Annotated in this window: 49 protein-coding genes and 4 tRNA genes (1 of these 53 only partly in view); 30 read left to right on the top strand and 23 right to left on the bottom strand. The window is 59.8% G+C overall.

Annotated elements, in window-relative coordinates; all coding sequences use genetic code 11:
- A partial coding sequence (locus tag BUE92_RS28595) for a hypothetical protein (protein WP_218599054.1) occupies positions 1–314 on the bottom strand: 314 nt, incomplete at its 3' end.
- A 61-nt stretch (positions 315–375) separates the two neighbouring features.
- On the opposite strand from BUE92_RS28595, the gene rhtA reads away from it, so the two are divergent.
- The 4 genes from rhtA (at position 376) to BUE92_RS02535 (ending at position 3,163) form a co-directional block, all read left to right on the top strand.
- Positions 376–1,263 carry a threonine/homoserine exporter RhtA gene (rhtA, locus tag BUE92_RS02550; protein WP_073521798.1) on the top strand — a complete coding sequence of 296 codons (888 nt, stop codon included), beginning with the start codon at positions 376–378 and terminating at the stop codon, positions 1,261–1,263.
- A gap of 163 nt (positions 1,264–1,426) precedes the next feature.
- A complete protein-coding gene (locus BUE92_RS02545; RefSeq protein ID WP_073521797.1) occupies positions 1,427–1,708 on the top strand; it encodes a hypothetical protein in 282 nt (93 codons plus the stop codon).
- 98 nt (positions 1,709–1,806) lie between these two features.
- On the top strand, positions 1,807–2,538 hold the full coding sequence (locus tag BUE92_RS02540; protein ID WP_014717823.1) for an SDR family oxidoreductase: 732 nt from the start codon (positions 1,807–1,809) through the stop codon (positions 2,536–2,538).
- A gap of 34 nt (positions 2,539–2,572) precedes the next feature.
- Positions 2,573–3,163: a 2-hydroxychromene-2-carboxylate isomerase gene (locus BUE92_RS02535; protein ID WP_073521796.1), complete on the top strand. Its 591-nt coding sequence runs from the start codon at positions 2,573–2,575 to the stop codon at positions 3,161–3,163.
- 38 nt (positions 3,164–3,201) lie between these two features.
- Here BUE92_RS02535 and BUE92_RS02530 read toward each other — a convergent pair whose 3' ends face one another.
- The 5 genes from BUE92_RS02530 to BUE92_RS02510 all read right to left on the bottom strand — a co-directional run bounded on the left by BUE92_RS02530 (position 3,202) and on the right by BUE92_RS02510 (position 12,549).
- Positions 3,202–5,010 carry an aminopeptidase P family protein gene (locus BUE92_RS02530; protein WP_073521795.1) on the bottom strand — a complete coding sequence of 603 codons (1,809 nt, stop codon included), beginning with the start codon at positions 5,008–5,010 and terminating at the stop codon, positions 3,202–3,204.
- 49 nt (positions 5,011–5,059) lie between these two features.
- Positions 5,060–6,220 carry a cysteine desulfurase family protein gene (locus BUE92_RS02525; protein ID WP_073521794.1) on the bottom strand — a complete coding sequence of 387 codons (1,161 nt, stop codon included), beginning with the start codon at positions 6,218–6,220 and terminating at the stop codon, positions 5,060–5,062.
- A 238-nt stretch (positions 6,221–6,458) separates the two neighbouring features.
- Positions 6,459–7,829, bottom strand: coding sequence for a DUF1552 domain-containing protein (locus tag BUE92_RS02520; protein ID WP_073521793.1), 1,371 nt, complete (start codon positions 7,827–7,829; stop codon positions 6,459–6,461).
- 2 nt (positions 7,830–7,831) lie between these two features.
- Complete coding sequence (locus tag BUE92_RS02515; RefSeq protein ID WP_256673927.1) at positions 7,832–11,947, bottom strand: DUF1592 domain-containing protein; 4,116 nt, start codon at positions 11,945–11,947, stop codon at positions 7,832–7,834.
- A 332-nt stretch (positions 11,948–12,279) separates the two neighbouring features.
- Positions 12,280–12,549 carry a hypothetical protein gene (locus tag BUE92_RS02510; protein WP_073521792.1) on the bottom strand — a complete coding sequence of 90 codons (270 nt, stop codon included), beginning with the start codon at positions 12,547–12,549 and terminating at the stop codon, positions 12,280–12,282.
- A gap of 263 nt (positions 12,550–12,812) precedes the next feature.
- On the opposite strand from BUE92_RS02510, the gene BUE92_RS02505 reads away from it, so the two are divergent.
- Positions 12,813–13,916: a sigma-54 interaction domain-containing protein gene (locus BUE92_RS02505; RefSeq protein WP_073521791.1), complete on the top strand. Its 1,104-nt coding sequence runs from the start codon at positions 12,813–12,815 to the stop codon at positions 13,914–13,916.
- Here the strand turns inward: BUE92_RS02505 and BUE92_RS02500 are convergent.
- Positions 13,905–14,270, bottom strand: a complete 366-nt coding sequence (locus BUE92_RS02500) for an antibiotic biosynthesis monooxygenase (protein WP_073521807.1) — start codon at positions 14,268–14,270, stop codon at positions 13,905–13,907. The two genes, BUE92_RS02505 and BUE92_RS02500, sit on opposite strands and share 12 nt — an antisense overlap.
- Before the next feature lie 100 nt (positions 14,271–14,370).
- Between BUE92_RS02500 and soxR the strand changes: the two genes are divergently transcribed.
- The 10 genes from soxR (at position 14,371) to BUE92_RS02450 (ending at position 21,791) form a co-directional block, all read left to right on the top strand.
- Positions 14,371–14,820, top strand: coding sequence for a redox-sensitive transcriptional activator SoxR (gene soxR, locus BUE92_RS02495; RefSeq protein ID WP_073521806.1), 450 nt, complete (start codon positions 14,371–14,373; stop codon positions 14,818–14,820).
- A gap of 84 nt (positions 14,821–14,904) precedes the next feature.
- Positions 14,905–15,363 carry a VOC family protein gene (locus BUE92_RS02490; RefSeq protein WP_073521790.1) on the top strand — a complete coding sequence of 153 codons (459 nt, stop codon included), beginning with the start codon at positions 14,905–14,907 and terminating at the stop codon, positions 15,361–15,363.
- Between the two features lie 283 nt (positions 15,364–15,646).
- A complete protein-coding gene (locus BUE92_RS02485; protein ID WP_073521789.1) occupies positions 15,647–16,849 on the top strand; it encodes a PepSY-associated TM helix domain-containing protein in 1,203 nt (400 codons plus the stop codon).
- Positions 16,846–17,382: a thiamine pyrophosphate-binding protein gene (locus BUE92_RS02480; RefSeq protein WP_073521788.1), complete on the top strand. Its 537-nt coding sequence runs from the start codon at positions 16,846–16,848 to the stop codon at positions 17,380–17,382. The genes BUE92_RS02485 and BUE92_RS02480 overlap by 4 nt, the downstream gene beginning before the upstream one ends.
- Entirely contained in the window at positions 17,379–17,702 is a 324-nt protein-coding gene (locus BUE92_RS02475; protein ID WP_073521787.1) for a hypothetical protein, read from the top strand. Before BUE92_RS02480 ends, BUE92_RS02475 begins: the two co-directional genes overlap by 4 nt.
- On the top strand, positions 17,699–18,259 hold the full coding sequence (locus BUE92_RS02470; protein ID WP_014717807.1) for a DUF6162 family protein: 561 nt from the start codon (positions 17,699–17,701) through the stop codon (positions 18,257–18,259). The genes BUE92_RS02475 and BUE92_RS02470 overlap by 4 nt, the downstream gene beginning before the upstream one ends.
- 19 nt (positions 18,260–18,278) lie before the next feature.
- Positions 18,279–19,199, top strand: coding sequence for a metal ABC transporter substrate-binding protein (locus BUE92_RS02465; RefSeq protein WP_073521786.1), 921 nt, complete (start codon positions 18,279–18,281; stop codon positions 19,197–19,199).
- A complete protein-coding gene (locus BUE92_RS02460) occupies positions 19,196–19,942 on the top strand; it encodes a metal ABC transporter ATP-binding protein (protein ID WP_073521785.1) in 747 nt (248 codons plus the stop codon). The genes BUE92_RS02465 and BUE92_RS02460 overlap by 4 nt, the downstream gene beginning before the upstream one ends.
- The gene (locus BUE92_RS02455; RefSeq protein WP_073521784.1) at positions 19,939–20,838 is read left to right on the top strand and encodes a metal ABC transporter permease; all 900 of its coding nucleotides are present in this window, start codon (positions 19,939–19,941) and stop codon (positions 20,836–20,838) included. The genes BUE92_RS02460 and BUE92_RS02455 overlap by 4 nt, the downstream gene beginning before the upstream one ends.
- The gene (locus BUE92_RS02450; RefSeq protein ID WP_073521783.1) at positions 20,838–21,791 is read left to right on the top strand and encodes a metal ABC transporter solute-binding protein, Zn/Mn family; all 954 of its coding nucleotides are present in this window, start codon (positions 20,838–20,840) and stop codon (positions 21,789–21,791) included. Before BUE92_RS02455 ends, BUE92_RS02450 begins: the two co-directional genes overlap by 1 nt.
- Positions 21,792–22,489: 698 nt before the next feature.
- On the opposite strand, the gene BUE92_RS02445 is transcribed toward BUE92_RS02450, so the two are convergent.
- Positions 22,490–23,203 carry a UTRA domain-containing protein gene (locus BUE92_RS02445; RefSeq protein ID WP_073521782.1) on the bottom strand — a complete coding sequence of 238 codons (714 nt, stop codon included), beginning with the start codon at positions 23,201–23,203 and terminating at the stop codon, positions 22,490–22,492.
- A 351-nt stretch (positions 23,204–23,554) separates the two neighbouring features.
- On the opposite strand from BUE92_RS02445, the gene BUE92_RS02440 reads away from it, so the two are divergent.
- The 8 genes from BUE92_RS02440 (at position 23,555) to BUE92_RS02405 (ending at position 33,600) form a co-directional block, all read left to right on the top strand.
- The gene (locus BUE92_RS02440) at positions 23,555–24,631 is read left to right on the top strand and encodes an ABC transporter substrate-binding protein (RefSeq protein ID WP_073521781.1); all 1,077 of its coding nucleotides are present in this window, start codon (positions 23,555–23,557) and stop codon (positions 24,629–24,631) included.
- 177 nt (positions 24,632–24,808) lie between these two features.
- On the top strand, positions 24,809–25,615 hold the full coding sequence (locus tag BUE92_RS02435; protein ID WP_073521780.1) for an alkaline phosphatase family protein: 807 nt from the start codon (positions 24,809–24,811) through the stop codon (positions 25,613–25,615).
- Entirely contained in the window at positions 25,612–26,457 is an 846-nt protein-coding gene (locus BUE92_RS02430; RefSeq protein ID WP_003190145.1) for an ABC transporter permease, read from the top strand. Before BUE92_RS02435 ends, BUE92_RS02430 begins: the two co-directional genes overlap by 4 nt.
- Entirely contained in the window at positions 26,444–27,244 is an 801-nt protein-coding gene (locus BUE92_RS02425) for an ABC transporter permease (protein WP_020301071.1), read from the top strand. Before BUE92_RS02430 ends, BUE92_RS02425 begins: the two co-directional genes overlap by 14 nt.
- Entirely contained in the window at positions 27,241–28,230 is a 990-nt protein-coding gene (locus tag BUE92_RS02420; protein WP_034127242.1) for an ABC transporter ATP-binding protein, read from the top strand. Before BUE92_RS02425 ends, BUE92_RS02420 begins: the two co-directional genes overlap by 4 nt.
- Before the next feature lie 33 nt (positions 28,231–28,263).
- Positions 28,264–28,917 (top strand): HAD family hydrolase, encoded by a 654-nt coding sequence (locus tag BUE92_RS02415; protein ID WP_073521779.1) that lies wholly within the window; start codon positions 28,264–28,266, stop codon positions 28,915–28,917.
- Positions 28,918–29,631: 714 nt separating this feature from the next.
- The gene (locus BUE92_RS02410; RefSeq protein ID WP_256673926.1) at positions 29,632–31,713 is read left to right on the top strand and encodes a carboxy terminal-processing peptidase; all 2,082 of its coding nucleotides are present in this window, start codon (positions 29,632–29,634) and stop codon (positions 31,711–31,713) included.
- A gap of 117 nt (positions 31,714–31,830) precedes the next feature.
- On the top strand, positions 31,831–33,600 hold the full coding sequence (locus BUE92_RS02405; RefSeq protein ID WP_073521777.1) for a bifunctional diguanylate cyclase/phosphodiesterase: 1,770 nt from the start codon (positions 31,831–31,833) through the stop codon (positions 33,598–33,600).
- Here the strand turns inward: BUE92_RS02405 and BUE92_RS02400 are convergent.
- The 4 genes from BUE92_RS02400 to BUE92_RS02385 all read right to left on the bottom strand — a co-directional run bounded on the left by BUE92_RS02400 (position 33,597) and on the right by BUE92_RS02385 (position 36,086).
- A complete protein-coding gene (locus BUE92_RS02400) occupies positions 33,597–33,968 on the bottom strand; it encodes a hypothetical protein (protein WP_005786715.1) in 372 nt (123 codons plus the stop codon). The genes BUE92_RS02405 and BUE92_RS02400 overlap by 4 nt on opposite strands.
- Positions 33,965–34,303: a helix-turn-helix domain-containing protein gene (locus BUE92_RS02395; protein WP_057703664.1), complete on the bottom strand. Its 339-nt coding sequence runs from the start codon at positions 34,301–34,303 to the stop codon at positions 33,965–33,967. Before BUE92_RS02395 ends, BUE92_RS02400 begins: the two co-directional genes overlap by 4 nt.
- A gap of 97 nt (positions 34,304–34,400) precedes the next feature.
- Positions 34,401–34,856 carry a YkvA family protein gene (locus BUE92_RS02390; RefSeq protein WP_073521776.1) on the bottom strand — a complete coding sequence of 152 codons (456 nt, stop codon included), beginning with the start codon at positions 34,854–34,856 and terminating at the stop codon, positions 34,401–34,403.
- A 489-nt stretch (positions 34,857–35,345) separates the two neighbouring features.
- Positions 35,346–36,086, bottom strand: a complete 741-nt coding sequence (locus BUE92_RS02385) for an FKBP-type peptidyl-prolyl cis-trans isomerase (RefSeq protein ID WP_017136377.1) — start codon at positions 36,084–36,086, stop codon at positions 35,346–35,348.
- 247 nt (positions 36,087–36,333) lie between these two features.
- On the opposite strand from BUE92_RS02385, the gene BUE92_RS02380 reads away from it, so the two are divergent.
- Positions 36,334–38,142, top strand: coding sequence for a di-heme-cytochrome C peroxidase (locus BUE92_RS02380; RefSeq protein WP_073521775.1), 1,809 nt, complete (start codon positions 36,334–36,336; stop codon positions 38,140–38,142).
- Between the two features lie 29 nt (positions 38,143–38,171).
- A complete protein-coding gene (locus BUE92_RS02375) occupies positions 38,172–39,305 on the top strand; it encodes a catalase family protein (RefSeq protein ID WP_032901960.1) in 1,134 nt (377 codons plus the stop codon).
- 89 nt (positions 39,306–39,394) lie between these two features.
- Here the strand turns inward: BUE92_RS02375 and BUE92_RS02370 are convergent.
- The 4 genes from BUE92_RS02370 to BUE92_RS02355 all read right to left on the bottom strand — a co-directional run bounded on the left by BUE92_RS02370 (position 39,395) and on the right by BUE92_RS02355 (position 39,915).
- Positions 39,395–39,471, bottom strand: a tRNA-Asp gene (locus BUE92_RS02370).
- Between the two features lie 19 nt (positions 39,472–39,490).
- Positions 39,491–39,566: transfer RNA gene (locus tag BUE92_RS02365), tRNA-Val, on the bottom strand.
- 177 nt (positions 39,567–39,743) lie between these two features.
- Positions 39,744–39,820, bottom strand: a tRNA-Asp gene (locus BUE92_RS02360).
- A gap of 19 nt (positions 39,821–39,839) precedes the next feature.
- Positions 39,840–39,915: transfer RNA gene (locus BUE92_RS02355), tRNA-Val, on the bottom strand.
- A gap of 159 nt (positions 39,916–40,074) precedes the next feature.
- Between BUE92_RS02355 and rdgC the strand changes: the two genes are divergently transcribed.
- From rdgC to sugE, 3 genes are all read left to right on the top strand, one after another.
- Positions 40,075–40,995, top strand: coding sequence for a recombination-associated protein RdgC (gene rdgC / locus BUE92_RS02350; RefSeq protein ID WP_020301078.1), 921 nt, complete (start codon positions 40,075–40,077; stop codon positions 40,993–40,995).
- Between the two features lie 166 nt (positions 40,996–41,161).
- A complete protein-coding gene (locus BUE92_RS02345; RefSeq protein WP_003190129.1) occupies positions 41,162–42,121 on the top strand; it encodes a bile acid:sodium symporter family protein in 960 nt (319 codons plus the stop codon).
- Positions 42,122–42,233: 112 nt separating this feature from the next.
- On the top strand, positions 42,234–42,548 hold the full coding sequence (gene sugE, locus BUE92_RS02340; protein ID WP_010211634.1) for a quaternary ammonium compound efflux SMR transporter SugE: 315 nt from the start codon (positions 42,234–42,236) through the stop codon (positions 42,546–42,548).
- A 108-nt stretch (positions 42,549–42,656) separates the two neighbouring features.
- Here sugE and BUE92_RS02335 read toward each other — a convergent pair whose 3' ends face one another.
- The 3 genes from BUE92_RS02335 to BUE92_RS02325 form a co-directional block, all read right to left on the bottom strand.
- Positions 42,657–44,531, bottom strand: a complete 1,875-nt coding sequence (locus BUE92_RS02335; RefSeq protein ID WP_073521774.1) for an MFS transporter — start codon at positions 44,529–44,531, stop codon at positions 42,657–42,659.
- Positions 44,532–44,590: 59 nt separating this feature from the next.
- The gene (locus BUE92_RS02330; RefSeq protein WP_073521773.1) at positions 44,591–45,739 is read right to left on the bottom strand and encodes a TDT family transporter; all 1,149 of its coding nucleotides are present in this window, start codon (positions 45,737–45,739) and stop codon (positions 44,591–44,593) included.
- A gap of 111 nt (positions 45,740–45,850) precedes the next feature.
- Positions 45,851–47,038 (bottom strand): MFS transporter, encoded by a 1,188-nt coding sequence (locus tag BUE92_RS02325; protein ID WP_073521772.1) that lies wholly within the window; start codon positions 47,036–47,038, stop codon positions 45,851–45,853.
- A 91-nt stretch (positions 47,039–47,129) separates the two neighbouring features.
- Here BUE92_RS02325 and BUE92_RS02320 point away from each other — a divergent pair, with 91 nt between their 5' ends.
- The gene (locus tag BUE92_RS02320; RefSeq protein WP_073521771.1) at positions 47,130–47,669 is read left to right on the top strand and encodes a TetR/AcrR family transcriptional regulator; all 540 of its coding nucleotides are present in this window, start codon (positions 47,130–47,132) and stop codon (positions 47,667–47,669) included.
- 128 nt (positions 47,670–47,797) lie between these two features.
- Here the strand turns inward: BUE92_RS02320 and BUE92_RS02315 are convergent, their stop codons facing one another.
- From BUE92_RS02315 to BUE92_RS02300, 4 genes are all read right to left on the bottom strand, one after another.
- Positions 47,798–48,577: an ABC transporter permease gene (locus tag BUE92_RS02315; RefSeq protein ID WP_003190115.1), complete on the bottom strand. Its 780-nt coding sequence runs from the start codon at positions 48,575–48,577 to the stop codon at positions 47,798–47,800.
- Positions 48,574–49,506 (bottom strand): ABC transporter ATP-binding protein, encoded by a 933-nt coding sequence (locus BUE92_RS02310; RefSeq protein ID WP_073521770.1) that lies wholly within the window; start codon positions 49,504–49,506, stop codon positions 48,574–48,576. The genes BUE92_RS02315 and BUE92_RS02310 overlap by 4 nt, the downstream gene beginning before the upstream one ends.
- 135 nt (positions 49,507–49,641) lie before the next feature.
- Positions 49,642–50,259, bottom strand: coding sequence for a glutathione S-transferase family protein (locus BUE92_RS02305; protein ID WP_073521769.1), 618 nt, complete (start codon positions 50,257–50,259; stop codon positions 49,642–49,644).
- 56 nt (positions 50,260–50,315) lie between these two features.
- Positions 50,316–50,975: a transglutaminase-like domain-containing protein gene (locus BUE92_RS02300; RefSeq protein WP_073521768.1), complete on the bottom strand. Its 660-nt coding sequence runs from the start codon at positions 50,973–50,975 to the stop codon at positions 50,316–50,318.
- A gap of 190 nt (positions 50,976–51,165) precedes the next feature.
- On the opposite strand from BUE92_RS02300, the gene BUE92_RS02295 reads away from it, so the two are divergent.
- Positions 51,166–52,862 carry the 5' portion of an acyl-CoA dehydrogenase gene (locus tag BUE92_RS02295; RefSeq protein WP_073521767.1) on the top strand. It continues 751 nt past the right edge of the window, so 1,697 of the gene's 2,448 nt are visible here — the first part of the coding sequence; the start codon lies at positions 51,166–51,168; its stop codon lies off the right edge, out of view.

Genomic DNA, 52,862 nt, shown 5'->3' with positions numbered 1-52,862 from the left:
CAACCACTTGCGCTTGCGATCTCTCGTAAGCGGGAGGCGAATTCTACAGCGTTACACGCTGCTGTCAACACCTCTTTTTCAACTTCCTTTTGGCTTCGATGAACTGAAGCAACTTGCTGCCGAAAACCTCTTAACTCATTGTTTACCAAGGAGTTTTCCGTTTCGACTGCGCCGGAAGTGGGGCGAATTATAGGCTTCCAGAATCTGCCGTCAACCCAATTATTCGGTTTTTCTATCAAAAACCTCAAAACCCCGATATTTCCACTATATAGATAGCGACAAGTCAGTGTTTGAGCAATATATTGCTCATTCACTGACAGTTAAGCATCATAGCGCCACGTATTTATCGATCATGACTTCGGAAGAACCACCGCAATGACCACCCCACCTCGCAGCCTGGCATCCGCATTGTTTCCGATCGGCCTGCTATTGATCGCCATGGCGTCCATCCAATCCGGTGCGTCATTGGCCAAAAGCATGTTTCCTATTGTTGGCGCACAAGGCACCACTGCTCTGCGTTTGATTTTCGCCAGTGTGATCATGCTGGTGCTATTACGCCCATGGCGCGCCACGCTGACAGCCAAGTCCTTGCGCACGGTGATCATTTACGGGATGGCGCTGGGCGGCATGAACTTCCTCTTCTATATGTCCCTTCGCACCGTACCGCTGGGGATTGCCGTAGCACTCGAATTCACAGGCCCGCTTGCCGTCGCTATCTATGCCTCGCGCCGAGCTGTCGACTTCCTGTGGATTGCCCTGGCGATTATCGGCCTGCTGCTGTTGATTCCGATGGGCGAGGCCAGTAGCGGTATCGACTGGGTCGGCGCGGCTTACGCACTGGGCGCAGGCGGGTGCTGGGCACTCTATATTTTGTTCGGCCAAAAAGCCGGGAACGACAATGGTGTTCAGACCGCCGCACTCGGCGTAATGATTGCCGCCCTGTTCGTCGCACCAATCGGCATCGTGCATGCCGGCGCCGCACTGCTGACGCCCGCCCTGATCCCTATCGCCATCGGCGTCGCGATTCTGTCCACGGCCTTGCCCTACACCCTGGAGATGGTTGCACTGACTCGCCTCCCCGCCCGTACGTTCGGCACGCTGATGAGCATCGAACCGGCGTTCGGTGCCCTCTCAGGCCTGCTCTTCCTGCGCGAGCATCTTTCTCTCGCTCAATGGCTGGCCATCACCTGCATTATCCTGGCGTCGGTGGGCGCCACGTTGACGATGCGCAACGAATCCAAACCACTGGTGCCTGCCGACTGATCATCTTTAAAGCCAGCTCTGGTATTTGCCGCTCATTTAGGCCATGTTTAGTCCGTAACCGAATGTCATTCATGGAGAATTTCGACACGGACAGCATGAACGCTTCGCTCCAGAGCGAGTAAAGCGGCTCTGTTCTTCTGCAGGGCGGCTATTAAGGATGGGAATGAAACGAATTTTGATACTGTTGCTGGTTGTGGGCATCGCTGGCTGTGCTGCAACCACAAAAACAGAAGTGAAACGGGGTAAAAAAGGGCTGCATATCAACTGTTCGGGCCTGTCCTCCTCCTGGGACCAGTGCTACACCAGTGCAGCCAACTCATGTGGTGCCAAGGGCTACCGGGTGATAGCCAAATCCGGCGATAACTCCGAGGAGCCTGGGGACTATCCCTTCGGCCTCAACCCTGCCGGCTATACCAGCCGCAGTATGATCGTCCTCTGCAAATAGCTGCCCGAGCAGTCTTTCCTGACTGCTCATCTTAAATTCCGGCCAGTTGCGGCACGAAGGCTAAACTCCTGCTCGACCATCGAGCCAATGGAGTTCCCATGCCGCACAACAAGAAGATCGTATTAGTAGTGGGTGCCGGTGACGCGACCGGCGGCGCCATAGCCAAACGCTTTGCCCGCGAAGGCTACATCGCCTGCGTCACCCGTCGCAGCGCCGACAAGCTGCAGCCCCTGGTGGACAGCATTCAATTGGCAGGCGGTGAAGCCCATGGTTTTGCCTGTGATGCCCGCAAAGAAGAAGACGTGATCGCATTGGTCGAGCAAATCGAAACCGAGCTGGGACCTATTGAAGCGTTCGTCTTCAACATCGGCGCCAATGTGCCTTGTAGCATTCTGGAAGAAACCGCACGCAAGTATTTCAAGATCTGGGAGATGGCGTGCTTCTCCGGCTTCTTGAACGCACGGGAAGTCGCCAAGCGCATGGTCACGCGTAACCGCGGCACTATCCTGTTCACTGGCGCCACCGCCGGCTTGCGCGGAAGCGCGGGGTTTGCCGCCTTCGCGGGCGCCAAACATGGAATACGCGCCCTGGCACAAAGCATGGCGCGGGAGTTAGGCCCGATGAACATCCATGTCGCCCACGTGGTGGTCGACGGTGCCATCGATACCGACTTCATTCGCGAAAACTTTCCACAAAAATACGCCCTCAAGGATCAGGACGCCCTCCTCAACCCTGACCATATTGCCGACAACTATTGGTTCCTGCATCGCCAGCCACGGGACGCCTGGACGTTCGAACTGGACCTGCGCCCCTGGAACGAAACCTGGTAACGCCCCCTATAACAATAAGCAGCGAGCACAGACCATGAGTAAAACCCTGGAGTTCTTCTTTGATCTCGGCAGCCCCGCCACTTACCTGGCCTATACCCAGCTGCCGGCGCTGTGTGCCCAAACCGGCGCACAGGTGGTGTATCAACCGATGCTGTTGGGCGGTGTATTCAAGGCCACGGGCAATGCCTCGCCGATCATGGTGCCCGCCAAGGGTCGCTATATGCTCGATGACCTGACGCGTTACGCCAAACGCTACAACGTGCCGCTCAGGTTCAACCCGCACTTTCCCATCAATACCTTGGTGCTGATGCGAGCCGTCACTGGCATTCAAGTCCACCAGCCTGAGCGCTTCCTCGACTTCATCGACTGCCTGTTCCGCGCACTCTGGGTAGAGGGCCGTCACCTGGGCGACCCAGAGGTCGTGACCAATGTGCTCACCGAACAGGGGTTCGATCCCGATCAGGTACTGGCCCTGTCCAATGATGCAGCCGTCAAGGACGCTCTCAAGGACAAAACCGAACAAGCCATTAAGCGCGGCGTGTTCGGCGCTCCCAGTTTCTTTGTAGGAAACCAGCTGTTCTTCGGCCAGGACCGTCTGGACTTTGTGCGTGAAGCCCTCAGCTAGATGTTGATTGCAGCCGGTAATGCCTTGGCTGCAACCGATCAAATCGCCGCAGTGCGCACCTGCAACCATTCAAGCGCTGCACCATTGAGCAGCGGGCTCAAACGCTCGCGCACCTGGGCGTGATACGCGTTGAACCATTCACGCTCATCTGCCGTCAGCAGCGACGGCTCCAGGCAGCGGGTATCAATCGGGCACAGGGTCAGGGTTTCGAACTTGAGGAATTCGCCAAACTCGGTTTTGCCCGCTTCACGGTTCAACACCAGGTTCTCAATGCGCACGCCCCAACGGCCAGGGCGATAAGTACCCGGCTCAATTGAAGTGATCATCCCTGGCTGCATCGCCGTTTGTGGCGCTGCAGCAGCCTGATAAGCAATGACCTGCGGGCCTTCATGCACGTTGAGGAAATAACCTACGCCGTGGCCTGTGCCGTGACCGTAGTCCACGCCTTCTGCCCAGATCGGCGCACGGGCAATGGCATCCAGCAACGGTGAAAGAATACCCTTGGGGAACTGCGCACGGGACAGGGCAATCACGCCCTTGAGCACCCGCGTGCAATCGCGCTTCTGCTCTTCACTCGGCTTACCGATGGGCACCATCCGCGTGATGTCCGTGGTTCCGCCCAGGTATTGGCCGCCCGAGTCGATCAACAGCAAGCCATCACCTTCGATCAGCGCATGCTCTTCTTCGGTGGCATGGTAATGCGGCATCGCGCCGTTGGCGTTGAAGGCGGCAATGGTATTGAAACTCAGCGATACATAGCCGGGGCGGCGGGTACGCGCAGCGGTCAGGTGCTCGTCGATCGTCAGTTCGGTAATGCGCTCGCGGCCCAGGGCGCTGTCGAGCCAGGCAAAGAATTCGCACAGCGCCGCACCATCCTGCTCCATGGCTTGGCGGATATGTTCCGCGTCCGCCAGGCTCTTGCGAGATTTGGCCAGTGTGGTGGGGTTGAGGCTTTCAACCAGCTTGACGCCCGCGTCGAGGTTTTCCAGCAAGCCGGCGGTGACGCGGGCAGGGTCTACTTGCAAGCTTGCGCCCGCCGGTACCGCTCGCAGCGCTTGCGCCACCTCGCTGTAGTCACGCAGGGTCACGCCATCCTGCTCCAACACCGCCCGCAGTTGCGCATCGACCTTGCCCAACGCCACAAACAAAGTGGCCTGCTGCTGATTGATCAAGGCAAAAGACACGAACACCGGATTGAACGACACATCAGCGCCGCGCAGGTTGAATAGCCAGGCGATGTCATCCAGCGTCGCGATGAAATGCCAATCGGCGCCCTTGTCTTTCAAACTGGCACGCAAGGCGGCCAGTTTCTCGCCACGACTGACGGTGGCTTGGGGCGGCAGATGCTGATAGATCGGCTGGTTCGGCAACGCCGGGCGGTCTTGCCAGATTTCATCGAGCACATCGATATCGGTACGAAGACGCGCGCCACGCTCGGCCAACTTGCCACCCAGGGTACGTGCCGAGGCCACGGCCATGACCGCACCGTCCACCGCCACCACGCCACCTTCAGTGGTTTGCTCGGCCAGCCACTCCAACGGTCCAGGCTGACCCGGTTGCAGCTTCACCAACTCGATACCGCTGCCCTTGAGCTCCTTGGTCGCCTGTTCCCAATAACGGCTATCCGCCCAGACCCCGGCAAACTCCGCCGTGACGATCAGGGTACCCACCGAACCATGAAACCCGGACAACCACTGGCGCCCTTGCCAGTAACCTGGCAAATACTCGGACAAGTGCGGGTCCGCCGACGGCACCAGCAGGGCGTGAATGCCTTCGCGGCGCATCAGTTCACGGGTATGCGCCAAGCGCTGGGGAACCGTTCCATGGGTCAAAGGCTGCGTACTCATTGTGTCTCCTGCTAACCACTAATAATTGTTATGTATTGCAAATGAAGTATCAGACAGCCCAGAACGCTGGTGCGCTGGCCTGTACCGTCTTGATCAATTGCACAGCGTCGTCGATATCCCGCTCGGTGGTGAACCGGCCCAGGCTCAAGCGAATAGTGCGACCAGCGCTGCGGGCATCATGCCCCAGGGCCACCAGGACGTGGGACGGTGCATTGCTAGCCGAATTGCACGCTGAAGTCGCCGAAAAGGCAATGCCCGCACTCAAGGCGGCAGCATTGAATTGGCCTTCGCTGAACGTCAAGCTGAGGGTGTGGGGAATACGCTGGGTTGGGCTGCCATTGAGGCGTACGCCGGGAATCGACGCCAACTGGTCCAGCAAACGCTGACGCAAGGCCACGATCTGCGCCTTCTCTTCAGCAAAGGACGCTGCCGCCAGGGCGAACGCCGTGCCCATGCCCGCAATCTGATGCGTGGCCAGGGTGCCCGAACGCAAGCCACCTTCGTGCCCGCCGCCATGAATCTGCGCCAGCACTTTCTGCTGCGCACGAGGCCCGACGTACAACGCGCCGATGCCTTTGGGGCCGTAGAGCTTGTGAGCGGAAAACGACATCAAATCCACCGGCCACTGCGCCAGGTCGATGGCCACCTTACCCGCCCCCTGAGCCGCGTCGACATGGAACAGGGCGCCGTGCTCACGCACCCGCGCGCCAATGGCGGGAATGTCGTTAAGGGTACCCAGTTCGTTATTGACCAGCATCAGCGACACCAGGAAGGTGTCCTCACGCAATGCCTCGGCGACAGCCTGAACACTGATCAAGCCATCGGCATCTGGCACCAGATAGGTCACAGCTACGCCGACTTCCTGCAACTGCCGTGCGGTGTCGAGTGTGGCCTTGTGTTCGATCTGGCTGGTGATGATATGCCCACCCGCCAGCCCTCGCGCCTGGGCCACCCCTTTGATCGCAAGGTTGTTGGACTCGGTGGCACCGGAAGTCCAGACAATCTGCTCAGGCTGGGCGCCGACCAATTCGGCTACCTGCCGTCGAGCCTGCTCAACCGTTTGCCGGGCCGCCTGGCCGAATGCATGGGAACTGGACGCCGGGTTGCCAAAATTGGCATTGAAACCCAGGCACTCGACCATCACCTGGATAACTCGCTCATCCACCGGCGTGGTGGCGGCATAGTCGAAATACAACGGACGTTTATTCATGGCGTTAAAAACTCGCAGAGCGTGTTCCCGAGAGCGACGTCCCGGGGGCATCGAACAGAACAGAGGTCGTCAGGTTTAACTGATCGAGTGCCGTTGAAGAAGAACCACGTGATGTAAATGTGCGTAGGAACGCTCCTGATTTTCAGCTTAACAGGCTCAAAGGCGATTGGGTGCAAATGCAAAAAGCCGAAAAATCCGCCATACGGACTTTCCGGCTTTTAGTGCAGCGCCAGGCGACTCAGACGTTAGTAAACAACCCGCTCACCGGATCGATGTTTCCCTTGTAGGGCACGCTGGTTCCGGCCGCCTGGGCAATGGTGGCCCAGATTCGCTGCATATCGACCGCTTTGCGACCAATGACCGGGTTAACTTCCTGATCACGATCACCTTGGGCGGTGATGTTGAAATAGCGCCCTGCGCCATCGCCGCTCTTCAACAAGCCACTGGCGCCACCCATCAGTACCAACGGCATATCCTTGGTATGTTCGGGGGCACCATCGGCCATCTCGCTGGTGAATACCACAAGCGTGTGTTCAAGCAGGCTGTCACCCGGCACATCGGGATCGGCATGCTTCGCCAATTCGTCCATGAATAACTTGGCTCGCTGGGTATACCACTGCCGGGATCGTTTCCATACGTCCAACCCGGCATAACGATGGGCGCAGTCATGGGGGTTGGTCACATTACTGACGTCCAGGATATTGAGCGATTCCGCCGAGCGCCCGACCTGAATCGTCGCCACACGCGTGATGCCACACCCCAGCGCCGTGGCAACCACCTGATGGTGGTGATGCTGTACCTGGTTACGAAACTCCGCAGATTTGAACGGCAACGTGTCCATCTGCAAAGGCGAACATTCGCCAATGGGTGGCAGAGTTTCTTCCATGTCTTTCATGGCCTGTTCAACCGAATCAAGCTGCATATCGAGCTTCTGCTTTTGCGCCCCCGCAAGCCTGCCTCGCAGCTCGTTGATATCCGCCAGCACCGGATCAAATACATGCATGTTTCGCACCTGTTGCTCACGCACCTCACGACTGACCGTGCCAAAGATTTTCTCGTACATCAACACCGGGTCCTGCTCAGGCCTGCGCATTGCGCCGCCATTCTCCGGCCCTTCCCAGGATACGTGCCAGGCGGTGCCGTCAATGCCCGAATGCGGTCCGGCAAAAAGACTCCGTTGGGACGGATCGGTCCCCGGCATATGCCGGCCAAGCAACACATCAATCGACGCCATCTTCTTCTCACGGTCGCGCAACGCCCACGTCCAGCCGTTATGGCCTTCATTGCCTGGGCCCAGAATCGTGCCACGCAGGTACAAGGACTGGTTTTTATAGGCCGCAAGCTCCTGGCTGACCTCGTTGAGCTGAAAGTCGGAGGTGTCCAGTGCTTCGGCAGCGGGATGCCAGAGGCCTCGACCATCACTGGAATAGGCGGTTGCAGAGTCGACCGCCAGGCCATCCGGCACCACAAAGAACACCACCTTCAACTTGGCCTGCTGGCTTTGCCCGGCCAAGGCCATGCGCGCCAGGCCAAATTGGGTGAGCGGGCCAAACACACCGACCGCAGTCAGGCCTGCAAGGAAGCGACGACGACTTTTCAAGATATCCATGATCAATCCCTCTGCGTCTTGAATTGGAACGCGTTGGAGGTGCCCAGCGTGCGCAGCATTGCTGGTAATGAGCCATTGCCCTTCAGCCCGTCGATCAATGCCTTGACCGTTGCGGAAGTGGACTCGTCGGATTTGTTGCCCGAAGCGAAACGGAAATAGCTATCAGCCATGCAGAACAGAGACGCCGAGTTGTGCGCGATCAACTTGGAGATACCTCGCACATCGTCGATAGGCACTGTGCCATCAACCCCGATGAACGGACCGGACGACTTGATCGGCAACTGCACAGGGAACTGCGCGTAGTTGTAGGCAGGCTCCTGCTGGCGATAGCGCCCGGCAGCGTCGTAATGCTCCATCGAGGCACCGGTGTCGTTCATGTACTGATGGCACTGCCAGCAACGCCCCTGCGAAGCCTGCTCACCATTGATCAAGTCCCAGCGCTCGCGGGTACTGATCGCACGCGCAGGGTAGGTTGGCTCCGTCGGTTCGGCTTCGACCGGCGCACCAAATTCGCGGCAAAAAAGCTGCTCGCGAATCGCGATACCACGCTTGACCAGTGAGGTGACCTGATAGTCAGAGGTAGAGGCCTGAAAAAGCCCCAAGTGCAACAAGCCACCCCGTTTCTCATCCACGGCGACTTTATGCAGCGTGTCACCCGTTACGCCGCCGATACCGTAGTGCTCGGCCAGCGCCTTATTGAGGAACGTCACGCCGGGATTGAACAGCTCGTCCAGCGTCCCTTTGCCGTCAAGCATCACATGACGGGTCAGCAGGGCCTGCTCCTGGGTCATCAACTGGATCATCTGTGCACTCAGGCCGGGCTTCTCCTGCACCCCGCGTTGAGTCTTGATGTAGTAACTGATGAACCGATTGAACTGCTCAAGCCCACGCTCAGTGCGCATCATCCGGTCTATTTCTGCGCTGATTTGCTGCACAGTCTGCAACTCGTTGCGCTCTGCCTTGGCCAGCAGTTGCGCGTCCGGAGTGGTGCCTTGATAGGTGTAGGACAATGCGGTCGCGGTCTCATAAGGGGTCAGTTTGTAGACCTGGGTCTGCCCCGCGACAGCCTGGCCCAACTCCGAGCGATACAGGAAGTTGGGCGACAACAACAGCGCAGTGATCAGCGCCCGCTCGCCGTGTTCATCCAGCACCGCCTGATAACGCGACAACTCTGACGGACTCAAATGACGGCGGAACACTTGATAACCCAGGGCACTCACCTCAAGGGTACCGGCAGTGGATTTGAAGCGTTTTACACGTTGAGGTGCCACCTGCCCGGCAATCGACACCGCCATGTCATACAGCAGCTTGATGTCTTCAGCCTGCAACAGCCCTTTGCTGGATTCGCCCGGAAACTTGAAGTCCTTCTCGGATTTATCCGCCGGCAGCTTCTGGGTATTGACCTCCACGCCCAGTATGTCCTTGACACTGGCCGCGTATTCATCGCGCGTCAGCAAGCGCAACTGGCGCTGACCGTGAGCCTCGCTCGGGCTCAGGTAAGGCGCCCACACCACCTCAAACAAATGCTTGCTGATCTCGGTCGCACAGGTGGTGTCGCAGTGCCCGGCCACCGGCATGCTCTGGATTTGCCGCACCAACGCATCCTGGCCGGCACTGCTCCATGCCACCGCCATGCGCAGGTTATTGAAGAACTCCACCGCATGGCATTTGGTGCAGGACTCGGCAAGCACTGTTTCGCCCAACTTCGGTTCATGACGGTAACTGATAGGTGCCAGTTGCTCGTCCTGGCTTTCCTCGTTGATACGCAGCGCTACCTGTTCCGGCTGTGGCAGTTCCTGTGGGTAAAAGGGATAGATGACCTCGTAATCCCCATAGTCCAGAAGCTCGGTGACACTTTCGCCCCAAGGCACCCGCACCACTTTGGGCTCGGTGCTCGTAGAGCCCTTGAGCTTGAGGGTGAAATGCCAGGTGGAATCCGTTACCGACGCAGGCTTGGGAGGCGCCAACACCGTGATCTTGATATCCAGCTTGATCGGTCGCAGACGGTACTGCATGTTCAGCACGTGCTTGTTGTCGCCGGCAGACAAGGTAAGCGAAGTATTGCGCGTCTGCGGAATCCAGTTTTTCACATCATTGAGCCGAACCTGGTAAGTACCGTAAGGCAAACCCTTGAGGACCAATGCGGCATTACTGTCAGCAGGGTTGAAGGATGCATGGAACTGACGGGTATTACCGCCCGGAGAGATCAGCGTCCCACTGATCATCTCACTCTCCAGCTCAGGTGCCGGTGCGAGTGCCGGCTGCAGGGTCAACGTTGTATCCGGCAAGCCCGCAGGGTCATAACTGACGCGATAGATCACCCCGGCGACGTCATCGGAGATCAGCAGGCTGTTGTCCGCTAGCGCCAGGAAGTCAGCCGGCCGGCCAATGCAGGAGTCATCCAGGCAATACACATCGAAACGCAGTGGGTCCTGGATAAACCCGTTGATCAACGGGATCTGATTGACCACCCGCGTTCCGTCCTGGATCGAGACGAGTCGCACATCCATACCCGGCCGCTCGGCCGTACCCGCCCCATGCACGGCAACCAGCATGTTCTGCGAACGTGTGCGAGCCGGGTAACCACTCCAGAACTTCAGCCCCAGGGGTGCGGTGTTGGTCCCCAATTCAAAGGCGGCCGGCACGTAGTTTTTCGGGTCGACCTGCTGCTGGGATTTATCGGAAACAATCGCGCCCTGGACCAAGGGCGGCTGGATCACACCCGGGTTACCAAACTCCTCATCGGTGAAACCCGGCGTGCCTTTGCCAAACAGATAGGGCACGCCGAAGTGCAGGTTTGGGCCGCTGATGCGGTTGATTTCGTCGGGGTTGGGGTAGCCCTGGCGGTTGTTGTCGGTGAACCAGATTTCACCGGTCTGCGGGTTCCAGTCGAACCCCACAGAGTTGCGCACCCCTTTTGCAAGAATCTGCGCTTTACCGGTCACGGTGTCGTAACGCAGTAACGTGCCGTAACGCGGGTCAGGCGGGATCATGCACAAGTTGCAGGGAATGCCGACAGCGGTGTACAGGCCAGTATCGGCGGGATCCAGCGGGTTGAAATGCAAAGGGTGCTTCATATGCCAGAAGCGTGTGCTGGAACCAGACGCCACGGAAGGCAGAGGAAATGGCGCATCATCGGCGGGGAATTTGAACACCAGTTCAGGCGAAGGATCCTTGTAATGCGCATCGGCATCGCGCAAACGATAGAGACCGCCAGTGGTCGAGTAGTACAAATCACCGTCGCGATACACCACACCGTGCGGCTCCTCCAACCCGCTGGCAATCACGTAGATGCCGGTGGGTTTGCCGGCATTGTCCAGTGGCAAAGCATAGATCATATCGGCGATTTTCCCGTCATAGACGTAGGATGGAATCGCACTGGAGCCCACATAGAGGACGTTCTTGCCCATCGCCATCTGCCGAGGCTGTATCAGCCCCTGGGCAAACAGTTCAATCTTGACCCCCGGCAGGCCGCTGAGCTTCTCCACCTGCACCGGGGGCCGATACTTCAAGGTGACCGTCTGTTCCTCGCCCTCGTCCCGCTGGAAGGAAACGATACGCGGCGTATTCAAGGGCACAAATCCACCAGCGGGGTTCATCACCAGTTGGTAGTCGCAGGCCTTTAGATTATCAATGTGAATAGTTTCACCCGACTTGGCACTGATCGGGATTTCCTCGGCTTTGCAGCGCAATACGCCAGTGACTACCTGATCGGCTCGCAATACACCCGGCGTTGGCTGGCTTATGGGCCCCCGGCCGCTTAACGTGCTGAAGTTCAGGGTCAACCGGTTACCCTGGTAGCCACCGCACTCACCGAGGTCTTTCCAGGCGTCAGGCCAAATAACGGCGCCGTTGGAGGCGGGCAAGCCAGGGTTGTAGTCGCTCTGCCGGCACCATTGCCAACTGCCCGGCCCTAACGGCGGGTTGTCAGTATCCTTCCAACACTCAAACTGCTGGTTGTTGTTCTGCACCTGATCGCCTTGTTCGTAGCCGGTCCCCGCTTTATAGGCTGGTGCCGTACAGGCCGCCGCAGATACCTCCACACTCAGCAACGCGAAGAACAAGCCAGGCAAAACCCAACCACAGCGCGAAACAAGCAAACCCCACCCGATCGACATCCTCATGATCACCAGCCTCAATGGCAGGCCAGGCGTATTTCCATCGAAGAAAGACTGCGCAGTTTCACGATCTCGTCAGAAAGCACCCGGCACGAAGTCACGCGCCGCGAACAGCTGACGCAACCCGAAGTACATTCAATTTGGAATGTCTTGCAATGCTATTCCACTGCGAAACTACGACATGGCGTGAAGCCAAAAGAGACAGGAAAAATCAGACACTCGACTCAACCATCCGCCTGCGTCATGCAGCCGTGATGCGTTGCTAAAGCTAAGTTCTAGCCGACAGATATCAGCCCGTCAAACCGGAAGACGTACCTGTCGTCACCTGGTTCTCAACTCGCACGGCCGCTGCGCTGTGCAGCGCGCTGTGCGTTCATTTCAGCCTGCTGATCAAAGCCGAAGGTTTTCTGTGGCTGGCCAGTCAGGGCGGCACGCTGCTGTTGATATTCGTCAAACGACAACCCGCGACGACTCAACGCTTCCAACGCCAACTGTTTGGTTTCTTCTGCCGTGTAAGGGCGCATCTCAGGCGAGGGGTGAGTCGCGCACCCGGCGAGAACAGAGATGACAAACAGTGACGAGATAGCGAGTAGACGGTTCATGGCGGCTGGCCTGCTGGGGAGGTTTGAAGTCAATGAACACAGGCTACTCCCGCCCCCCCGGCATGAAAAATCAACGTCCGTGATAGTCGCTATCAACCGTTACAGCAGGTTCGATAGCGCGACTACTATATTCATTTATGATCTATAAATATTTGAATACATTCATATACGGAATAACTCCAACTCTCTATAAATGGCGTCACCTAGCCCGACTGTTCGCCACGCAACGGTCGCCCTGGCGACAGCCCTTCAACGAGGTGCCCATGCAGTTGCTGACCCTACCGCCCTCCCCCGCACTCGCGACCTCGATCCGCGCCACCGCTCAGGTGTTCGAAGACCCTAAATCCCAGGCGTTGCTCAACCACATCCAGCAAGTGGCGCCCAGCGACGCAAGCGTGTTGATCATCGGCGAAACCGGTACCGGCAAAGAGCTGGTGGCACGCCATATTCACAACCTCAGTGCGCGGCGCAACCGGCCGTTCATCGCGGTGAACTGTGGGGCCTTCTCTGAATCCCTGGTGGAAGCCGAGCTGTTCGGCCATGACAAAGGGGCCTTTACCGGCGCCCTGAGCGCCAAGGCCGGTTGGTTCGAAGAGGCTGACGGCGGTACCTTGTTCCTCGATGAGATCGGCGATCTGCCAATGGCGATCCAGGTCAAACTGTTGCGGGTACTGCAGGAACGTGAAGTCGTACGCCTGGGCTCGCGCAAAAGCATTGCGATTGATGTGCGCGTGCTCGCCGCGACCAACGTACAACTGGAAAAGGCCATCAACGCCGGGCATTTCCGCGAAGACCTCTACTACCGTCTCGGTGTGGTCAGCCTGGAACTCAACCCACTGCGCGAGCGCCCTGGCGATCTCCTGCCGCTGACCTGGCACTTTATCGAAACCTACAGTCAGCGCCTGGGCCACGGCCCGATCACTATCAGCCGTGAGGCCGAGCACAAGCTCAAGAGCTACAGCTGGCCAGGCAACATCCGCGAACTGGAAAACGTCATCCATCACACCCTACTGATCTGCCGCAAGGGTGTGATAGGGCGCGACGATTTGCGCCTGTCGAACATGCGTATCGAGCGCCAGGACGACAACCCGCACAACATTGATGACAGCGCCGAAGCGTTGCTGGCGCGGGCGTTTCAAACGCTGTTCGAGGAACAGGCCGGCGCCCTGCATGAAAAGGTCGAAGACGCACTCTTACGTGCGGCCTACCGCTTCAGCCATTACAACCAGGTGCACACCGCCAACCTGCTGGGCCTGAGCCGCAACGTCACGCGCTCGCGCTTGATCAAGCTCGGCGAGCTGGCGGTGAACAAACGCCGGCCTGGCGAAAACGTGCAGGGCGGGCGGATGCTGCATTTATCCATTTAGGCGACAGTGCAGCGCGTTGTCATGGCTGCGCTCGAAACTTTGCAGCACTTGGAACGAACCGAAGGTCACCGCCGTGGCCTGGTGGGCGCGAATCAGCGTCCAGAAATCTTCGCCGCGCTGCTCGAAGCACTTGAACGCCGCCTCGCCATCTGCACGCGATTGCCATTGCAAGTAATTGAGCACCCGCCGGCCGTCATCGCTGACCTGCACGCTAGCACTCAGAAAACCATCGTGGCCCTCGGCCAGGCGCTCGCTTTGAGTGGACAAGGCCGCCACCAGGGCATCTTGCTGCTGGGGGTCGATCTGAAACTCGATCAATTGGGTGAAGCTGCGACACTTCTCCGATACCTGCATGAACACTCCCCTCTCTCTGTAGGCAGAATCTTGCGATTCGATGCCACGCAGGGTAAAACCTCTAGTTAAGTTGAGGTCAAGCATTGTTTGGGGGATGTTCATGCTCAATAAGGAACTCAGCGTCGGGCAGCTCGCTGCTCGCAGCGGCGTAGCGGTGACTGCACTGCACTTCTACGAGGCCAAAGGGCTGATCAAGAGCAATCGCAATGCGGGCAACCAGCGGCGTTATCCGCGGGATGTATTACGGCGTGTAGTGGTGATCAAGATCGCCCAGCGCTTGGGCATTCCGCTGGCTACCATTGGCGAGGCATTACGCACCTTGCCCGATGAGCGCGCACCCAATGTTCACGACTGGGAGCGCCTATCGGCGTTGTGGCGTGAAGACCTGGATGAGCGCATCAACAAACTGGTGCTGCTGCGCGACAAGCTCAATGGCTGCATCGGTTGCGGGTGCTTATCGATGGAGGCGTGCCCGTTGCGCAATCAGGACGATAAGCTCGCTGAGTATGGGCCAGGCGCCCAGCTGCTGGAGCCCACCACACCGTCTTGATAAAAGCACCTCGTCGGTTGCCCGCAGGCCACGCATTACGTGGCCTATAGTGAAATGTTCATACCTCGACTCAGGGAGAATGTCATGAACGTTAAAGCTATTCCCGACGGTTATCACAGCCTCACACCTTATATGGGCATCGACAAAGCGGGCGAGGCCATCGAGTTCTACGAAAAAGCCTTTGGCGCCACGCAAGTCATGCGCCTGGACATGCCCGACGGCAGGGTGGGTCATGCCGAACTGCGGATTGGCGATTCGGCGCTGATGCTGGGTACGCCCTGCGATCAAATGGCCCTGCGCAATCCGGAGGAGCACACCAGCATTGGTCTGCATCTGTATGTGGACGATGTGGACGCACAATTCCAACGAGCGGTTGATGCCGGCGCCACCGTGGTGTCCGAGCCGAAGGATCAGTTTTATGGCGACCGCTCTGCGAGCGTGAAAGATCCGTTCGGTCATCTCTGGTTCCTGGCCACACACAAGGAAGACCTCACCGAGGCGCAGATCCGCCAGCGCGCCATGGAGATGTTCAAGCAAGGCTGATAGTTGCAGCGCAATACACCTCCCATGTGGGAGCTGGCTTGCCTGCGATGCAGACGACTCGGTGCATCCGTTGAATCGAGTCGATGTCATCGCAGGCAAGCCAGCTCCCACAGGGTTACGCCATAACCCTGAATGCAGCGCTGAAACATTTTCTTTCATATCCACCTTAGGGATTTCTCATTCTCATCCGTCTTAACTTAGATACAGCCTGTCGCGTCAGCAAAAGCTACGACTGGCCTTTTCCGGGCCTCTATCGCCCCCTCCGATCAAGACCCTCATTCATATGTCGAAGAAGTCACGCTCCAAACTCTGGTTTCTCGTCCATAGCTGGCTGGCGTTGCCCATCTGGTTCTTTGTACTGATCGTCTGCGTCACCGGCACCCTGGCCGTGGTGAGCCAAGAAATCGTGTGGCTGGCCAACCCGGATATCCGCGCCAGCAAGCCGTCGGATGAAGCCCAGCCGTTGAGCTTTGACCAGGTGATCGCGGCCATCAAGCGCGATGAACCCAAGGCTATCGTCCAGTCCATCATCCGCCCGGATGAGTCGCACTTCGCGCTAAGCGTCGGCCTCAGCTACCCGGATGGGCGCTCAGTGGAGGTCTACGCCAACCCCTATACCGGCGCGATCCAGGGCATCAGCCCCTCGTTCAATTTCCAGCAATTCACCCGCGCCCTGCATGGTTGGTGGCTGGTGCCGTTCACCAATGGGTACAGTTGGGGCTGGTACCTGGTGTCCGCGTTGGGCTTGCCGCTGCTCGCCTCGCTGATCACAGGGCTTGTGGTGTACAAGCGCTTCTGGAAAGGCTTCCTGCGCCCTACCCTACGCATCCGCCACGGCGCGCGGATCTTCTGGGGCGACTTTCACCGCCTGAGCGGCATCTGGTCGATCTGGTTTATCGCGGTCATTTCAATCACCGGCACCTGGTTCCTGATCGAGGCTGTCCTGGGCGACAACCAGATATCCATTTCCAGTGAACCCATCGTGCCAGTGATTGCGCGGGAAAAGGTGCCGCTGTCGGCACCGGGCGTACCGGCACCGATGATCCCCATCGACAAGGCGATCGACATCGCCGCCGAGCGAATCCCCGGCCTGGACGCCAGCTTTGTGTTCATGCCAAGCAACGCCTACAGCCACCTGCAGATCGGCGGGCGTGGCTGGTACCCGTTGATGTTCCAGACCGCACAACTGAACCCCTATGACGGTGAAATCGCAGTCTCGAACCTGTTGTCCGACCGTACCCCGCTGGAATTCGTCACCGAGTCGATGCGCCCGCTGCACACCGGGGACTTTGGCGGTTTGTGGATCAAGCTGATCTGGGCATTCTTCGGCCTGGTGCTGAGCATGATGGTATTGAGCGGCTTGCTTATCTGGACCAAGCGCACCGCCCTGGCCACCCTCAACGCCCTCAAGCGCGAGGCCAAGACGCAACGTCAGCACGCGCCCATCCCGGCCATGCACGCCGACACCTCGGAGGCTCAGCGATGAGCAAGGTCGCAACCGTACCCCCGTCCCCGCTGCGCGCCTTTTGGCTGAAATGGCGTTTCCACATCAACGTCCTGCTGTTGCTGGTGCCGCTGGGGTTCATGCCCAAATACTTTGCCGACGCCGCGTTGTTTCGCGGAGATACCGGCATCGGCGAGCGCGTGGCCGGGCAGGTGCAAGTCGGCCCCTGGAGCCTGACGCTGGCCGAGTTTCGCAATGAAGGCCCGAGCCCGAACCCGGCTGGCCCGATGAAGTTCTTCAACGCTGCCCTGTGCGATACCTGTGCCGAGCAGGTCAAGGCCACTTACCTGCGTATCGGCAAACCCCGCAGCCTGCGCGCCGCCGGAGTGATCTTCTTCGGCACGCCGTACCGCATGGGCGCCGCCCTGCCGATCCCAGAACGCACCCCGGCGGACGCCGAAATATGGGTGACCATGGAAGGGTGGGACGGCAGCATGCACCAGGGTTCCATCCCGCTGAGCCAGGCCTCGCCTGCCACCATTGCCTGGCTGAACAAGCAAGGAGTCAAACCATGACGTTCAAGCGCCTCACCCGCGCCGCGCTATTGCTGTGCGCCGGCCTGAGCACCACCGCCTTCGCCCACAACCCGATGTGCGAATGCAAGGAAATCCCCGGCGAGCAGATCCAGTGCAAAGGTGGGTTCTCCGACGGCAGTGGCGCCCCCGGCGTAACCCTGGATGTGATCGGCTACGACGAAACCATCTTGGTGCCGGGCAAGCTCGGCGAGGATTCGACCCTGACCTTCAAGAAGCCCGACGCCGAGTTCTACGTGCTATTCGATGCCGGCCCCGGCCACGTAGTGGAAATCGACCAAGCGGATATCCCGTCGCAATGAGTACCACACAGGTTGTACGCCCCGCCGGCGCGGGCCACGAAACCCTTTATGTGTTGCTGTTGTGCCTGATCATCCTCGCGGTGGCGGGCACGGTCGTGGCGCTGCATGGGGAAACCCAGGAAGTCGCGGCGGTGCCAAGCCATCAGCTGGACGCCCGCCGCGACCTGAGCGCGGCCGAGCAAGGCATCTACGCCGACCTGCGGGTGACCCTGGATGAAATCCACCTGTTGCAGCAGGAACACAGCGCCCTGCCGACGCCTGAGCAACTGGCCGAAGAAGGCTTTGCGCCGTTTGCCCAGGACGCCAGTTCGGTCAGCCGTGGCGGCCACCGCTGGCAGTTGCTGGCACCGGCTGCCTACCTGGGCTTGAGCCAGGCACCGGCCACCAGCGGTTCGCTGCTGATGCGCGTGCAAGGCAGTGAGCCGGATATCTGGCTCAACCGCAGCGCCAACCTTGCCGCCCCATCCGACCTCACTGACCAGGCGCTGATCGCGGCCGGCTGGCAGCAGGTGGTCGCGCAATTCGATGCCGGCGTCACCCGCCAGCACCGTCACTGAACGAGAAGACCGATTGCCCATGTCTATGTCATCGCCCCTGTTGCGCCTGTTGCTGGTTGGCCTGTTCAGCCTGATGCTCGCCCCCCTAGCCAATGCCGAGGCGGCCAAGCGCCTGCGTATCGGCATTACCTTGCACCCCTATTACAGTTACGTAGCCAATATCGTTGGCGACAAGGCCGAGGTGGTGCCGCTGATTCCCGCCGGTTTCAACCCTCACGCCTACGAGCCGCGCGCCGAAGACATCAAGCGCATCGGCACCCTGGATGTGATCGTGCTCAACGGCGTCGGCCATGACGACTTCGCCGACCGCATGATCGCCACCAGCGAGCGCCCGGATATCAAGGTGATCGAAGCCAACGCCAACGTGCCGCTGCTCGCCGCTACCGGCAACGCAGCACGCGGTGCGGGCAAGGTGGTCAACCCGCACACCTTCCTGTCAATCAGCGCGTCGATTGCCCAGGTCAATAACATTGCCCGTGAGTTGGGCAAGCTCGACCCGGACAACGCCAAGACCTACACCCAGAACGCCCGCGCCTACGGCAAGCGCCTGCGCCAGATGCGCGCCGACGCCCTGGCCAAGCTGACCAGCGCCCCCAACCCGGACCTGCGCGTCGCCACCGTGCACGCGGCCTATGACTATCTGTTGCGCGAGTTTGGCCTGGAAGTGACCGCGGTAGTGGAGCCGGCCCACGGTATCGAGCCAAGCCCCAGTCAGTTGAAAAAGACCATCGATGAACTGCGTGCTCTGGATGTGAAAGTGATCTTCTCGGAGATGGATTTCCCGTCCACCTACGTCGATACCATCCAGCGTGAATCCGGGGTCAAGCTGTACCCGCTGTCACATATTTCCTACGGCGAATACAGCGCAGAGAAGTACGAAGTGGAGATGACCGGCAACCTCAACACCGTGGTAAGGGCGATTCAGGAGTCGGGAGCATGACCGCGGCGCAGCAACTGAACGCCGTCAACGTCGGCCCCACCCTGAACTTCGACCAGGTCTCGCTGACCCTGGGGCGCACCGTGATCCTCGATGGCGTGAGTTTCCAGGTACAACCGGGCAGCATCCATGCGCTGGTCGGCCCCAATGGTGGCGGCAAAAGCTCGCTGATCAAGACCCTGTTGGGGCAGACGCCGCACCAGGGGCGTTTGAGCCTGGAATGGCCAACCACACCCGGCACCATCGGTTACGTGCCCCAGGCGCTGGAATTTGACCGGGGCTTGCCGATGACCGTGGACGATTTCATGGCTGCCATGTGCCAGCGTCGCCCGGCGTTTCTGGGCCTTTCCAGGCATTACGCGGGGGCAATTGGCGATGCCCTTGAGCGCGTTGGCATGCAAGACAAGCGCAAGCGCCGCATGGGCGCGTTGTCCGGCGGTGAGCGTCAGCGCGTACTGCTGGCCCAGGGCCTGATTCCGGCGCCGCAATTGCTGGTGCTGGATGAGCCGATGTCGGCCCTCGACGAGGCGGGTATCCAGGTGTTCGAGCGGTTGTTGAACGATTGGCGCCTGGCTGGGATAACCGTGCTGTGGATCGAGCACGACCTGGAGGCCGTGGGCCGCCTGGCCGACCGCGTCACCGGCCTGAACCGCCGCGTGCTGTTCGACGCCACACCGAAAGAGGCGCTGACCCCGGACCGCCTGCTCACTCTGTTCTCCACCCACCCTCGGAGCCCGGCGCCATGAGTTATGAAGCCTTTCGCTTGATGGTCCAGGGCTGGGCCTCTGCCGGTTACCTGCCCGAAGCCCTGGCCTACGGGTTTGTGGTCAACGCCCTGCTCGCCGGCTTGTTGATCGGCCCGGTACTCGGCGGCTTGGGTACGCTGGTGGTGGTCAAGCGCTTTGCGTTTTTCTCCGAAGCAGTCGGCCATGCCGCGCTCACCGGCGTGGCCGTGGGCATCCTGCTGGGCGAACCCTATACCGGGCCTTATGGCAGCCTGTTTGGCTACTGCCTGCTGTTCGGCATCCTGCTCAATTACCTGCGTAACCGCACCGGCCTGGCGCCCGATACCTTGATCGGCGTGTTCCTGTCCGTGTCCCTGGCACTGGGGGCAAGCCTGCTGCTGATCCTGGCCGGCAAGATCAACGTGCACATTCTTGAGAACGTGCTGTTTGGCTCGGTGCTGACGGTCAACGGCAACGACCTGCTGGTACTGGCCATTGTCGGCTCGCTGGTGATGGCCCTGGCATTGCCACTGTACAACCGCATCATGCTGGCCAGTTTCAACCCGCAATTGGCGGCAGTGCGCCGGGTGGCGGTGAAAAGCCTGGATTACCTGTTCGTGATCCTGGTGACCCTGATCACCGTGGCCGCGGTCAAGGTCATCGGCGCAATCCTGGTCGGCGCCTTGCTAGTGATTCCTGCCGCTGCGGCGCGCCTGTTGAGCCAATCACTCAAAGGGTTTTTCTGGATCTCGGTGCTGATCGCTACCGTCAGCACCCTGTGCGGCATCCTGCTGCCGATCATCTTCGACCTGCCCATCCCATCCGGCGCCGCCATCATTCTGGTTGCCGGTATCGCCTTCGCCTTCGCCGCCATCGCCCGTGGCGTTGTGCCCAGCCTCAAAGGGAATCTTGGATAATGCGCCCTGTCTTTCGCCCACTGGCCCTGACCATCGCTTGCTTGATGAGTACGTCGGCGCTGGCCGTCGACGGTTTCGACGCCAAGGACTTCAAAGTCAACCAGGGCCTCGGTCACGCGGCCCTGACCAAGACCAGGCAGCCGGTCAAGGTGCTGGCCTCGCTGCCGATTACCTACGGCTTGGCCGAGGCGCTGCTCAAAGGCACCAACGTAGCGCTTGAACGCGCCGCGCCGGCCAATCTGCCGGGCTCACGGCAGGTGTCCTACTTCACCGGCCGCGGTGCTGCGGCACTGAATAAGCTGGCGCTGGACGCCGACGCGGCCATCGGCCTGCGCTCGCTGTGGGCCGATGACCCGCTGTACCCCGTGGCGCGGCGCAGCAATATCCGCATCGTCGAAGTCGATGCCGCACGCCCGGTGGACGGCGGCTTGCCGGGTATCGCAGTACAACCGGGTGTCACCGATGGCTTGAACAGCCAACCCTGGCAATCGAGCAACAATATGGGGCGCATGGCCGACGTGATGGCCGCCGACCTGAGCCGCCTGGCGCCGGCTGCCAAACCCAGGATCGACGCTAACCTGGCCGCGCTCAAACAGCGTTTACTCAAGCTCACCGCCGACAGCGAGGCGCGCTTGGCCAAGGCCGACAACCTGAGTGTGCTCAGCTTGAGCGATCACTTCGCGTACCTGGTCAGCAGCCTGAACCTGGAAGTGCTCGGCACCGATGCACGGCCCGATGCCGAGTGGACGCCTGAGGCGCTGCAAAAACTCAGCAGCGCGTTGAAGGACAACGATGTGGCGGTGGTGCTGCATCACCGTCAACCCAGCGATGCAGTCAAAACCGCCGTCACTGCCGGCGGCTCCAGACTGTTGGTATTGAATGTGGACGGTGCCGACCCGGTGACTGAGCTGGAAACCAATGTGGACCAAGTGATCAAGGCACTCACCCCCTAGGCAAACCACCGATCCGTCAGGGATAAACTCGGTTCAATGTGGGAGCTGGCTTGCCTGCGATAGCCATAAGTATCTACACAGCTTTAATGTGACGCAGGACCTGTGGCGAGGGAGCTTGCTCCCGCGACGGCCTGACAGCCGACGCTGATATAACTGATGCCCCGCGATCCAATGTGGGAGCTGGCTTGTCGGGTCGCCGCATCGCTGCGAAGGCGGCCTTAAAGCCGACCAGTATCTCGGGTCAGACCGCGTACATATCCGTTCCTGCGGTAATGGCTGCTATTGGTTCCGCTTTTACAGCGGGTCACTTTTGAAGAGCCCAAAAGTAACCAAAAGGCTCTTGCCCCACCACTCGGCACCTCGCTCAGGCTCGGTGTGCCCGTAATCCGCCAGTGATTTGGGGGGCCGCCGCCACGCGCCATCCATGGCGCGGGGCGGCTAAACCGGCATCCCTGCCGGTTTACCCCCCAAATCACTGTCGAATTCCGGCCAGCGTGGTTTAACGGGGCGCCTGAGATCAAAAGCAGATCAAGATCAAGAGCGGCTCGCTTCGCATCGTGGTTACCGTCGGCGGCTACAGCCTACAAAGTTGTGTAGATACCTATGCTGCGATGCAGGCGCCTCGGTTTATCAGGCATACCGAGTCGATGCCATCGAAGGCAAGCCAGCTCCCACACGGGTTCGCGGTGCACCAGCCGCTACACCACATCCACACCCACATGAATCGCATCATGCCGCCAGAACTCCAGGTCACAGTCGATCAGGCGTTGATGCTGATCGTAGTTGACCCGCGCGATGCGCAACCCCGGGCTGCCCACCGAGACGCGCAGCGCAGCGGCTGCCTCCACTGGCAGTGAGGTCGGCACAATCTCGAAACGCACCCGTCCATAGTGCAAGTCATATTTGCCCGCATACAGCTCAGTCATCGACTGATTCAAATCGCACGCAAGGATCCCCGGAAAATACTGCGGGTTCAGGTAGTGCTCCACATACAAAACCAGGCGCCCGTCAATCCTGCGCCCCCGGCAAATCTGGATCACGCTGGACAACGCCGGCAATTGCAACCACGCGCACACCGCCGCCGAAGCCGGTTGCAACCGTGCTGAAATAACCTGCGTGGAGGCCTCGCGCCCCTGGTCGCTGACCATGGCGTGAAAGTGGCTGCGCTGCATCAGGTTATAGGCCAGCCGTGGCGGCGAGACGAACCAGCCCCGACGCTCTTCGCGGTAGATCTGCCCTTGGGCCTCCAGCTGTAACAAGGCTTCCCGCACGGTAATCCGAGTGGTACCAAACAACTCGCTGAGCTTGCGTTCGGCGGGCAGTTTGCTGGCAGGCGGCAACAGGCCGTGGTCGATCTGCTCTTGCAGCGCCAGGCCGATGGAAGTTACCGCCTTGATTGCCTCATCACGCATCAACGTTACCTATCTGGACTAGACCAGCACCGTTCAGGTGCACAAAACGCGCTCTATCTGGGCTTTTGCTGCTGTGTGCCAGCCTAGGCACTCCAGATGACCGACAGATGACAAAGGCTGTCGACTGCCTCTACCACACCCTGCAATACATCGGCCAAGTCCAGGGCCTGCGGGCACTTGGGCATGGTCTACGCTAAGTCGGAGCTGAGCGACATCAGCGCTTCAAAAACGACATCGACATGAAACTGTCATCCATGGGGCCTAGATTGGCTCAGGTATTGCTGACCTAGACCAAACCACCGCTAACGTTCAGATAAAACGCCGCGTTGAAAACGCCCAAAGGAGCTTCGGATGAAACAGCTTTTCCTGGCATCACTGTTAGGCTCGACCATTGCCATGTGCACCGCCGCCATGGCTGCTGATACCGATCTAAAAACCTTGGAAGCCGCCGCCAAAGCGGAAGGCGCCGTCAACAGCGTCGGCATGCCCGATGACTGGGCCAACTGGAAAGGCACCTGGGAAGACCTGGCCAAGACCTACGGCCTCAAGCACATTGACACCGACATGAGCTCGGCCCAGGAAATCGCCAAGTTCAAAGCCGAAAAAGACAACGCCAGCGCCGATATCGGTGACGTGGGCGCGGCCTTCGGCCCTATCGCGGTGAAGCAGGAAGTCACCCAGCCGTACAAGCCGTCCACCTGGGCGCAGGTGCCGGATTGGGCGAAAGACAAGGACGGTCACTGGGCCCTGGCCTACACCGGCACCATTGCCTTTATCGTCAACAAGAAGCTGCTGCACGGATCCGAAGTCCCGACCAGTTGGGCCGACCTCCAAACCGGTAAATACAAGGTCTCCGTGGGTGACGTAAGCACCGCGGCCCAAGCCTCCAACGCGGTATTGGCCGCTGCCATCGCCAATAAAGGCGACGAGAAAAACATTGCCCCGGGCCTGCAATTTTTCACCAAGATCGCCCAGCAAGGTCGACTTGGCCTGTCCAACCCCACCATTGCAACCATGGAAAAAGGCGAAGTCGAAGTCGGCATCGTCTGGGACTTCAACGGCCTGAGCTACAAGGCCAAGATGGCCAACCCGGATGACTACGTGGTGCTGATCCCCTCGGATGGCTCGGTGAAATCCGGCTACACCACCATCATCAACAAATATGCCAAGCACCCGAACGCCGCCAAGCTGACCCGCGAATACATCTTCAGCGATGCCGGCCAACTCAACCTGGCCAAAGGCAATGCACGTCCGATCCGTGCGGAAACCGACCTGAAGCTGCCGGCCGATATCGCCAAAAACCTGATCCCGGGCGAGCAGTACACCAAGGCCAACCCGCAGCCGATCAAGGATGCCGATGCCTGGGAAGCGACGTCCAAGAAGCTGCCACAGATGTGGAACGAGCAAGTCATCGTAGAAATGAAGTAATCGGTCTCTCTGATCCAAATGCGGTCAGTGTGGGAGCTGGCTTGCCTGCGATAGCGGTCTGACATTCAACATTTGTGTCCACTGATACACCGCCATCGCAGGCAAGCCAGCTCCCACATTTGATCCCATTCCAAGGTGATCTGAGCCATACCATCTGTTGCGGAGCCCCAGCCCCCCATGAAGCACAATGTCATCCTTGTGGTGCTCGACGGTCTCAATTTCGAGGTTGCCCGGCACGCCATGGGGCACTTGCAGGCCTATGTCGGCGCAGGACGCGCAGCCCTCTACACACTGGAATGTGAACTGCCTGCCCTGTCCCGCCCGTTGTATGAATGCATCCTCACCGGCGTGCCGCCGATCCAAAGCGGTGTCGTGCACAACAACGTCTCGCGCCTGTCCAACCAGCGCAGCATTTTCCATTACGCCACCGACGCAGGCTTGAGCACCGCTGCGGCGGCTTACCATTGGGTCAGCGAGTTGTATAACCGCACGCCTTTTCTCGCCGCCCGCGATCGTCACACCGACGACAAGGCGCTGACGATCCAGCACGGGCATTTCTACTGGAATGACCACTACCCCGATTCCCACCTGTTCGCCGATGCCGAAAGCCTGCGGCTCAAGCACACGCCAAACTTTTTGCTGGTGCACCCGATGAACATCGACGACGCCGGCCACAAGCACGGCCTCGACACCGCGCAATACCGCAACAGCGCGCGTTCGGCCGACATTATCCTGGCCGACTACCTGCAAGGCTGGCTCGATGCCGGCTACCAGGTACTGGTCACCGCCGACCACGGCATGAACAACGACCGCTCCCACAACGGCCTGTTGCGCGAAGAACGGGAAGTGCCACTGTTTGTCATCGGTGACGCCTTCAGCCTGGACACCGATGCCGCGCCGAAACAGACCGACCTGTGCGGCACCGTCTGCGAACTGCTGGGCGTGCCCCACGACAAACCTGTGTGCCGGGAGCTGCTCAAGTGAATGCACTGACCCGCGGCAAATGGCTGGCCCTGCTATGCCTGCTGCCCTTCGCACTGTTCTTTATCGTGTTCGAGATCGCGCCACTGGTGTGGGTGCTGATCAGCAGCCTGCAAACCGAAGAGGCCGGCTGGAGCCTGGAAAACTTCACTCGCATCTTCACCTCGAAGTTCTACCGGCAGGCGATCCAGTTCAGCCTGGAGATCAGCTTTTACTCCAGCATCTTCGGCATCATCATCGCCACCCTGGGCAGCTACTCGCTGCGCCGAGTGGATTCGCCGCTGCGCAACTTCGTCACCGCGTTCGCCAACATGACCAGCAACTTCGCCGGCGTCCCCCTGGCCTTCGCGTTCATCATCCTGCTGGGGTTCAACGGCAGTATCACCCTCATGCTCAAGCAGGCCGGGATCATTGAGGACTTCAACCTGTACTCGAAAACCGGCTTGATCATCCTCTATACCTACTTCCAGATTCCCCTCGGCGTACTGCTGCTCTACCCGGCCTTTGACGCATTGCGCGAAGACTGGCGTGAATCGGCCGCCCTGCTCGGTGCGAATGGCTGGCAGTTCTGGCGGCATATCGGCCTGCCGGTGCTCACCCCGGCCCTGCTCGGCACCTTCGTGATCCTGCTGGCCAACGCCCTCGGCGCCTACGCCACGGTCTACGCCCTCACCACCGGCAACTTCAACGTGCTGCCGATTCGCATTGCCGGCCTGGTGTCCGGCGATGTGTCGCTGGACCCGAACATGGCCAGCGCCCTGGCCGTGGTGCTGGTGGCGCTGATGACCGTGGTCACGGTAGTGCATCAACTGCTGCTCAAGAGGAGCTACCATGTCTCGCGCTGAAGCCGGCTCGGCCTCCCTCTACCATCGGGTGGTGGTGTACCTGTTATTCCTGATCCTGGTGCTGCCGCTGGTGGGCACCTTTGTCTACTCGATTTCCAGCAGTTGGTCGGCGACCATCCTGCCCGCTGGCTTTAGTGTGAAATGGTATGTACAGCTGTGGAGCGACCCGCGCTTTCTGATGGCCTTCGGGCAATCGTTGCTGGTTTGCGTGGGCGCACTGATCCTTTCAGTGGTGCTGATCTTGCCGCTGCTGTTCGTGGTGCATTACCACTTTCCCAAGCTCGACGCGCTGATGAACATCCTGATCCTGCTGCCCTTTGCGGTGCCGCCAGTGGTGTCCTCGGTGGGTCTGCTGCAACTGTACGGTTCCGGGCCGCTGGCGATGGTGGGCACGCCGTGGATTTTGATCGGCTGTTACTTCACCGTCGCGCTGCCGTTCATGTACCGCGCGATCACCAACAACCTGCAAGCCATCAACCTGCGCGACCTGATGGACGCTTCGCAACTGCTCGGCGCCAGCACCTGGCAGGCCGCGATCCTGGTGGTGCTGCCCAACCTGCGCAAGGGCCTGATGGTGGCGCTGCTGCTGTCGTTCTCGTTCCTGTTCGGTGAGTTCGTGTTCGCCAACATCCTCGTCGGTACCCGCTACGAAACCCTGCAGGTGTACCTCAACAACATGCGCAACAGCAGCGGCCATTTCACCAGTGCCGTGGTGATCTCGTATTTCTTCTTTGTGCTGGTACTGACCTGGGCCGCCACTCTCTTGAACAAGGACAAAAGCCAATGAGCTTCGTCAGCGTCCAACACCTGCAAAAAGGCTACGCCGGCACCCCGGTGTTCAGCGATATCAATTGCGAGGTCGCCAAAGGCGAGTTCGTCACCCTGCTCGGCCCGTCCGGTTGCGGCAAATCCACGCTGCTGCGCTGCATCGCCGGGCTTACGCCGGTGGACAGCGGCCAAATCCTCCTGGATGGCCAGGACATCGTGCCCCTGAGCCCACAGAAACGCCAGATCGGCATGGTATTCCAGAGCTACGCGCTGTTCCCCAACATGACTGTGGAACAGAACGTCGCCTTCGGCCTGCGCATGCAAAAGGTCAACGCCGACGACAGTCACAAGCGCGTACAAGAAGTGCTGCAACTGGTGGAGCTCAAGGACCTGGCCGGCCGTTATCCGCACCAGATGTCCGGTGGCCAGTGCCAGCGCGTTGCCCTCGCCCGCTCCCTGGTCACCCGCCCGCGCCTGCTGTTGCTCGATGAACCGCTGTCGGCATTGGATGCACGGATTCGCAAGCATTTGCGCGAACAGATCCGCCAGATCCAGCGCGAGCTAGGGCTGACTACTATTTTCGTGACCCATGATCAGGAAGAAGCGCTGACCATGTCCGACCGCATCTTTTTGATGAACCAGGGCAAGATCGTGCAGAGCGGCGATGCCGAAACCCTCTATACCGCGCCGGTGGATGTGTTCGCTGCCGGATTTATCGGCAACTACAACCTGCTCGATGCCGACAAGGCCAGCCAACTGCTGCAGCGGCCGATCAGCGGGCGCATCGCGATTCGGCCCGAGGCCATCGAGTTGAGCCGCAGCGGCGAGCTGGATGCGTTGGTGCGTAGCCACAGCCTGCTGGGTAACGTGATTCGCTACCGCATCGAAGCCCGTGGCGTCGAGCTGGTGGTGGACGTGCTCAATCGTTCGGCCGACGACCTGCACCCGGACGGCCAGCGCCTGGCACTTTCCATCGACCCCAGCGCACTGTGTGAAGTAGCCTGACAGGCAGCGACCTATTGAGAGAGAGCCTCACCGATGGCATTGGTAATTTTTGATCTGGACGACACCTTGATCCACGGCGACTGCGCCACGCTGTGGAGCGAACAGATGGGCCGCCTCGGCTGGGTCGACCCTGAGTCATTCATGCGCAGGAACAACGAGCTGATGGATGCCTACAGCCAGGGCAAGCTGCGGATGGAAGATTTCATGGATTTCAGCCTGGAGCCGATGATCGGCCGTACCCCGGGAGAAATCGAGCACCTGGTAGAACCGTGGGTCGAGGACGTGATCGAGCCGCTGATCTACAGCGATGCCACCAAGACCATCGCCCGCCACCGCGCGAACGGCGACCGGATCCTGGTGATTTCCGCTTCGGGCACTCACCTGGTCACGCCGATTGCTGCGCGTATCGGTATCGCGGAAGTGCTGGGGATTAACCTGGAGGTCAGCCACGGCGTGTACAGCGGCCGTACCGTCGATGTACTGACCTACCGCGAGGGCAAGATCACGCGCTTGCTGGAATGGCTGGAGCAGGAAGGCGAAACCCTTGAAGGTGCCTATTTCTATTCGGATTCGCGCAATGATTTGCCGCTGCTGCTCAAGGTGGATCACCCGCAGGTGGTGAACCCGGACCCCGTATTGCGCGCCCATGCCGAACAGGCCGGCTGGCCGATCCACCGCTGGACCTGAATCAATAGAGATCAACCTTTGGGAGCTGGCTTGCCTGCGAAGACGGCCTGACAGTCAACACAGTTGGACCGTGTACATATCCATTCCTGCGGTAACGGCTACTTAGGGTTCCGCTTTTACAGCGGCTCACTTTTGAAAAGCGCAAAAGTAAGCAAAACGCTTCTTGCCCCACCACTCGGCACCTCGCTTAGGCTCGGTGTGCCCGAACACAGGCTTGAATCCGTGGGCCGCCGCCACGCGCCATCCATGGCGCGGGGCGGCTAACCCGGCGTCCTGCCGGGTTACCCACGAATTCAAGCCTGTGTTCGGCCAGCGTGGTTTAACGGGGCGCCTGAGATCAAGATCAAAAGCAGATCAAGATCAAGGGCCGCTCGCTTCGCATCGTGGTTACCGTCTGCTGTTACAGCCCAAAAAGTTGTGTAGATACCTATGGCTATCGCAGGCAAGCCAGCTCCCACACTAACTGCATTTCAATCTGGGATTCGGTCAGGCCGCTGGCAACATGGAGTACATCGAATGTAGGACTGGGTTGTTCTGACACTCCACATGCCCCTCAACGCCTTGCAATGCTTTCACAGTGCCTCCATAGTGAGTCTGGACTGAGCCCGATGCTGTAGCGCCGGGCTTTTTGCATTATGCGACCGGACCATATGGAACCGGCTCCCTCAAAGACGGCCTAATATGCGTTATCAATTGCCCCCGCGTCGAATCAGCATGAAGCATCTGTTCCCCAGCACCGCCCTCGCTTTTTTCATTGGTCTCGGCTTCGCGTCGATGTCGACCAATACGTTCGCAGCCAATAGCTGGGACAACCTTCAGCCTGATCGCGATGAGGTGATTGCCAGCCTTAACGTCGTCGAGTTGCTCAAGCGCCATCACTACAGCAAGCCGCCGCTGGACGACGCTCGCTCAGTGATCATCTACGACAGCTACCTCAAGCTGCTGGACCCGTCGCGCAGCTACTTCCTGGCCAGCGATATCGCCGAGTTCGACAAGTGGAAGGCGCAATTCGACGACTTCCTCAAGAGCGGCGACCTGCAGCCCGGTTTCACTATCTACAAGCGTTACCTGGACCGCGTCAAAGCGCGTCTGGACTTCGCGTTGGGTGAGCTGAACAAAGGCGTCGACAAGCTCGATTTCACCCAGAAAGAAACCCTTCTGGTAGACCGCAAGGACGCCCCTTGGCTGACCAGCACCGCAGCCCTGGACGACCTGTGGCGCAAACGCGTCAAGGACGAAGTGTTGCGCTTGAAGATCGCCGGCAAAGAGCCCAAAGCCATTCAAGAGCTGTTGACCAAGCGCTACAAGAATCAGCTGGCGCGCCTGGACCAGACCCGTGCCGAAGATATCTTCCAGGCCTACATCAACACCTTTGCGATGTCCTACGACCCGCACACCAATTATCTGTCGCCAGATAACGCGGAAAATTTCGATATCAATATGAGTCTGTCCCTGGAAGGCATCGGTGCCGTCCTGCAAAGCGACAATGACCAGGTGAAGATCGTACGTTTGGTGCCGGCAGGCCCTGCTGACAAAACCAAGCAAGTGGCACCCGCCGACAAGATCATCGGTGTGGCCCAGGCCGACAAAGAGATGGTCGATGTGGTCGGCTGGCGCCTGGACGAAGTAGTCAAGCTGATCCGTGGGCCTAAAGGCAGCGTGGTGCGCCTGGAAGTGATTCCGCACACCAATGCACCGAACGACCAGACCAGCAAGATCGTGTCCATCACCCGTGAAGCGGTGAAGCTCGAAGACCAGGCCGTGCAGAAGAAAGTCCTCAACCTCAAGCAGGATGGCAAGGACTACAAGCTGGGCGTGATTGAAATCCCGGCCTTCTACCTGGACTTCAAGGCGTTCCGCGCCGGTGATCCGGACTACAAGTCCACCACCCGCGACGTGAAGAAAATCCTGACAGAACTGCAGAAAGAGAAAGTCGACGGCGTGGTCATCGACCTGCGCAACAACGGCGGCGGCTCCCTGCAGGAAGCCACCGAACTGACCAGCCTGTTTATCGACAAGGGCCCGACCGTATTGGTACGCAACGCTGACGGCCGTGTCGACGTGCTCGAAGACGAGAACCCAGGGGCCTTCTACAAAGGGCCGATGGCGCTGCTGGTCAACCGTCTCTCGGCCTCGGCCTCGGAGATTTTCGCCGGTGCCATGCAGGACTACCACCGAGCATTGATCATCGGCGGCCAGACCTTCGGCAAAGGCACCGTGCAGACCATCCAACCGCTGAATCATGGCGAGCTTAAACTGACACTGGCCAAGTTCTACCGCGTATCCGGGCAGAGCACCCAGCATCAGGGCGTACTGCCGGATATCGATTTCCCGTCGATCATCGACACCAAGGAAATCGGCGAAAGCGCGCTGCCTGAAGCCATGCCGTGGGACACCATCCGCCCTGCGATCAAGCCGGCGTCGGATCCGTTCAAACCCTTCCTGGCGCAGTTGAAGGCTGACCATGACACCCGCTCCGCCAAGGACGCCGAGTTCGTGTTTATCCGCGACAAGCTGGCCCTGGCCAAGAAGCTGATGGAAGAGAAGACCGTCAGCCTCAACGAAGTGGATCGCCGTGCACAGCACTCCAGCATCGAGAATCAGCAACTGGTGCTGGAAAACACTCGCCGCAAGGCCAAGGGTGAAGACCCGCTCAAAGAGCTGAAGAAAGAAGATGAAGACGCACTGCCGACCGAGGCGGATAAAACCAAGCCGGAAGACGACGCTTACTTGGCCGAGACTGGCCGGATCCTGCTGGATTACCTGAAAATCACCAAGCAGGTGGCCAAGCAGTAAATGATGGCGATTTAATGTGATCGCTCTTCGGAGTGTCATCATATAGACATCATTCTGTCGTGAAATAAAAGGACCGCAGGTTTACGCCTGCGGTCCTTTTTTTTGATCGAGACCGCCATGACCACGACCGAACAGCTGAATGCATTGGGCTCAATCCTGGCTCAAGGCAGTTTGCACAGCCTGTTCCAACCGATCATCTGCCTGTCGGAGCGGCGCATCCTCGGTTATGAGGCCCTCAGTCGTGGCCCGTCCAACAGCCCGCTGCACTCCCCCGTCGCGTTGTTCTCGGTGGCCAGCCATGCCGGGCGCCTGAGCGAACTGGACATGGCATGTCGAGAGAGTGCATGCCGACGCTTCAGCGAGCAGAAACTGCCCGGCAAGCTGTTCCTCAATATCTCGCCGGAATCCTTGATGGAGCATGCGCATCAGCCAGGGCGCACCCTGCAACTGTTGCGCGACTTCGGTATTTCTCCCAGTCAGGTGGTGATCGAGCTCACCGAGCAAGCGCCCACCGACGATTTCGCCCTGCTTCAAACCGCCTTGCACCACTACCGCGACATGGGTTTTGCCATCGCACTGGATGACTTGGGCGCCGGTTATTCCAGCTTGCGGTTGTGGTCGGAACTGCGCCCGGACTATGTGAAGATCGACCGGCACTTTATCGACGGCATTCACCAGGACGCCCTCAAGCGTGAGTTTGTCGGCTCCATCCTGCAGATCGCCAGGGCGTCCCGCGCCCAGGTGATTGCCGAGGGCATCGAGCTGCCGGAAGAACTGGCGGTGTTGACCGAGATGGGCGTCGACCTGGTCCAGGGCTACCTGCTCTGCCGCCCTCAGGAAAAGCCGCCGCAGCAAGCGCGCCTGATGCTGCCCAAGCCGGATAACGCCACGCTGGCCCTCAATGACGAAGGCAGTGACCTCAGCGCCCTGCTCAATGAGCAGCCCGCCGTGGATCAAGACACCGCCACCGCCCAAGTGCTGGAATCATTCCGCCGCCAGGCCAACCTCAACTCGCTGGCGGTGTTGGACGGCCGCGGTTGCCCGGTTGGCATTGTGCACCGGCACTCGTTGTCGGACGCGTTGCTCAAGCCATTCGCGACCGATTTGTTTGCGCGCAAACCCATCAGTCGCTTGATGAGCGATGATTTCCTGGCGGTGGAATTGAGCCAGTCCTTGCAACAGGTCAGCCGTTTACTCACCAGCCGCGCACGGCAACGCATCGAAGAGGATTTCATCATCACCCTGAACGGTGATTACCTGGGGCTGGGTCGCGTCATCGACGTGCTCAAGTTGATCACGGAGCTGAAAATCCAGCAGGCCCGCTACGCCAATCCGCTGACCTTGCTGCCTGGCAACGTGCCGATCCAGCAGTGCCTCACCCGACTGTTGCAGCAACAGCGCGAGTCGGTGATCTGCTATGTGGATATCGACAGTTTCAAACCGTTCAACGATATCTACGGCTACGGGCGCGGGGATGAAGTGTTGCTGTGCCTGGCGCAGTGCCTCAACGACCGGGTAGACCCCAGCCGCGATTTTGTCGGGCACATTGGCGGCGATGATTTTCTGCTGGTGCTGGGCCCGCAGGACTGGCGCAAGCGGCTCAACCAACTGCTGGACGATTTCCACACCCAATGCCGACGCTTCTACCGCGCTGAACACCTTGAGGCTGGGTGCTTCGTGGCGCTCAATCGCCAGGGCGTGCGCCAGGAGTTTGCGTTGTTGTCGCTGTCCGTCGGCGTGGTGCATTTGTATCCACAGGCCTGTGCACAACTCGATGCCAGCCAGTTGGCAGAGCTGGCGTCACAAGCCAAGCACCATGCCAAGGGTGTTGTGGGCTACAGCATCCACGTGATCGACAGCATGGACACCTGCTCACAGGCGCTTTAGGCCTCAGCGGACTCCGGGTACTCGTACTCGAACACCCGCACCACTTCGGATGCATGCCAGGACGCGGCGGCCACACCATCGGAAGGCCCGCTGAACCGCCCCAGGCGCTCCACACATTCGAAAAAACCGGTGCGCGGCAGGCGGCTGGCACCCTGGCTGATCACCAGGGAACTGCGCAGGGGCTGCTCTGCCTTGGCATCCAGCGCCGCCAAGTGCTCCAGAGCCGCAGCCAGGGTCTGCATGGCCGGCGTGGGGAATTGCAGGCGCTCAAGCAGCGCACGGTACGTGAGCAAATGGCGCTGGCGCCGCGCCTGATCCAGTTCGTTGAGCAACCCATCCCAGTGTTGACGGCTAATACGTAGGCTCAAGACTCATCCCTCCAACCTGCTACGCCCAATTCCCAAGCCAGGCTGCGGCGAATGGCGGCATCCGGCTGGCGTTCACCACTTTCAATCAAACCAAGGTACGAGGGGCTGATCCCCACCGTGCGTGCCAGGGTCTCGATAGCCAGCCCCTTGGCTTCACGCAGGCCGCGCAGGTCTGCGAGCGGGCGCAGGTCCTGGTCGATGGCGGTAGAGGCGGCAGGGGAAGAAGCGGGTGTAGGTTGTTGCTGACCGGCGGCTTTTAGCAGCGCCTGATACTGGTCCCATGGCAACACCGCGTATTCGGGTGCGCCATCGCGTGAAATGATCTGAATATCCATGACTGCCCCGTAGGATAAAAACACTTACTAAGTAAGTTCTTTCCTTAGAAGTGTAATCCTAACAGCCACGAAGGTCGCCGGGGGATACCAGGCATCATTAGTTTTTTTGCGGGTTTTCCCGGGCCAGCAGCTCAGGCGTCGCTGGCAGGCGCTCAACCACCGCGAGCTTTTCCGGGCGTTGCGCATCGCGCCACACACGAAAGGCGCTCAGTTCGCCGCTCAGGGTCTTCATGACCCATGCCAGCACGGCGATGTCGTCGAGCATGCCGAACATAGGGAGAAAGTCCGGAATCGCATCAATCGGGCTGAGAAAGTACATCAGCCCCGCTACCACCGAAATCAGCGCCTTCGGGCTGATGGCACGGTATTCGCCGCGCCAGTAAGCCAGGCACAGGGCCTGAAGCAATTTGAGATCATCCTTGAGCTGGCCGAGCCGATTGCCCTGGCTTGAGCCTTTGGCAGCGACGGCAAACAACAGGGTGGGCAGGCGCCCACGGCCGAGCAGACGTGCGGCCATGGGCAGGAAACGGGTGAAATTGAACGGTGGTTTCATAGGGCACTCCAGTTCCAGGCGACATAAAAGGTTATCCACACAAATTGTGGATAACCTTGTGAACAGAGCCTGTTTTATCGGCTGAAAGCCACGGACTACAAGGCCTACAGTCAGATCGGGCGTTTTTTGCGCACATAAAAAAAACCCAAGAATTCATTGACTTGGCATGTATGTGCGGCTACCCGTGCTCGAGTCTTATATCAGACTGTGTGAGGTTGCGGACGTTCGTTTGGATTTGCAGAGGCTTCAAAAGTGGCCGTTACCGCAGGAGTGGATATGTACACAATCCAGCCGTGTTGACTGTCAGGCCGCCTTCGCGAGCAAGCCCGCTCCCACAGTTGGATCGTTGGGGCGTCAGGTAGATAGGCGTCGGCTGCCAGGCCGCCATCGCAGGCAAGCCAGCTCCCACAGGGAATTTTGCATCGTTTGATACAACCCCGAAAACAACAACGCCCCGTCGAGACGGGGCGTTGTGTGTTCAAGCGCCGATTACTTCTTGGCGGCTGGTGCAGCAGGGGCGTCAGGCGCTTCTGCCTTGGCTGGGTCCTTGATGGCCAGCAGCTCCAGGTCGAATACCAGCACGGAGTTGGCCGGGATCGCCGGGCTCGGGCTCTGGGCGCCGTAGGCCAGGTCGGACGGGATGTACAACTCGACCTTCTCGCCCACGTGCATCAGTTGCAAGCCTTCGACCCAACCCGGGATCACACCGCTGACCGGCAGGTCGATCGGGCTACCGCGATCTACGGAGCTGTCAAAGGTGGTGCCGTTGGTGAGCTTGCCGGTGTAGTGAACAGTCACCACGTCGGTCGGCTTAGGCTGGGCGCCGTCGGCCTTCTTCACGATCTTGTACTGCAGGCCGGAAGCGGTGGTGACGACACCGTCTTTCTTGGCGTTGTCTTCGAGGAATTTCTTGCCAGCGGCTGCCGACTCTTCGCTCATTTTGGTCATGCGTTCTTCAGCACGCTTTTGCAGTGCGGCAAACGCTTCAACCAGCTCATCGTCCTTGAGCTTCTGCTCTTTCTTGCCGACGGCATCTTCGATGCCTTGGGCAACAGCTTTGGAGTCCAGGTCGTCCATGCCTTCTTGGGCAAGGCTCTTGCCCATGTTCAGGCCGATGCCGTAGGAAGCTTTCTGCGCCGGGGTTTTCAGCTCTACGCTGGTCTGCGAATCACAACCCGCAAGTACCAGGCTAACCAGGGCCACCGCCGCCGCCAACCGATGCTGTTTCATGCTATTTCCTTGTTCATGCGCCATAAGGGCATTTGAATAAAGTCGCGAGCTTATCAGGCGGCCACGACCAATGGCTACCGGCATGTGAGCAGGAAACTTCTGATAAGTTCACGTGTTTAAAAGCATTTCCATTTATCATGGAGCACCGCGACGGATCGCGGAACCGCCTGATAGCAGGCTAATCGTCACTTGCCGCACCTGTGGCGCAGTGGCATAACAACGCGACAATTCGACAAGGATAGTTATCTTGCGCACTTTTTCCCGTGTTTTACTCCTGATACTGATCGCACTGGGCCTGATCCTGGCCGTGGTGCTCTACTACACCCTCAATCCCAAGCTGCCGGATTACGTGCCCGTGAAACAAGTGCACTACCAGGAGCAATGGAGTGCCGCCGACCGCCAGACCTACTACTTCACGCCCCAGGGCACTCAAGTAAAAGGCCTGCACTACGACTGGTTCACCGCCCTGGAGCTGCCGTTCTCCGAGCAACGCTTTGCCGCGCCGCAGTACCTGGCGCGCTTTGGCTTCCTGATCGACCCCAAGCAGGTGCCCACCCCACAAAACCCTGGCAACTTGCCAGTAGGGTTTGCCCGGCACCAGAACGCCGACAGCAAGGCTCAGTACCTGGATATCACCTGTGCGGCCTGCCACACCGGCGAATTGCACTTCAAGGGCCAGGCCCTGCGCATCGACGGTGGCTCGGCGCAACACGTGCTGCCCTCCAGCGTTCCCACGTTGCGCGGCGGCAGTTTCGGCCAGGCCCTGGTCGCCAGCCTGGCCGCTACCTATTACAACCCATGGAAGTTCGAGCGCTTTGCCCACAAGGTCCTGGGGGATCAGTACGATGCCCAGCGCGATCAACTGCGCAAGGACTTCAAGCAATCGCTGAACCAGTTCCTCAAAGTCGCCTGGAATGACACCCATCGCGGCCTTTACCCCACCGAAGAAGGCCCGGGCCGCACTGACGCCTTTGGGCGTATCGCCAACGCCAGTTTTGGCGACGCTATTTCCCCAGACAATTATCGCGTCGCCAATGCGCCGGTGGACTACCCGCAGCTGTGGGATATCTGGACCTTCGACTGGGTGCAGTGGAATGGCTCGGCCCAACAGCCCATGGCGCGCAATATCGGCGAAGCCCTTGGCGTAGGCGCGACCCTGGCGTTCTTCGACGCTGCCGGGCAACCGCTCAAAGGCGATGCCCGCTACCCGTCCAGCGTACGGGTGCGGGACCTGCACCTGATCGAAGAAACCCTGCAACGGCTCAAACCGCCGACCTGGCCGCAAGACTTGTTCGGTGCCATCGACAAGCCCCTCGCCGCCCAGGGTCGCGCACTCTTTGCCGAGAACTGCGCCGGCTGCCACGTACCCACCGTCACCCAAGAAAACGGCCGCCCGGTGCAGCAGTTGAAAATGCTGCCGGTGAACTACATCGGCACCGACCCCGGCACGGCCAACAACATTGCCGACCAACGCTATGACCTCAGCGCGCTGCAATGGGACCCGGCCGAACTGGCCCGGCTCAATGTCGAACTGCACCCCACCCCCACCGCGCCGCCGGACCTGAAAAAAATGTCGGTGGCCCAGGGTTTGGCCTATGTCACCGCCTTCGTCGAAGAGCATGCCTACCGTGCGGCCGGCGTTACCGCGGCCGAGCGCCCAGGCCTGGACGGGTTCGGCCTGCCCATCGGCGTGCGCGAGTTGCGTGCCTATAAGGCGCGGCCACTGGCAGGCGTATGGGCCACCCCACCGTTCCTGCACAACGGTTCGGTGCCGACGATCTACCAACTGCTCTCGCCCCAGGACGAACGCAGCACCACCTTCTATAAAGGCACCTTCAACTACGACCCGCGTCACCTGGGGTTTGAGACCATCGCCTTCAAGAATGCCTTCCTGTTCGATACCAGAATCACCGGCAACCACAACAGCGGCCACGAATTCCGTGCCGGCGAACGTGGCAATGGCGTGATCGGCCGCGGCTTGCTGCCGCAGGAACGCTGGGCGCTGCTCGAATACCTCAAAGTGCTGGGCGGCCCGCTGGAGCAACAACTGCCATGATTATCCGATCGCAAAACAAGGACCGCTCCATGCTCGCCCGTCTCTGGCTGCGCCTCGGCGCCTTTGTTGGCAAAACCCTGTTGTGGCTGCTGGGCCTGGGCCTGCTGGGGTGGGTGCTGGCCACGGCCTGGTTCGCCTGGCAACACAGGGGCCCGGTGTCGGTGAAAGAACAGATCCCGCCGGGTGAAGCGGCGATGACCCAAGGCATCATCCAGACCGCCGTGCGCATCGTTGACCAGCATCGCGAAGGCACCCGCTACCTGCGCGATGCCCATGCCAAGGCCCATGGTTGCGTGAAAGCCGAGGTCAGCGTTCTGGCGGATCTCGACCCGGCCTTGCGCCAGGGCGTGTTCGCCGAGCCGGGCAAGACCTGGCAGGCGACGATGCGCCTGTCCAACGGCAACGCTTATCCGCAATTCGACAGCATCCGCGATGCACGCGGCATGGCGATCAAGCTGTTGGATGTGCCAGGCAAGCAACTGATGGCCGACCAGCAAGCGCGCACCGAGCAGGATTTCGTGATGTTCAGCCACCCGAACTTCTTTGTCAGCGATGTCGCGGAATACGCGCAGAACATCGGTGCGCAAGCGGATGGCAAGAAGGTCCTGGCGTTCTTTCCCAAGCTCGACCCGCGCAGTTGGCAAGTGCGTCACTTGTTTATCGCCCTGGCAACCCTGGCGCCCGCACCGGCCAGCCCGACGCAGACGACTTACTTTTCAGTGTCGCCCTACAAGTTTGGTGCGGCCAACGCCAAGTTTCGCGTCGCGCCCGACCCGCAAAGCTGCCCGGATTATGTGTTGCCCAAACAGAACCAGGACCTGCCCAACTTCCTGCGCAGCGCGCTCAACCAGCAACTGTCCACCGACCGTGTAGACGCGTGTTTTGTGCTGCAGATCCAACGGCAAAACCCGCAGGCGTTCATGCCCATCGAAGACACCAGCATCGAATGGAAGGAAAGCGACGCGCCGTATGAAACCGTGGCCAAGGTCAGGATTCCCGCCCAGGACTTCGACACCCCGGCGCAGAACCTGGCGTGCGATAACCAGTCGTTCAACCCCTGGTTCGGGCTGGAAGCGCACCGCCCCATCGGCGGGATCAACCGGCTGCGCAAAGCGGTGTACGAGGCCGTCAGCGATTACCGCCACAGCCGCAACGCACCGTAAGACGCATTAAATCGCAGGCGAAAAAAAACCCGCTCAATGAGCGGGTTTCTTGTGGCTACCTGGCGTTCAGTGTTCCAGGTGACCGAATATGGCGCAGCGGACGGGACTCGAACCCGCGACCCCCGGCGTGACAGGCCGGTATTCTAACCGACTGAACTACCGCTGCGCGTAACACTTGAAGCGAATGGTGGGTGATGACGGGATCGAACCGCCGACATTCTGCTTGTAAGGCAGACGCTCTCCCAGCTGAGCTAATCACCCTTCGTTTCGGTGTGGGCGCATCATACACCAAAAAATCGTAATGTCTTGATTTAAATGTAATTTATTTAAAAAAAGTTTAGCGCACGATTTTTTGTCATATTTCGGACAGAAAAAAACCCGCTCGATGAGCGGGCTTTCTTTGGTTACCTGGCGTTCAGCGTTCCAGGTGACCGAATATGGCGCAGCGGACGGGACTCGAACCCGCGACCCCCGGCGTGACAGGCCGGTATTCTAACCGACTGAACTACCGCTGCGCGTAACACATGAAGCGAATGGTGGGTGATGACGGGATCGAACCGCCGACATTCTGCTTGTAAGGCAGACGCTCTCCCAGCTGAGCTAATCACCCTTCGTTTCGGTGTGGCGCGCATTCTACGGAGCGACCTTAAGTCTGGCAAGCACTTTCTTAAATCTTTTTTTTCAGCCCTTCCAATGGCTTAGGCAGGGTTGGCCTGCGGCGTGATCAAGAGAATAATGCCCCCCTTTGTATAGAGGAGAGACTCACCCCATGTGGTTCAAGAACCTGCTTATCTATCGCCTGACCCAAGATCTGCCTGTTGATGCCGAGGCGTTGGAAGCGGCCATGGCCACCAAGCTGGCGCGCCCTTGTGCAAGCCAGGAGTTGACCACTTACGGTTTCGTCGCACCCTTCGGTAAAGGTGAAGATGCCCCCCTGGTTCACGTCAGCGGAGATTTCCTGCTGATTGCCGCCCGCAAGGAAGAACGCATCCTGCCGGGTAGCGTGGTGCGTGATGCACTCAAAGAGAAAGTCGAAGAGATCGAAGCCGAGCAGATGCGCAAGGTCTATAAGAAGGAGCGCGACCAGATCAAGGATGAAATCATCCAGGCCTTCCTGCCGCGCGCCTTTATCCGTCGCTCGTCGACCTTCGCTGCGATCGCGCCGAAACAGGGCCTGATCCTGGTCAACTCGGCCAGCCCCAAGCGCGCCGAAGACCTGCTGTCGACCCTGCGTGAAGTGATCGGCACCCTGCCGGTCCGCCCGCTGACGGTAAAAACCGCCCCGACTGCAATCATGACCGACTGGGTCACCACCCAGAAACCGGCTGATGACTTCTTCGTCCTCGACGAATGCGAACTGCGCGACACCCACGAAGACGGCGGCATCGTGCGTTGCAAGCGCCAGGACCTGACCAGCGAAGAGATCCAACTGCACCTGACCACCGGCAAGGTCGTGACCCAACTGTCCCTGGCGTGGCAGGACAAGTTGTCCTTCATGCTCGACGACAAAATGACCGTCAAGCGCCTGAAGTTCGAAGACCTGCTGCAAGACCAGGCGGAACAGGACGGCGGCGACGAAGCCCTGGGCCAACTGGATGCCAGCTTTACCTTGATGATGCTGACCTTCGGCGATTTCCTGCCGGCGTTGGTCGAGGCACTGGGCGGCGAAGAGACACCACAGGGCATCTAAACAACACCGATCCAATGCGGGCACGGTCAGTGTGGGAGCTGGCTTGCCTGCGATAGCGCAGTGTCAGCCAGAGTAGTGCCGACTGATACACCGCTATCGCAGGCAAGCCAGCTCCCACATTTGATTGCATCGACAACTCAGAAATCGAATAAAAAAGGACATCCCCATGCGCGCACTCGCCGCCTTGAGCCGCTTCGTCGGCAACACCTTTGCCTACTGGGTGTTGATCTTTGCCGTTGTCGCCTTTCTCCAACCCAGCTGGTTCATCGGCCTGAAAAGCGCCATCGTCCCACTGCTGGGCCTGGTGATGTTCGGCATGGGGTTGACCTTGAAACTGGAAGACTTCGCCGAAGTCGCTCGCCACCCCTGGCGCGTGGCCCTGGGCGTGGTCGCGCATTTCGTGATCATGCCGGGCGTGGCATGGTTGCTGTGCCAGGCGTTCCATTTGCCGGCGGAAATTGCCGTTGGCGTGATCCTGGTCGGCTGTTGCCCAAGTGGCACGTCGTCCAACGTCATGACCTGGCTGGCCCGGGGTGACCTGGCGTTATCGGTGGCGATTGCCGCGGTCACCACCCTCCTCGCTCCGCTGCTTACACCGGCATTGATCTGGCTGCTGGCCTCAGCCTGGCTGCCGGTGTCGTTCATGGAGTTGTTCTGGTCGATCCTGCAAGTGGTGCTGCTGCCCATCGTACTGGGCGTGGTCGCACAGCGCTTACTGGGTGATCGGGTACGGCACGCGGTGGACGTGCTGCCGCTGGTGTCGGTGGTCAGCATTGTGATCATCGTTGCGGCCGTAGTCGCCGCAAGCCAAGGCAAGATTGCCGAGTCTGGCCTGCTGATCATGGCCGTGGTGATGCTGCACAACAGCTTCGGTTACCTGCTGGGCTACTTCACCGGGCGCCTGTTCAAGTTGCCCTTGGCGCAACGCAAGTCGCTGGCTCTGGAAGTGGGCATGCAGAACTCCGGGCTGGGCGCCGCCTTGGCCAGTGCGCACTTTTCACCGCTGGCGGCGGTACCCAGTGCGCTCTTCAGCGTCTGGCACAATATTTCCGGGGCATTGCTGTCGACCTATTTCCGCCGCATGAGCGAGAAGGAAGACCGTCGCGCATTGGAAACCACGCCGTAACTTGATCGCCTAGCCTAATTTCGGCACTCTACCGAACTTCGCGGGGACGACCTCGCGACGCTATCAAGCGCTTACCCGGGGACGACCCCACTTTGATAGAAGCGAGGTCATCATGTCCTGGATCATTCTGTTTTTTGCCGGGTTGTTTGAAGTCGGCTGGGCCGTCGGCTTGAAGTACACCGACGGGTTCAGCAAGCCGCTGCCCACCGCCCTGACGATTGCCGCCATGGCCGTCAGCCTTGGGTTGCTGGGGCTGGCCATGAAGGAACTGCCGCTGGGCACCGCCTATGCCATCTGGACCGGCGTGGGTGCCGTGGGCACGGTGATTGCCGGGATTATCCTGTTTGGAGAATCCATGGCGCTGTTTCGGTTGGCCAGCGTGGCGTTGATTATTTGCGGGCTGATTGGGCTCAAGATTTCCACTTAAGCCACTACCGCTATCGCAGGCAAGCCAGCTCCCACCTTTTGAATTGTGAATACAGTCAAATGTGGGAGCTGGCTTGCCTGCGATGACGCCCTGACAAACAACGACAAACTACCTGACGCTCCCCCGCAAGCCACCCACCACAGCCTGCAACTGCACCGGCGTCGCCGCCTCCAGAGCCACCGGCTCACCCGCCACCAACACCACCCGCGACCAGATCCGATGAAACAAGCCCTTGTTCGGATCGCGGCTGAAGAAACTCCCCCACAACCCCTGCAATGCCATCGGGATCACCGGCACCGGCGTCTCCTCCAGGATGCGCGTTACCCCACCCCGGAACTCATTCATCTCGCCATCGGCTGTCAGCTTGCCTTCCGGGAAGATGCACACCAACTCGCCATCCTTCAGGTACTGGGCAATCCGCGCGAACGCCTGTTCGTAGATCTGAATGTCTTCATGGCGCCCGGCAATCGGAATCGCCCCGGCGGTGCGGAAGATAAAATTGAGCACCGGCAAGCGGTAGATCTTGTAGTACATGACAAAGCGAATCGGCCGACGTACTGCGCCGCCAATCAACAGCGCATCGACAAACGACACATGGTTGCACACCAGCAACGCCGCGCCTTCATCCGGAATGGCTTGCAGGTTGCGATGCTCCACGCGGTACATGGAATGGCTGAGCAGCCAGATCATGAAGCGCATGGTGAACTCGGGGACGATTTTAAAGATGTAAGTGTTAACCGCGATGTTGAGCAGCGACACCACCAGGAACAACTCGGGGATCGACAGCTTGGCCACGCTCAACAGCAGAATGGACACGATGGCCGAGACCACCATGAACAGTGCATTGAGAATGTTGTTGGCCGCGATCACCCGTGCCCGTTCGTGCTCGGCGGTGCGCGACTGGATCAGCGCATACAGCGGCACGATGTAAAAGCCGCCGAACACACCCAGGCCGAGGATATCGAACAGCACCCACCACGCCTGGCCGTAGCTGAGCACCGCGAGCCAATCGTTGGCTTGCACGTTCTGCGGGAAGCCGCCGGAGTGCCACCACAGCAGCAGGCCGAACACGGTCAGGCCAAACGAGCCAAACGGCACCAGACCGATTTCCACCTTACGCCCGGAGAGTTTTTCGCAGAGCATCGAGCCCAGGGCGATGCCCACCGAGAACACCGTGAGGATCAAGGTCACTACGGTTTCGTCGCCGTACAACCACTCCTTGGCGTAGGCCGGGATTTGCGTGAGGTAGATCGCGCCGACAAACCAGAACCATGAGTTGCCGACAATCGAGCGCGATACTGCCGGGGTCTGCCCCAGGCCCATGCGCAACGTCGCCCAGGACTGAGTGAAGATATTCCAGTCCAGGCGCAGCTGCGGTGTCGAAGCCGCTGCGCGCGGGATGCTGCGGCTGGCCAGGTAGCCCAGCACCGCCACGGCCACAATCGCCACCGCCACCACCGGCGCGTAATGGGTAGAAGACATTATGATCCCGGCACCGATGGTTCCGGCCAGAATCGCCAGGAACGTACCCATCTCCACCAGGCCGTTCCCCCCGACCAATTCATCGTCGTGCAATGCCTGGGGCATGATCGAGTACTTCACTGGGCCGAACAGTGCCGAGTGCGTGCCCATGGCAAACAGCGCCAGCAGCATCAGCTCAAGATGATTGGTCAGAAAGCCCGCCGCACCCACCGCCATGATCACGATCTCGCCGATCTTGATCGCGCGGATCAACGCGTCCTTGTTGAATTTCTCGCCAAACTGCCCAGCCAACGCCGAGAACAGGAAGAACGGCAGGATAAACAACAAGGCGCACAGGTTGACCCAGATGGAGCGGTCGCCCTCGATGGTGAGCTTGTAAAGGATGGCCAGGATCAGCGATTGCTTGAAGATGTTGTCGTTGAACGCGCCCAGCAACTGGGTGATGAAAAACGGCAAGAAGCGCCGCGTGCGCAGCAAGGTGAATTGGGAAGGATGGCTCATCGTCGTCCGTGTTCCTGAGTGGCCTTTGTTTATCAGGCCACGACTTTACCTAATCCTGCTTACTTATTCGCTAGCCCCGCAATACAAGGCGAAACAAAAAGCTCGCCTTTATAAGCGCCCTGCACGGTGCGCTTGGCCACGATCAGCCACATCAGCGCCAGCGCAACCACCAGCACACTGCCAAACACACTGAAAAACGCCAGCTGCAACAGGCTCGCCAATTTAAGCGTGGCCAAGGCGTAAACCCCCAATGGGAAGGTGAAACCCCACCAGCCCAGGTTGAACGGGATACCGGCGCGCAGGTAACGCAGGGTGATCAACACCGCAATCAACATCCACCATAAACCGAAACCCCACAGGGTGATGCCCGCAATCAGGCCCAAACCGTGGGCCATTTCACCAACACTGGCCAGGCCATTAGCGGCGAAGATCGCAGGGGCATCCGTACCGAGCAGCAACATGCCCAGGGCACCGGTACCGATCGGGCCCAGCGCCAACCAGCTCGACGCTGCCATATTGGCGTGAGGCAACTTATGCAAGGCCATGCGCAGCATCAGGATGGTCAGGATGCTGAACGCTACCGGCAGGGAAAACGCCCACAGCACGTAGCTGGTCACCAACATCACCAGTTGCGAATGGGCATCGGCCAAGTGCGGCGCGAGCAAGCCGCCGCTGGCCGCTGCCACTTCGGCCGCCACCACAGGCAACAGCCAGACGGCGGTCATCTGGTCGATGCTGTGCTCCTGGCGCGTGAACATCATGAACGGGATCAGTACGCCGCAGGCCAGGGACATGGCGACGTCCAGCCACCACAAGGCTTCGGTCAACGGGATCACATCACCGCCCCAGCGCGGCAGGCCGAACAGCAGCAAGCCGTTGAGAATGGTCGCCAGCCCCATGGGGATGGTGCCGAAAAACATCGAGACGGTGGAGTGCCCGAAGATGCGTCGCGCCTCGTGGAAAAACATCACCCAGCGGGCGGCATACAGCACGCTGAACAGCACAAACAGGCCAATGGTGAACAGCCACAGGCCCTCGGCGACGGCATGCAAGCCTGGCAAGTTGACTGGCAGTTGGGCCAAGGCCAGCGCCAGCACACCGGTGCCCATGGTCGCGGCAAACCAGTTCGGAGTGAACTGGCGAATCACTTCCCGGGGACGAGCCAGATGGCTGAAGGGTTTGTAGCGGTGAGTGGTCGAGCAGGTCATGGGCTAATCCTCTTCCTCATTTGAGGTTGAGGCCATGATAGAACCTGATCGAATATCTATATAACGGGTAATATCTCTAACTGTTATCTGTTTTATCTATATTAATCACGATCATGCCCTCGCCCTTGCCTGCGCCGAGTCCCGCCACAACAACCCACCAAGGGCCCCGAGAGACAGCAAGATAAGCACCGCACCGTAGCCGTCCGTGGTCGCGACCAGGCCAAACACGCGACTCAGGTTACCCGCCAACAACGCCGGCACGCAGAACGCCAGGTAGCTCAATACATAGAACGCCGACATCAGGCCCGCCCGCTCATGGGGCAACGCCAGGCCCACAATACTGCGCACACTGCCCATGAAACCGCCGCCGAACCCCAGGCCTGCGATCACGCTGGCGGCAAAGAATAGCCACAGGCTGGCGGTGTTTACGGCAACCAGCAACAACCCCACGCCCACGGCCAGCAGTGCAGCCGACAGGCGCATGACCCTGTCAGCCACGTGGTTGCGCAGGCTGTAGATCATCACCGCGCCGCTCAAGGTCACCACCGCCACCAGCCCGCCGCCGATCAAGTGCGAGGTCGACCCCGTGGCGATGCGCACCAACGACGGCGCCAACGAGGAAAAGAACCCACCCAGCGCCCACACGGCCACATTCAATGGCATCGCCAGCCACAACGCGCGGCGCGCCTGCGGCGGCACATGCAGGGTTGGCGCCAGGGACTTCAAGGCGCCTGGTATGCGACTGACCGTTTCAGGCAGGCGCCAGACATACAGAGCCTGCAACACCATCAAGCCCAGCAGGGTGTAATAGATCAATTGGGTTGGCCACGGCGCGAACTCCACCAGCAGCCCGCTGCCCAGGCCCCCACTGGCCATGCCGAGCATCGGTGCAAGGCTGTTGAGCATCGGGCCGCGGACGCGGTCGGTATCGAGCAGCGTCGCACTCAATACCGCTGTGGCAGTGCCAGTCGCGAAGCCCTGCAACGCGCGGGCGGCCAGCAGGCAGGCGGTGCTGTCAGCAACGATAAACAGCAGCATCGCCACACTATTGAGCAGCAGCGCGGCGAAGATCACCGGCTTGCGCCCCAGGTAATCCGAGAGCGACCCCACGGTCAGCAGCGCCGCCAGCAGGCTCACGGCATAGACACCAAAGATGGCCGTGAGCATGGCCGCCGAAAAATGCAGGTGGTCTTGATACACCTGATACAACGGCGTCGGCGCGCTGGAGGCGGCGAGAAAGGTCAGCACCGTGATCACCAGAAACGCCAGGCTGGACCGTTGAGAGATGACGCTGGACATGGACACGCTCCGCTAAAGCTAATACTTTGCTTTTGTGCAGTGTGCTATTCGCTGGCGCTTAAAGCAAATTCTTTGTGTTAAGGTCTTGCCCATGGCGATCAAAGAAGGCCTCCGCCCGGGGGGCCGTAGTGCCCGGGTACAAGAATCCGTCCACAGGGCGGTGCGCCAATTGCTGGAAGCCCATGAGCGTTCCAGCGTCACCGTGCCGATGATTGCGGCATGTGCAGGTGTCACGCCGTCGACCATTTACCGGCGCTGGGGCGATCTGTCAGTACTGCTCGCCGACGTCGCCCTGGCCCGAATGCGCCCCGATACCGAACCTGCCAACACCGGCAGCCTGCGTGGCGACCTGCAAGCCTGGGCCGAGCAGTATCTGGATGAGATGAGTTCGGACGTAGGCCGCAATATGATGCGCGACGTGCAAAGCAGCCCTACGCCAGGGTATTGCGTGAGCATCCTGAGTGGGCAGTTGCAGGTGATTGTTGATCGCTATCCGCAGGAACAGCCGCCGAGCGTTGACCATCTGATCAACCTGCTCGCCGCACCGACGGTGTTTCGTATTCTGTTTTCGGCCCAGCCGTTGGCTGTTGAAGAACTGCATGACCTGATCGAACTGGCACTGAAGGCTTAAAGCCCTGCACATAGCAAATGTGGGAGCGGGCTTGCTCGCGAAGGCGTCGTGTCAGTCAATGCATCAGCAACTGATCCGCATTCGCGAGCAAGCCCGCTCCCACATTTTTTACCGCGTGCCGTCAGCGGCTAGGTACGCATCCCACGCCCACTCACCAGCAACCGCGCGCAGCCGATATACAAGACGATGGTGGCGACGATCATGAAAGTGATCGCCACGCTGATCTTGATATCCGACACGCCCAGAATGCCGTAGCGGAAGGCGTTGACCATGTGCAGCACCGGGTTGGCCAGGGACACGGTCTGCCAGAACGGTGGCAGCAAGGTGATGGAGTAAAACACCCCGCCCAGGTAGGTCAACGGCGTGAGCACGAAGGTCGGGATGATGGAAATATCATCGAAGTTGCGTGCGAACACGGCGTTGATAAAGCCCAGCAACGAAAAAATCGTCGCCGTGAGCACCACCACCAGAATGGTGACCCCAAGGTGATGCACCTGCAGGTGGGTGAAGAACAGCGACAGCAGCGTCACGATCACCCCCACCATCAGGCCGCGCAACACGCCGCCCAAGGTGTAGCCGATGAGGATGGTGTGCGGTGACACCGGCGAGACCATCAGCTCTTCGATGGAGCGCTGGAACTTGCTGCCAAAGAAACTCGACACCACGTTGCCGTAGGAGTTGGTGATCACCGACATCATGATCAATCCCGGCACAATGTATTCCATGTAGGTGAAGCCACCCATGTCGCCGATCTGCCGGCCAATCAGGTTACCGAAGATCACAAAGTACAGGACCATGGTGATCGCCGGTGGCAGCAGGGTCTGCGGCCAGATCCGGGTAAAGCGCTTCACTTCGCGATAGACAATGGTTTGCAGCGCGACAAGGTTGGGTTGCAGTTCAGAACTCATACCGCCACCTTCGCCAGATTTTTCTCCACCAGGGACACGAACAACTCCTCAAGGCGATTGGTTTTGTTACGCAGGCTCAGCACTTCAATGTGCTGGGTCGCCAATTGGGTGAACAATGCGGTGATGCCCATGGCCTTATCCACCTGGACTTCCAGGGTGTGGCTGTTCACCAACCGGCTTGGATAGCCGAGCAACTGCGGGGCCACCGACAGATTGTTCTTCAGGTCGAGCAGGAAAGTTTCCACATGCAACTGGCCCAGCAGGTTGCGCATGCTGGTGTTCTCGACAATGGTGCCGTGGTCGATGATGCCGATGTTGCGGCACAACTGCTCAGCCTCTTCCAGGTAGTGGGTGGTGAGGATGATGGTGATGCCTTTCTCGTTCAGTTCGGTGAGGAAGGCCCACATCGAGCGGCGCAGCTCGATATCCACGCCGGCGGTAGGTTCGTCGAGGATCAACAGGCGCGGTTCATGCACCAGCGCACGGGCGATCATCAGGCGTCGCTTCATGCCACCGGACAGCGAGCGCGAAGGCACATCACGCTTGTCCCACAGGCCCAGTTGGGTCAGGTACTGCTCGGCGCGTTCCTTGGCGACTTTCGCCGGAATGCCGTAGTAGCCGGCCTGGGTCACGACAATGTCGAAGGTCTTTTCGAACTGGTTGAAATTGAATTCCTGGGGCACCACGCCAATGGAGCGCTTGAGCGCCGCCGGGGATTTGTCCAGGTCATGCCCGAAGATATTCACCGTGCCGCTGGTCTTGTTGACCAGGGTGGAGAGAATACCGATGGTAGTGGATTTGCCGGCACCGTTGGGGCCGAGCAAGGCGAAGAAGTCACCTTCGGCAACGTCCAGATCGATACCACTCAGGGCCTGGAAACCGTTGCCGTAGGTTTTGGTTAGCTGCCGGATGGACAGAGCGGAACTCATATGGAAATACGCACCAAAGAAGGGAATAGAAAGAATAGATGAAGGCACACCGTAGGTAGTTCAACCTGCGATGCAGTGCGAGCATGGTGCGTGCCCATGCCGCACAAGTACAGTCACCCGTATTAATAGTGTGTATTAAGTCAACGCGGTCATCACCGCCTTGCGGTAGGCCGGGCGCTGCTGCAGACGCTGGTACCAGGCCTCCAGATGGGGCATAACGGGACGTTCGATGGGCATCTCGAACCAGGCGTAGATGAAGCAGCCCAAGGGAATATCGCCCATGCCGAACGCCTGGCCGGACAGGTAGGGTTGCTCGGCGAGGGCTTGTTCGACGGTTTTGAGCGCGTCGATACAGGCTTGGCGCCCGGCATTGATACTGTCCCAGTTTTGCTGGTCAGCCGGAGTGCGCACGATGCCCCAGAACACCGCTTTGAACGGATCGGCGAGTGTGGAAGTGGTCCAGTCCATCCACTTCTCGGCGTTGGCCCGGGCTTGCAGGTCGCTGGGGTAAAAATCCGATGCCTGCTTGGCGCACAGGTAGCGCACGATGGTGTTGGATTCCCACAGCACAAAGTCGCCATCTTCGATCACCGGCACCCGGCCATTGGGGTTCATGGCCCGGTATTGCGGGGTATCGACCACACCAAAAGCCCCGCCCGCATCAATTGCTTCATAGTCCAGGCCGAGCTCCTCGGCGCACCACAGTGCTTTCCTGACGTTTGATGAATTTTTACGACCCCAGATCTTCAGCATGACCGCGCCTTATCGTTGATGAACATGGCTTGATGAACGCAGCAGCATACGCCGGTTCAGCCGCGGCTTAAATCGCCCTGCATATCGCCGAGCAAGGTGGGCGCATCGTCGCCAAACAGGTGCGGGTAGCACTGGCGGATATGACTGAAGAAAAATGCTTCGGGCACGTCAGCAAATTGCCCATGGTCCACCACGTACTCCATAGAACGCTGGCCCTGGCGATTGAACGCGTGGAACACGCTGTCGTGCAGCCCATCGAATTCCAGCGGCGGCACGTCGAACACTTCGCACAGTTGCTGGTTGAACGCCGGAGTGGCCTTGACCCAGCGGCCGTTCAGGTAAAGCTCGGTATAACCGTGCATGGCGAACACGTCACTTTTGAGCAGGGCGAGCAGTCGCGGTGTGGACAGGTGGTTGCGCACGTCCGCCAGGCCAATGCGTGCAGGAATGCCGCAGTGGCGCGCGCAAGCGGCGAGCAACGTGGCTTTGGGCACGCAGTAGCTTTCGCCGGCCGCCAGGGCGAAGCTGGCGCTCAAGGTGTTGGGGTCACGGCTGAAGGTATAGGGGTTGTAGCGAATGGCCTCACGCACCGCGTAGTAAAGACTGACTGCCTGGTCACTTAAATCCGGGTGGGTTCCGCGATGTTTCTCGGCGAACTCCACCACCACAGGGTGGTCACTATCGATGAAGCGGCTGGGACTCAAGTACGTGTTCATGAGCTTGATCTCCGAGGGGAGCCTGGAGTTTAACCACCAGGCCTGCCAGAGAGATAACGACGATTCGGCCAAATGCCGGCGCCGGCTGATAGGTTGCCCAGTACACCTTGTTACACCCTGATCACCCGGCTTGTTCGGATGCCGACTAAGCTCCCTGGTGGTTTCGCCCCTGGTTCACGGAGGATTGGATATGCTGTTGTTGTGGATACTGGTGCTGGTGGTCGGCATTGCCTACCTGGCACACCGCCGTACTGCCCCCCTGCCCGCCCTGGGCGTGGTCGCCGTCTACCTGCTGGCGATGGGCGCCTGGAGCCACGCACCGGGTTGGCTGCTGCTGATCTTCTGGGTGCTCCTGGCCGTGGTGGCCGCGCCTTTGTTGCTGCCCGACCTGCGCCGCCAATACTTCACCAAGCCGCTGTTCAGCTGGTTCCAGAAAGTGCTGCCGCCGATGTCCGAGACCGAGCGCGATGCGATTGATGCCGGCACCGTCTGGTGGGACGGCGAGCTGTTCAGTGGCCGCCCCGACTGGGACAAATTGCTGGCCTACCCCAAGGCGCAATTGACCGAGGAAGAGCAGGCATTTATCGACGGCCCCACCGAAGAACTCTGCGCCATGGTCAGCGACTGGGAAATCGGCCAGGCCATGGACCTGCCGCCGCAAGCCTGGGAACACATCAAGACCCATGGCTTCTTCGCCCTGATCATTCCCAAGGAATACGGCGGCAAGGGCTTTTCCGCCTATGCCCACTCCCAGGTTGCCATGAAGCTCGCAACCCGCAGCGGTGACCTGGCCTCCACCGTGATGGTCCCCAACTCCCTCGGCCCGGCCGAACTGCTGCTGCACTACGGCACCGAGGAACAACGCAACCACTACCTACCTCGCCTGGCCCGTGGCGACGACATCCCGTGCTTCGCCCTCACCGGCCCGCTGGCCGGCTCCGATGCGGGCGCCATGCCCGACACCGGCGTGATCTGCAAAGGCGAATGGCAAGGCAAGGAAACCCTCGGCCTGCGCCTGAACTGGGAAAAACGCTACATCACCCTCGGCCCCGTCGCGACCTTGCTCGGTCTGGCCTTCAAGGCCCATGACCCGGACCACCTGCTGGGTGAAGAAGAAGACCTGGGCATCAGCCTGGCGTTGATTCCTACCGACACCCCTGGCGTGGAAATCGGCCGTCGTCACCTGCCGCTTGGCGCCGCCTTCATGAACGGCCCCAACTCCGGCAAGGATGTGTTCATCCCCCTGGAATACCTGATCGGTGGCCAGGAGATGCTCGGCAAGGGCTGGATGATGTTGATGAACTGCCTGTCGGTCGGCCGTTCGATCTCGCTGCCCGCCGTCGGCACCGGCGCCGCCAAGTTCACCAGCCTGGTGACCGGCCAATACGCCCATGTGCGCGAACAGTTCAACGTACCGCTGTCGGCCTTCGAAGGCATCCAGGAAGCCCTGGCACGCATCGGTGGCAACGCCTGGCTGATGGACAGCGCGCGCATGCTCACCGCCAACGCCGTGGACCTGGGCGAGAAGCCGTCGGTGCTGTCGGCGATCCTCAAGTACCACCTGACCGAACGCGGCCGTGAGTGCATCAGCCACGCCATGGACGTGCACGGCGGCAAGGGTATCATCATGGGCCCCAACAACTACCTGGGCCGCAACTGGCAGGGCGCGCCGATCTTCATCACCGTGGAAGGCGCAAATATCCTTTCGCGTAACCTGATGATCTTCGGCCAGGGTGCCATTCGCTGCCACCCCTTCGTGCTCAAGGAAATGGCCCTGGCCGGCCGCGAAGACCATGACCAGGCGTTGAAGGAATTCGACGGCCTGCTGATGCAACACATCGGCTTTGCCGTAAGCAACGCCGCCAGCACCCTGGTGCTGAACCTGGG

This window comes from Pseudomonas fluorescens, assembly GCF_001902145.1.
Lineage (GTDB): Bacteria > Pseudomonadota > Gammaproteobacteria > Pseudomonadales > Pseudomonadaceae > Aquipseudomonas > Aquipseudomonas fluorescens_BV.
This window is presented reverse-complemented; position numbering and strand designations above follow the sequence as displayed.

What these genes read in the sequence shown, in the direction of transcription:
- rhtA (WP_073521798.1), top strand. Translation starts at nt 376, where the DNA reads ATGACCACCCCACCTCGCAGCCTGGCATCCGCATTGTTTCCGATCGGC.
- BUE92_RS02545 (WP_073521797.1), top strand. Translation starts at nt 1,427, where the DNA reads ATGAAACGAATTTTGATACTGTTGCTGGTTGTGGGCATCGCTGGCTGT.
- BUE92_RS02540 (WP_014717823.1), top strand. Translation starts at nt 1,807, where the DNA reads ATGCCGCACAACAAGAAGATCGTATTAGTAGTGGGTGCCGGTGACGCG.
- BUE92_RS02535 (WP_073521796.1), top strand. Translation starts at nt 2,573, where the DNA reads ATGAGTAAAACCCTGGAGTTCTTCTTTGATCTCGGCAGCCCCGCCACT.
- BUE92_RS02530 (WP_073521795.1), bottom strand. Translation starts at nt 5,010, where the DNA reads ATGAGTACGCAGCCTTTGACCCATGGAACGGTTCCCCAGCGCTTGGCG.
- BUE92_RS02525 (WP_073521794.1), bottom strand. Translation starts at nt 6,220, where the DNA reads ATGAATAAACGTCCGTTGTATTTCGACTATGCCGCCACCACGCCGGTG.
- BUE92_RS02520 (WP_073521793.1), bottom strand. Translation starts at nt 7,829, where the DNA reads ATGGATATCTTGAAAAGTCGTCGTCGCTTCCTTGCAGGCCTGACTGCG.
- BUE92_RS02515 (WP_256673927.1), bottom strand. Translation starts at nt 11,947, where the DNA reads ATGTCGATCGGGTGGGGTTTGCTTGTTTCGCGCTGTGGTTGGGTTTTG.
- BUE92_RS02510 (WP_073521792.1), bottom strand. Translation starts at nt 12,549, where the DNA reads ATGAACCGTCTACTCGCTATCTCGTCACTGTTTGTCATCTCTGTTCTC.
- BUE92_RS02505 (WP_073521791.1), top strand. Translation starts at nt 12,813, where the DNA reads ATGCAGTTGCTGACCCTACCGCCCTCCCCCGCACTCGCGACCTCGATC.
- BUE92_RS02500 (WP_073521807.1), bottom strand. Translation starts at nt 14,270, where the DNA reads ATGCAGGTATCGGAGAAGTGTCGCAGCTTCACCCAATTGATCGAGTTT.
- soxR (WP_073521806.1), top strand. Translation starts at nt 14,371, where the DNA reads ATGCTCAATAAGGAACTCAGCGTCGGGCAGCTCGCTGCTCGCAGCGGC.
- BUE92_RS02490 (WP_073521790.1), top strand. Translation starts at nt 14,905, where the DNA reads ATGAACGTTAAAGCTATTCCCGACGGTTATCACAGCCTCACACCTTAT.
- BUE92_RS02485 (WP_073521789.1), top strand. Translation starts at nt 15,647, where the DNA reads ATGTCGAAGAAGTCACGCTCCAAACTCTGGTTTCTCGTCCATAGCTGG.
- BUE92_RS02480 (WP_073521788.1), top strand. Translation starts at nt 16,846, where the DNA reads ATGAGCAAGGTCGCAACCGTACCCCCGTCCCCGCTGCGCGCCTTTTGG.
- BUE92_RS02475 (WP_073521787.1), top strand. Translation starts at nt 17,379, where the DNA reads ATGACGTTCAAGCGCCTCACCCGCGCCGCGCTATTGCTGTGCGCCGGC.
- BUE92_RS02470 (WP_014717807.1), top strand. Translation starts at nt 17,699, where the DNA reads ATGAGTACCACACAGGTTGTACGCCCCGCCGGCGCGGGCCACGAAACC.
- BUE92_RS02465 (WP_073521786.1), top strand. Translation starts at nt 18,279, where the DNA reads ATGTCTATGTCATCGCCCCTGTTGCGCCTGTTGCTGGTTGGCCTGTTC.
- BUE92_RS02460 (WP_073521785.1), top strand. Translation starts at nt 19,196, where the DNA reads ATGACCGCGGCGCAGCAACTGAACGCCGTCAACGTCGGCCCCACCCTG.
- BUE92_RS02455 (WP_073521784.1), top strand. Translation starts at nt 19,939, where the DNA reads ATGAGTTATGAAGCCTTTCGCTTGATGGTCCAGGGCTGGGCCTCTGCC.
- BUE92_RS02450 (WP_073521783.1), top strand. Translation starts at nt 20,838, where the DNA reads ATGCGCCCTGTCTTTCGCCCACTGGCCCTGACCATCGCTTGCTTGATG.
- BUE92_RS02445 (WP_073521782.1), bottom strand. Translation starts at nt 23,203, where the DNA reads ATGCGTGATGAGGCAATCAAGGCGGTAACTTCCATCGGCCTGGCGCTG.
- BUE92_RS02440 (WP_073521781.1), top strand. Translation starts at nt 23,555, where the DNA reads ATGAAACAGCTTTTCCTGGCATCACTGTTAGGCTCGACCATTGCCATG.
- BUE92_RS02435 (WP_073521780.1), top strand. Translation starts at nt 24,809, where the DNA reads ATGAAGCACAATGTCATCCTTGTGGTGCTCGACGGTCTCAATTTCGAG.
- BUE92_RS02425 (WP_020301071.1), top strand. Translation starts at nt 26,444, where the DNA reads ATGTCTCGCGCTGAAGCCGGCTCGGCCTCCCTCTACCATCGGGTGGTG.
- BUE92_RS02420 (WP_034127242.1), top strand. Translation starts at nt 27,241, where the DNA reads ATGAGCTTCGTCAGCGTCCAACACCTGCAAAAAGGCTACGCCGGCACC.
- BUE92_RS02415 (WP_073521779.1), top strand. Translation starts at nt 28,264, where the DNA reads ATGGCATTGGTAATTTTTGATCTGGACGACACCTTGATCCACGGCGAC.
- BUE92_RS02410 (WP_256673926.1), top strand. Translation starts at nt 29,632, where the DNA reads ATGAAGCATCTGTTCCCCAGCACCGCCCTCGCTTTTTTCATTGGTCTC.
- BUE92_RS02405 (WP_073521777.1), top strand. Translation starts at nt 31,831, where the DNA reads ATGACCACGACCGAACAGCTGAATGCATTGGGCTCAATCCTGGCTCAA.
- BUE92_RS02395 (WP_057703664.1), bottom strand. Translation starts at nt 34,303, where the DNA reads ATGGATATTCAGATCATTTCACGCGATGGCGCACCCGAATACGCGGTG.
- BUE92_RS02390 (WP_073521776.1), bottom strand. Translation starts at nt 34,856, where the DNA reads ATGAAACCACCGTTCAATTTCACCCGTTTCCTGCCCATGGCCGCACGT.
- BUE92_RS02385 (WP_017136377.1), bottom strand. Translation starts at nt 36,086, where the DNA reads ATGAAACAGCATCGGTTGGCGGCGGCGGTGGCCCTGGTTAGCCTGGTA.
- BUE92_RS02375 (WP_032901960.1), top strand. Translation starts at nt 38,172, where the DNA reads ATGCTCGCCCGTCTCTGGCTGCGCCTCGGCGCCTTTGTTGGCAAAACC.
- rdgC (WP_020301078.1), top strand. Translation starts at nt 40,075, where the DNA reads ATGTGGTTCAAGAACCTGCTTATCTATCGCCTGACCCAAGATCTGCCT.
- BUE92_RS02345 (WP_003190129.1), top strand. Translation starts at nt 41,162, where the DNA reads ATGCGCGCACTCGCCGCCTTGAGCCGCTTCGTCGGCAACACCTTTGCC.
- sugE (WP_010211634.1), top strand. Translation starts at nt 42,234, where the DNA reads ATGTCCTGGATCATTCTGTTTTTTGCCGGGTTGTTTGAAGTCGGCTGG.
- BUE92_RS02335 (WP_073521774.1), bottom strand. Translation starts at nt 44,531, where the DNA reads ATGAGCCATCCTTCCCAATTCACCTTGCTGCGCACGCGGCGCTTCTTG.
- BUE92_RS02330 (WP_073521773.1), bottom strand. Translation starts at nt 45,739, where the DNA reads ATGACCTGCTCGACCACTCACCGCTACAAACCCTTCAGCCATCTGGCT.
- BUE92_RS02325 (WP_073521772.1), bottom strand. Translation starts at nt 47,038, where the DNA reads ATGTCCAGCGTCATCTCTCAACGGTCCAGCCTGGCGTTTCTGGTGATC.
- BUE92_RS02320 (WP_073521771.1), top strand. Translation starts at nt 47,130, where the DNA reads ATGGCGATCAAAGAAGGCCTCCGCCCGGGGGGCCGTAGTGCCCGGGTA.
- BUE92_RS02315 (WP_003190115.1), bottom strand. Translation starts at nt 48,577, where the DNA reads ATGAGTTCTGAACTGCAACCCAACCTTGTCGCGCTGCAAACCATTGTC.
- BUE92_RS02310 (WP_073521770.1), bottom strand. Translation starts at nt 49,506, where the DNA reads ATGAGTTCCGCTCTGTCCATCCGGCAGCTAACCAAAACCTACGGCAAC.
- BUE92_RS02305 (WP_073521769.1), bottom strand. Translation starts at nt 50,259, where the DNA reads ATGCTGAAGATCTGGGGTCGTAAAAATTCATCAAACGTCAGGAAAGCA.
- BUE92_RS02300 (WP_073521768.1), bottom strand. Translation starts at nt 50,975, where the DNA reads ATGAACACGTACTTGAGTCCCAGCCGCTTCATCGATAGTGACCACCCT.